Source organism: Pseudoalteromonas sp. A22 (genome assembly GCF_018141345.1).
Taxonomy (GTDB): Bacteria; Pseudomonadota; Gammaproteobacteria; order Enterobacterales; family Alteromonadaceae; genus Pseudoalteromonas; species Pseudoalteromonas maricaloris.
In genome coordinates this window covers 57672-115342 of record NZ_CP047237.1, presented here as the reverse complement: position 1 = coordinate 115342, position 57671 = coordinate 57672, and the positions used below count along the sequence as shown (strand labels likewise).

Annotated in this window: 55 protein-coding genes (2 of these 55 cut by a window edge); 26 read left to right on the top strand and 29 right to left on the bottom strand. The window is 42.8% G+C overall.

Features of this window, described 5'->3' with window-relative positions:
- Both GSF04_RS00470 and GSF04_RS00465 read left to right on the top strand, forming a co-directional pair.
- A protein-coding gene (locus tag GSF04_RS00470) for a S9 family peptidase (RefSeq protein ID WP_211857040.1) crosses the window boundary here: on the top strand, window positions 1–912 show its 3' portion. Its footprint begins 984 nt before the window's first position; 912 of the gene's 1896 nt are visible here — the last part of the coding sequence; its start codon lies beyond the left edge, outside the window; the stop codon is at window positions 910–912.
- A 97-nt stretch (window positions 913–1009) separates the two neighbouring features.
- Entirely contained in the window at window positions 1010–1954 is a 945-nt protein-coding gene (locus GSF04_RS00465; RefSeq protein ID WP_211857039.1) for a hypothetical protein, read from the top strand.
- A 62-nt stretch (window positions 1955–2016) separates the two neighbouring features.
- On the opposite strand, the gene GSF04_RS00460 is transcribed toward GSF04_RS00465, so the two are convergent.
- Window positions 2017–3723 carry an alkaline phosphatase D family protein gene (locus tag GSF04_RS00460; RefSeq protein ID WP_211857038.1) on the bottom strand — a complete coding sequence of 569 codons (1707 nt, stop codon included), beginning with the start codon at window positions 3721–3723 and terminating at the stop codon, window positions 2017–2019.
- A gap of 106 nt (window positions 3724–3829) precedes the next feature.
- Window positions 3830–4753, bottom strand: a complete 924-nt coding sequence (locus GSF04_RS00455) for a sensor domain-containing diguanylate cyclase (protein WP_211857037.1) — start codon at window positions 4751–4753, stop codon at window positions 3830–3832.
- A 203-nt stretch (window positions 4754–4956) separates the two neighbouring features.
- On the opposite strand from GSF04_RS00455, the gene GSF04_RS00450 reads away from it, so the two are divergent.
- From GSF04_RS00450 to GSF04_RS00440, 3 genes are all read left to right on the top strand, one after another.
- Complete coding sequence (locus GSF04_RS00450) at window positions 4957–6132, top strand: efflux RND transporter periplasmic adaptor subunit (RefSeq protein WP_211857035.1); 1176 nt, start codon at window positions 4957–4959, stop codon at window positions 6130–6132.
- Between the two features lie 2 nt (window positions 6133–6134).
- Window positions 6135–9317 carry a multidrug efflux RND transporter permease subunit gene (locus GSF04_RS00445; protein ID WP_211857033.1) on the top strand — a complete coding sequence of 1061 codons (3183 nt, stop codon included), beginning with the start codon at window positions 6135–6137 and terminating at the stop codon, window positions 9315–9317.
- 139 nt (window positions 9318–9456) lie between these two features.
- Complete coding sequence (locus GSF04_RS00440) at window positions 9457–9825, top strand: MliC family protein (RefSeq protein ID WP_211857031.1); 369 nt, start codon at window positions 9457–9459, stop codon at window positions 9823–9825.
- Between the two features lie 52 nt (window positions 9826–9877).
- Here the strand turns inward: GSF04_RS00440 and GSF04_RS00435 are convergent, their stop codons facing one another.
- The 18 genes from GSF04_RS00435 to GSF04_RS00350 all read right to left on the bottom strand — a co-directional run bounded on the left by GSF04_RS00435 (window position 9878) and on the right by GSF04_RS00350 (window position 24740).
- Window positions 9878–10306 carry a hypothetical protein gene (locus GSF04_RS00435; protein WP_211857029.1) on the bottom strand — a complete coding sequence of 143 codons (429 nt, stop codon included), beginning with the start codon at window positions 10304–10306 and terminating at the stop codon, window positions 9878–9880.
- Between the two features lie 101 nt (window positions 10307–10407).
- On the bottom strand, window positions 10408–11319 hold the full coding sequence (gene secF / locus GSF04_RS00430) for a protein translocase subunit SecF (RefSeq protein ID WP_211857027.1): 912 nt from the start codon (window positions 11317–11319) through the stop codon (window positions 10408–10410).
- 1 nt (window position 11320) lies between these two features.
- A complete protein-coding gene (gene secD, locus GSF04_RS00425) occupies window positions 11321–13153 on the bottom strand; it encodes a protein translocase subunit SecD (protein ID WP_211857025.1) in 1833 nt (610 codons plus the stop codon).
- A 118-nt stretch (window positions 13154–13271) separates the two neighbouring features.
- A complete protein-coding gene (locus GSF04_RS00420; RefSeq protein WP_130127424.1) occupies window positions 13272–13748 on the bottom strand; it encodes a hypothetical protein in 477 nt (158 codons plus the stop codon).
- Window positions 13749–13892: 144 nt separating this feature from the next.
- Window positions 13893–14168 (bottom strand): HU family DNA-binding protein, encoded by a 276-nt coding sequence (locus tag GSF04_RS00415; RefSeq protein ID WP_010377204.1) that lies wholly within the window; start codon window positions 14166–14168, stop codon window positions 13893–13895.
- Window positions 14169–14322: 154 nt separating this feature from the next.
- Entirely contained in the window at window positions 14323–14847 is a 525-nt protein-coding gene (locus tag GSF04_RS00410) for a DUF2878 family protein (protein WP_211857023.1), read from the bottom strand.
- Entirely contained in the window at window positions 14819–16081 is a 1263-nt protein-coding gene (locus GSF04_RS00405) for a cyclopropane-fatty-acyl-phospholipid synthase family protein (RefSeq protein ID WP_211857021.1), read from the bottom strand. The genes GSF04_RS00410 and GSF04_RS00405 overlap by 29 nt, the downstream gene beginning before the upstream one ends.
- A gap of 1 nt (window position 16082) precedes the next feature.
- Window positions 16083–16814, bottom strand: coding sequence for a DUF1365 domain-containing protein (locus GSF04_RS00400; protein ID WP_211857019.1), 732 nt, complete (start codon window positions 16812–16814; stop codon window positions 16083–16085).
- Window positions 16811–18064 (bottom strand): FAD-dependent oxidoreductase, encoded by a 1254-nt coding sequence (locus GSF04_RS00395; RefSeq protein ID WP_211857017.1) that lies wholly within the window; start codon window positions 18062–18064, stop codon window positions 16811–16813. Before GSF04_RS00395 ends, GSF04_RS00400 begins: the two co-directional genes overlap by 4 nt.
- Window positions 18057–18773: an SDR family NAD(P)-dependent oxidoreductase gene (locus tag GSF04_RS00390; protein ID WP_211857014.1), complete on the bottom strand. Its 717-nt coding sequence runs from the start codon at window positions 18771–18773 to the stop codon at window positions 18057–18059. Before GSF04_RS00390 ends, GSF04_RS00395 begins: the two co-directional genes overlap by 8 nt.
- Window positions 18770–19195, bottom strand: a complete 426-nt coding sequence (locus GSF04_RS00385) for a nuclear transport factor 2 family protein (protein ID WP_039495225.1) — start codon at window positions 19193–19195, stop codon at window positions 18770–18772. Before GSF04_RS00385 ends, GSF04_RS00390 begins: the two co-directional genes overlap by 4 nt.
- 6 nt (window positions 19196–19201) lie before the next feature.
- Window positions 19202–20581: a deoxyribodipyrimidine photo-lyase gene (phrB, locus tag GSF04_RS00380; protein ID WP_211857013.1), complete on the bottom strand. Its 1380-nt coding sequence runs from the start codon at window positions 20579–20581 to the stop codon at window positions 19202–19204.
- 2 nt (window positions 20582–20583) lie between these two features.
- Window positions 20584–21543 (bottom strand): DUF523 and DUF1722 domain-containing protein, encoded by a 960-nt coding sequence (locus GSF04_RS00375; RefSeq protein WP_211857012.1) that lies wholly within the window; start codon window positions 21541–21543, stop codon window positions 20584–20586.
- A gap of 15 nt (window positions 21544–21558) precedes the next feature.
- Complete coding sequence (locus GSF04_RS00370; protein WP_211857011.1) at window positions 21559–22209, bottom strand: ChrR family anti-sigma-E factor; 651 nt, start codon at window positions 22207–22209, stop codon at window positions 21559–21561.
- The gene (locus GSF04_RS00365) at window positions 22206–22826 is read right to left on the bottom strand and encodes a sigma-70 family RNA polymerase sigma factor (RefSeq protein WP_010377183.1); all 621 of its coding nucleotides are present in this window, start codon (window positions 22824–22826) and stop codon (window positions 22206–22208) included. The genes GSF04_RS00370 and GSF04_RS00365 overlap by 4 nt, the downstream gene beginning before the upstream one ends.
- Before the next feature lie 60 nt (window positions 22827–22886).
- A complete protein-coding gene (locus GSF04_RS00360; protein WP_211857010.1) occupies window positions 22887–23459 on the bottom strand; it encodes an LON peptidase substrate-binding domain-containing protein in 573 nt (190 codons plus the stop codon).
- Window positions 23460–23539: 80 nt separating this feature from the next.
- On the bottom strand, window positions 23540–23860 hold the full coding sequence (locus GSF04_RS00355) for an MGMT family protein (RefSeq protein WP_039495238.1): 321 nt from the start codon (window positions 23858–23860) through the stop codon (window positions 23540–23542).
- Window positions 23826–24740, bottom strand: coding sequence for a LysR family transcriptional regulator (locus GSF04_RS00350; RefSeq protein ID WP_010605459.1), 915 nt, complete (start codon window positions 24738–24740; stop codon window positions 23826–23828). Before GSF04_RS00350 ends, GSF04_RS00355 begins: the two co-directional genes overlap by 35 nt.
- Window positions 24741–24840: 100 nt before the next feature.
- Here GSF04_RS00350 and GSF04_RS00345 point away from each other — a divergent pair, with 100 nt between their 5' ends.
- Together GSF04_RS00345 and GSF04_RS00340 are read left to right on the top strand one after the other, a co-directional pair.
- Window positions 24841–25920 (top strand): efflux RND transporter periplasmic adaptor subunit, encoded by a 1080-nt coding sequence (locus tag GSF04_RS00345; RefSeq protein WP_211857009.1) that lies wholly within the window; start codon window positions 24841–24843, stop codon window positions 25918–25920.
- Between the two features lies 1 nt (window position 25921).
- Window positions 25922–28987 carry an efflux RND transporter permease subunit gene (locus GSF04_RS00340; protein ID WP_211857008.1) on the top strand — a complete coding sequence of 1022 codons (3066 nt, stop codon included), beginning with the start codon at window positions 25922–25924 and terminating at the stop codon, window positions 28985–28987.
- 83 nt (window positions 28988–29070) lie between these two features.
- Here the strand turns inward: GSF04_RS00340 and rnd are convergent, their stop codons facing one another.
- From rnd to GSF04_RS00325, 3 genes are all read right to left on the bottom strand, one after another.
- A complete protein-coding gene (gene rnd / locus GSF04_RS00335) occupies window positions 29071–30201 on the bottom strand; it encodes a ribonuclease D (protein ID WP_211857006.1) in 1131 nt (376 codons plus the stop codon).
- A gap of 77 nt (window positions 30202–30278) precedes the next feature.
- Window positions 30279–31931 (bottom strand): long-chain-fatty-acid--CoA ligase FadD, encoded by a 1653-nt coding sequence (gene fadD, locus GSF04_RS00330; protein ID WP_211857005.1) that lies wholly within the window; start codon window positions 31929–31931, stop codon window positions 30279–30281.
- A 192-nt stretch (window positions 31932–32123) separates the two neighbouring features.
- A complete protein-coding gene (locus GSF04_RS00325; RefSeq protein WP_211857004.1) occupies window positions 32124–32996 on the bottom strand; it encodes an alpha/beta hydrolase in 873 nt (290 codons plus the stop codon).
- Window positions 32997–33183: 187 nt separating this feature from the next.
- On the opposite strand from GSF04_RS00325, the gene GSF04_RS00320 reads away from it, so the two are divergent.
- Window positions 33184–34476: an alkaline phosphatase gene (locus tag GSF04_RS00320; protein ID WP_211857003.1), complete on the top strand. Its 1293-nt coding sequence runs from the start codon at window positions 33184–33186 to the stop codon at window positions 34474–34476.
- A gap of 77 nt (window positions 34477–34553) precedes the next feature.
- On the opposite strand, the gene GSF04_RS00315 is transcribed toward GSF04_RS00320, so the two are convergent.
- The 4 genes from GSF04_RS00315 to GSF04_RS00300 all read right to left on the bottom strand — a co-directional run bounded on the left by GSF04_RS00315 (window position 34554) and on the right by GSF04_RS00300 (window position 38088).
- A complete protein-coding gene (locus tag GSF04_RS00315; protein ID WP_174169193.1) occupies window positions 34554–34850 on the bottom strand; it encodes a hypothetical protein in 297 nt (98 codons plus the stop codon).
- Window positions 34851–34894: 44 nt separating this feature from the next.
- Entirely contained in the window at window positions 34895–35581 is a 687-nt protein-coding gene (gene tsaB / locus GSF04_RS00310; protein WP_010605467.1) for a tRNA (adenosine(37)-N6)-threonylcarbamoyltransferase complex dimerization subunit type 1 TsaB, read from the bottom strand.
- A complete protein-coding gene (locus tag GSF04_RS00305) occupies window positions 35571–37409 on the bottom strand; it encodes an ATP-dependent DNA helicase (protein ID WP_249122377.1) in 1839 nt (612 codons plus the stop codon). The genes tsaB and GSF04_RS00305 overlap by 11 nt, the downstream gene beginning before the upstream one ends.
- A 334-nt stretch (window positions 37410–37743) precedes the next feature.
- Window positions 37744–38088 carry a hypothetical protein gene (locus GSF04_RS00300; RefSeq protein WP_211857001.1) on the bottom strand — a complete coding sequence of 115 codons (345 nt, stop codon included), beginning with the start codon at window positions 38086–38088 and terminating at the stop codon, window positions 37744–37746.
- A gap of 278 nt (window positions 38089–38366) precedes the next feature.
- Between GSF04_RS00300 and GSF04_RS00295 the strand changes: the two genes are divergently transcribed.
- Window positions 38367–39371 carry a hypothetical protein gene (locus GSF04_RS00295; RefSeq protein WP_211857000.1) on the top strand — a complete coding sequence of 335 codons (1005 nt, stop codon included), beginning with the start codon at window positions 38367–38369 and terminating at the stop codon, window positions 39369–39371.
- Between the two features lie 92 nt (window positions 39372–39463).
- On the opposite strand, the gene GSF04_RS00290 is transcribed toward GSF04_RS00295, so the two are convergent.
- Window positions 39464–39709, bottom strand: a complete 246-nt coding sequence (locus GSF04_RS00290) for a hypothetical protein (RefSeq protein WP_211856999.1) — start codon at window positions 39707–39709, stop codon at window positions 39464–39466.
- 336 nt (window positions 39710–40045) lie between these two features.
- Here GSF04_RS00290 and hisG point away from each other — a divergent pair, with 336 nt between their 5' ends.
- The 12 genes from hisG (at window position 40046) to GSF04_RS00230 (ending at window position 50583) form a co-directional block, all read left to right on the top strand.
- Window positions 40046–40945, top strand: coding sequence for an ATP phosphoribosyltransferase (gene hisG / locus GSF04_RS00285; RefSeq protein WP_039495263.1), 900 nt, complete (start codon window positions 40046–40048; stop codon window positions 40943–40945).
- A 4-nt stretch (window positions 40946–40949) separates the two neighbouring features.
- Window positions 40950–42245, top strand: coding sequence for a histidinol dehydrogenase (hisD, locus tag GSF04_RS00280; RefSeq protein ID WP_211856998.1), 1296 nt, complete (start codon window positions 40950–40952; stop codon window positions 42243–42245).
- On the top strand, window positions 42238–43305 hold the full coding sequence (hisC, locus tag GSF04_RS00275) for a histidinol-phosphate transaminase (protein WP_211856996.1): 1068 nt from the start codon (window positions 42238–42240) through the stop codon (window positions 43303–43305). The genes hisD and hisC overlap by 8 nt, the downstream gene beginning before the upstream one ends.
- The gene (gene hisB, locus GSF04_RS00270; protein WP_211856994.1) at window positions 43302–44363 is read left to right on the top strand and encodes a bifunctional histidinol-phosphatase/imidazoleglycerol-phosphate dehydratase HisB; all 1062 of its coding nucleotides are present in this window, start codon (window positions 43302–43304) and stop codon (window positions 44361–44363) included. Before hisC ends, hisB begins: the two co-directional genes overlap by 4 nt.
- Window positions 44360–44950: an imidazole glycerol phosphate synthase subunit HisH gene (gene hisH, locus GSF04_RS00265; protein ID WP_138582846.1), complete on the top strand. Its 591-nt coding sequence runs from the start codon at window positions 44360–44362 to the stop codon at window positions 44948–44950. The genes hisB and hisH overlap by 4 nt, the downstream gene beginning before the upstream one ends.
- A gap of 11 nt (window positions 44951–44961) precedes the next feature.
- Window positions 44962–45696: a 1-(5-phosphoribosyl)-5-[(5-phosphoribosylamino)methylideneamino] imidazole-4-carboxamide isomerase gene (locus GSF04_RS00260; protein ID WP_045990133.1), complete on the top strand. Its 735-nt coding sequence runs from the start codon at window positions 44962–44964 to the stop codon at window positions 45694–45696.
- On the top strand, window positions 45678–46451 hold the full coding sequence (hisF, locus tag GSF04_RS00255) for an imidazole glycerol phosphate synthase subunit HisF (protein ID WP_010377140.1): 774 nt from the start codon (window positions 45678–45680) through the stop codon (window positions 46449–46451). The genes GSF04_RS00260 and hisF overlap by 19 nt, the downstream gene beginning before the upstream one ends.
- Window positions 46448–47059, top strand: coding sequence for a bifunctional phosphoribosyl-AMP cyclohydrolase/phosphoribosyl-ATP diphosphatase HisIE (gene hisIE / locus GSF04_RS00250; protein ID WP_211856993.1), 612 nt, complete (start codon window positions 46448–46450; stop codon window positions 47057–47059). Before hisF ends, hisIE begins: the two co-directional genes overlap by 4 nt.
- Window positions 47060–47278: 219 nt before the next feature.
- Window positions 47279–47779, top strand: coding sequence for a hypothetical protein (locus GSF04_RS00245; RefSeq protein ID WP_039495275.1), 501 nt, complete (start codon window positions 47279–47281; stop codon window positions 47777–47779).
- A 391-nt stretch (window positions 47780–48170) separates the two neighbouring features.
- Window positions 48171–48962 carry a dermatopontin-like protein gene (locus tag GSF04_RS00240; protein WP_039495277.1) on the top strand — a complete coding sequence of 264 codons (792 nt, stop codon included), beginning with the start codon at window positions 48171–48173 and terminating at the stop codon, window positions 48960–48962.
- A gap of 115 nt (window positions 48963–49077) precedes the next feature.
- Window positions 49078–49839: a glycosyltransferase family 25 protein gene (locus GSF04_RS00235; protein WP_211856992.1), complete on the top strand. Its 762-nt coding sequence runs from the start codon at window positions 49078–49080 to the stop codon at window positions 49837–49839.
- A 195-nt stretch (window positions 49840–50034) separates the two neighbouring features.
- Window positions 50035–50583 (top strand): YkvA family protein, encoded by a 549-nt coding sequence (locus GSF04_RS00230; protein WP_211856991.1) that lies wholly within the window; start codon window positions 50035–50037, stop codon window positions 50581–50583.
- 91 nt (window positions 50584–50674) lie between these two features.
- Here the strand turns inward: GSF04_RS00230 and GSF04_RS00225 are convergent, their stop codons facing one another.
- A complete protein-coding gene (locus GSF04_RS00225; protein ID WP_211856990.1) occupies window positions 50675–52453 on the bottom strand; it encodes a PDZ domain-containing protein in 1779 nt (592 codons plus the stop codon).
- A gap of 178 nt (window positions 52454–52631) precedes the next feature.
- Between GSF04_RS00225 and GSF04_RS00220 the strand changes: the two genes are divergently transcribed.
- The 5 genes from GSF04_RS00220 to GSF04_RS00200 all read left to right on the top strand — a co-directional run.
- Complete coding sequence (locus GSF04_RS00220) at window positions 52632–54164, top strand: GGDEF domain-containing protein (protein ID WP_211856989.1); 1533 nt, start codon at window positions 52632–52634, stop codon at window positions 54162–54164.
- A gap of 103 nt (window positions 54165–54267) precedes the next feature.
- On the top strand, window positions 54268–55611 hold the full coding sequence (ppnN, locus tag GSF04_RS00215) for a nucleotide 5'-monophosphate nucleosidase PpnN (protein ID WP_211856988.1): 1344 nt from the start codon (window positions 54268–54270) through the stop codon (window positions 55609–55611).
- A gap of 5 nt (window positions 55612–55616) precedes the next feature.
- Window positions 55617–56387, top strand: a complete 771-nt coding sequence (gene xni, locus GSF04_RS00210; protein ID WP_211856987.1) for a flap endonuclease Xni — start codon at window positions 55617–55619, stop codon at window positions 56385–56387.
- 139 nt (window positions 56388–56526) lie between these two features.
- Window positions 56527–56910, top strand: coding sequence for a DUF3192 domain-containing protein (locus GSF04_RS00205; RefSeq protein ID WP_010377120.1), 384 nt, complete (start codon window positions 56527–56529; stop codon window positions 56908–56910).
- 167 nt (window positions 56911–57077) lie between these two features.
- Window positions 57078–57671 carry the 5' end (the start) of a hypothetical protein gene (locus GSF04_RS00200; RefSeq protein WP_211856985.1) on the top strand. The gene runs 1098 nt beyond the window's last position, so only the first 594 of its 1692 coding nucleotides appear in the window; its start codon is at window positions 57078–57080; its stop codon lies off the right edge, out of view.

Below are 57671 nucleotides of genomic sequence, written 5' to 3'. Positions count from 1 at the left end.
GTTGTAATAAGTATGAGTGCGGATAATAAAAAATACATTGCGTACGGCGATTCTGACCAAGACTCTGGTACGTACCTGATTGGTGACAGAGAAACCAGCTCTTTAGCGGGGTTAGGACGTTTATATCCAGATATTACTGGTGACAATTATCTGGGCAAACAAAGGGTATCGTTTAAAGCGCGTGACGGCCTTGAAATTGAGGGTTACTTAACCTTACCTAAAGCATTCGATGCGGCTGCTCCCACAATCATCTTTCCACACGGTGGACCATACTCTCGCGACTACGCTGGCTTTGATTACTGGTCTGAACTATTGGCAAGCCGAGGCTTTGTGGTTTTCCAACCTAACTTCAGAGGCTCTTTTGGTTATGGTTTTGACTTCTTTAATGAAGCAAATCAAGGTTGGGGAGGAAAGATGCAAGATGACTTACAAGATGCGGCAAACTGGTTGGTTGCAGAAAAGTATGCACTCAAAAATAAAATTTGTATAGGTGGTGCAAGTTACGGCGGCTATGCAGCACTAATGGCTGTGGTAAAACATCCTGAAACGTTTCAATGTGCAGCAAGTTTTGCCGGTGTTACAGACTTAGAATCGATAGTCAGTCGTGCGCGCTTTTTCACAAACAAAGAGCTTGTTCGTGACCAATTTGGACAAGATACTGATAAACTTGAGGCACAATCTCCTGTTAACTACGCTAAGCAGATTAACCGCCCCGTGTTACTTATTCATGGTGATGACGATAAAGTCGTGCCTGTGAATCATAGTCGTGACATGGCAGATGAACTTGAAGATAATGACAAGAAGTTCAAATACATAGAGCTCGAGGATGGCAATCATCATCTGAGTTATCAAGCACATAGAGTGAAGACGCTTACTGAGTTTTTAGCTTTTTTCGAAAAACATCTTAAGTAGCAAAGCGCCGCAATTAGCGGCGCTTTTTATTGAGAGAGTAACTTCTTCTGTCACAGAGTTGATGTATGATAGAGGGGTAACATAAAGGAGAATTATTGTGCAGCTCGTTAAATTATTCGCCATGGCATTGATACCTATGCTCAGTGTATTTCAGGCCTCGGCAACGTCGTTTTTAGTCTTTGGTGATATGCCCTATACGGAGATAGACAGAGGCATGCTGATGCCAAATGGTGCTCTGCAGGAAAAGGTAAATGATATACAGCATGATTTTATGGTGCACGTAGGTGATATGAAATCCGGTGCTGAGCCCTGTACAGATCAACTGCTTAAAGATAATTATGCCCTGATCTCAAATGTGAGTAGCCAACCTTTTATATTCACGCCCGGAGACAATGATTGGACTGACTGTGACCGCGAAACTCTGACCCCTAGGTTTGATGAGTTGGAAAGATTGGATTTCATCCGTAAACACTTTGCGGTGCAAATGCCTGACCTACCAAAGTTTAAACGCCAGCAAACAGTACCTGAAAATCAATCTTGGATAGTGGATGATGTGCAGTTTTTAACTTTGCATGTACCTGGCACCAACAATGGTCGCAGACAAATCTTATTATCCGATAAAAAAGTAGTGCACGAAGAGTCCCATCGTCGTGATGTAGAGAATATTAAGTGGTTGGATAGCTTGCTAACACCAAGCCATAAGGCCGCGGTGATATTTCTACAAGCTGACCTTTATCAAAAAGAGAAGCACTCAGGACGTTGTGATAAAAACTCAAAAGCTAAGTGCGATGGTTATCAGTTATATCGAGAGACACTTGAAGAATATGCGGCTCAACTCAGTTATCCGTTGCTGTTGATACATGGAGATACGGGAGAGTTTTGCTTTTCTGAACAGTCAAAGAATTTATGGCGTCTTAACGGCCCTGGAGACTTTCAATATTTAGATATTGCAAAGGTTAAAGTTAAGGGAGGTAAAAAGAAGCCATTTAAGGTAACACCGCTTCTTTCGCAAGATAAAATAGCTAAATGCAAAGGGCTGTAAAGCCCCTTTACACACTTTCTACTCAGCTGTACATAAAGCGTAGCGCGAATAGCTTGCCGTACTTACAGTAAAAGCTCGCTCTGTTTATTGTGGCTTTCAAACTGCTCTTGCTTAACTGTATTGACAAAATGCCACTCACTTTCCACCTTCTCTTTTGTGAAATTAAGCGTTAAATAACCACGCTGATGAATATTGGCATATTCAAGATCATCGACTAGTAATTGCAATACCTCAGCGAATTGTAGCGCCTGCTCATCGCCTAATTGTAAGTAATGCTCAAGCCCTGGAGAACTGACAGAAGCAGTCGCATATTCTTGACCACAAACAGCTCCGCTTGCATCGCAGAGCTTACCAGCCCAGGCGTTGTGTGTATCTCCAGCAACGACTATTAAATTTTTACTGGCCGCTTTTGCTGTTTGTAAAATTACTTCACGTTCAACCGGGTAGCCGTCCCATGCATCCAAATTATAAGGAGCGGTAAACGTGACTCGCGCTTTTTCTTGCTCTGACAACGTTGAGTCACCAGCAAGCATTCTCCCCTTTATTTGAGCAAGCTCTGTTAATTGCGTCGACATTTGTGCAGAAGGGTTGGCAAGAGACATGAGCAGCTCGGCTGGGATCATCATTTTGGTCATCAATACTTGTTGCCCTAAGACTTGCCATTTCGCTGCAGATGTCTTTAAGTTATCTGTGAGCCAAGTCAATTGGTTTACGCCTAAAAGCTGTTGCGAAGGCGCAGTTAGATCCGCCTGAAATCCGGCAAAATCTACTTGTCCTGTACTAGGGTCAATGTAATCTTGATAGTCGAGTGCTTTAGCGCGACTCTCGTGACGTGTATCTAGCATATAAAGTGATAACAAGTCGCCAAATTCAAATTTACGATAGAGGCTTTCGAGTTGGTCCTTAACCATCGGACGCACAGGCATCCATTCATAGTAAGCTTGCAGCGCAGCAAGTTTACGGGCAGCGTACTCCCCTTCTCCCTCGTTATGGTTCTCAGCGCCATCCATGTATGAGTCATTGCATACTTCATGGTCGTCCCATACCGCAATGAATGGCGTACTGGCGTGGAGAGCTTGCAGACCAAGGTCCGTACGATATTTTGCATAGCGACGACGATAATCATTTAATGAAATAATCTCGCTCGCATTATCTGCATCCAGCCCTCGCCCCATAGCGTCGGCATTTTCAGTGGCATACCCACCCATACCATATTCGTATATGTAATCACCTAAATGTAACACTGCGTCTAAATCGCTGCGTTTTGCAGCCTCTGCGTAAACATGAAAGTAACCAGCCGGATAATTTGCACAAGACATGACGGCAAGTTTTACCTGAGTTACATCGTTAACGGGTAAGGTTTTGCATTTACCTATGGGTGAATGCGTTTCCTTAGTGACGAAGCGATAAAAGTAGCGGCTATTTGCAGTCAGGCCATTAAGATCTACTTTAACGGTGTAATCGTTTTTTGCTAATGCGGCGAGCTGGTGGCTTTGTAGTAAGACGCCAAAATCTTCAGATTCTGATACTTGTAGAGTGACAGCTACACTGTTAGGTGTACCTTCAGGTGTGACTCGCGTCCATAATATAATGCTATCAGCTAAAGGATCGCCACTTGCGACACCATGGTTAAATGCGACAGCAAAACCGTTGCTTGCAACCGCTTTACTATCACTGCTGCCGCAACCTACTAACGAGACGCTAATTGTCGCTGCGCCAACGCCCATTAATGCACTTTTGATAAAATCTCGACGGGTAAAACTTGCCATTATTATTGTTCCTTAACTGCAAAATGCGCCATATTGGGCGCACTTATCTACTACTTAAAGGAACTAGCTTAGTTAAGCATTATTACAATTTAACGATTGGCCTTAATTAGTGCGGATTTGGAACAACTCGATTTCTGCCACTGCTTTTGGCTTCTAGTAACATTGTATCTGCACGACGAATAATGCTTTCAACACCAGACTCACCTGCGCCAAATTCAGCAACCCCAAATGAACTGGTAATATCGACCTCTTCACCGACCGCAATTTGAAATGATGCCTGCTCTATCATAATGCGTGCCCGCTCGGCGACTAAGATTGCCCCCTCTAAGCCGGTATTAGGCAGTATCAGGGCAAATTCCTCTCCACCTAGCCGAGCTATTAAATCCGTGTCTCGTAACATGTCAGAGAGTAGCGAGCTCACGTGAACCAGCACTATGTCTCCCGCTTCATGGCCAAATTGCTCGTTGATTGCACGGAAATTATCGAGGTCGGTCAGTATCACACTAAATGGTGTTCTGTAACGTTCATATAACCTAATTTGACTGTCAATTTTATCGCTTAGCTGCCTACGACTGGCGACCCCCGTTAATGGATCAGTTTTGGTAATAAAATCAAGTTCTTTACGTAAGTGATCGAGTTCGCTATGTATTGCTTTTGTTGTGGTAATGTTGTCTCCGTAGATAACAAAGGCATCATCTTGTAGCGAAAAACATCGTAATCTGAAGAACTCACCGCTTAAGGTATCAATTTCAATTTCTGGATAGTCTAATTCGCAGCCGTTGCTTAAGCCTAAAAACCATCCCGTGAGTTCATCCCCGTCGATTCTGTCATCAAACGTATCGTCTGTTTGGGGGTCGAAGATATTACTCAGTGTGCGTCCTGTTATGTGAGACGAGGGTTGTCCAATTAGCCTCGCCATTGCTTTATTGCAAAATTCAAGAACCGACTTGTTACTAACAATAGCAACTGCATCGTCACTTTTATTGAGCACGCCACTCAGTAGGGATTGTAAATGGTTAGCGTTAGACATAATTCAATTCCGTTAGGCTTTTTGTTATTTTAAATCAATCGGGAAGATTTATCTTAGATCTCGCGAAAATCACACAAAAAAGACATTTTGATTTCGTTACCTATATCGATTGATTCTAATTTGACACCAATCATATTCCATTTCACTTATGTTTAATGCAACAAATGAAACGTATAGTTACCTCCATACACAAAGGAGGAACTATGTTAAAACCAACGCAACTCGCAACGATTATTTCTGCTTTGCTACTGCTAAGTGCATGTGGCGAAGCTGAGCAGGCAAGCAGTCAAACTCCGCCTCTTCAACCAATTGATGTAGCAGCAACACCGCAAATTAGCATTGCTGATTGGCACACCTATACAACACGCCTTTCTTCTCCAAACGAAGTCGCACTTCGCGCTCGTGTCACGGGAGTGATCGGCTCGGTAAACTTCAAAGAGGGAGATACGGTGCACCAAGGCGATGTTCTATTTGAGCTGGACGATAGAACTTTCTTGGCTGAGGTTGCCAGCCTTGCCGCACAAGTGAAACGTGCCGAAGCAGCCCTTTCGCAAGCAAAAAGTGAGTCAGCGCGTGCGCTTCGTTTAAGCAAGCAAAAAGCGATTTCAACCGAAGAAGTCGATGCCCGTGTTTCGCTTACCGCGCAGCGTGAAGCCGAACTAGATGCACTTAGGGCTTCATTTAAAGCGGCTCAGTTAAACTTAGAGTTTAGCAAGATCACAGCACCAATCAGCGGCAAAATTTCATTTGCTGAGGTCACTCAAGGTAACACCATTAGAGCAAACGACACCTTGCTTACAACGATAGTCGCAACTGATAAGATGTATGCGTATTTTGATATCGACGAGCGCACTTGGAATAGCCAGTTTGCATCAGTGACGGAAGGTGAGCCGCTTCCTGTGAAATTACAGCTACTCGGCCGTGAGTCACAGCCAGTCATGGGTGAGCTAGACTTTATTGACAACGCCATTGATGACCACTCTGGAACCCTAAAAGTACGCGCTTCTTTTGATAACCATAGTGGACAATTACGACCTGGCTCGTTTGCGCGAGTAAGTCTTTCATCCGGTGAGCAAAACGATCGAGTATTAATTCCAGACCGCGCAGTGGGTACAGATCTTAAAAATCGTTTTGTTCTTGTCGTCAACGACGCTAATACACTTGAATATCGTCTAATCACACTCGGTAATCGCTATGGCGAATTTCGTGCTGTTGAGTCGGGTTTAGCCGCTGGAGAGCGTATCGCGGTGAATGGTCCAGCGCGTGTAGGCCCAGGTATGCCGATAAGCCCAAACTCCGTGACGCTTACCTTGCCAGATAACATTGCCACAGAAGTGGTTGCGATGACGCCAAGCGATTCTTCACAAGGATTAAACTAATAATGAAATTTTCCCATTTTTTCATTAAGCGCCCTATTTTTGCGGCGATGATGTCGCTTGTGATATTAATCGCAGGGGCCATTTCCCTTTTTCAGCTTCCCGTGAGTGAGTATCCAGAGGTGGTACCGCCGACGGTTGTGGTATCTGCAACCTATCCCGGTGCAAACCCAAAAGTCATTGCTGAAACCGTTGCAACGCCGCTTGAGCAAGAAATTAATGGTGTTGAGAACATGCTGTATATGTTTTCTCAAGCAACCAGTGATGGTCGCTTAACGCTTACCGTGACTTTTGCACTTGGTACTGACTTGGACCGTGCCCAAGTTCAAGTACAAAACCGTGTAAATAGCGCTATTCCAAGGTTACCGCAAGAAGTACAACGTTTAGGGGTTGTGGCTGAGAAGGCGTCACCAGATCTCACTATGGTGGTGCATTTGGTATCGCCAAGTGGCTCGCATGATACAAGCTACCTCTCAAACTATGCCGATATTTATGTCAAAGATCAGATAGCGCGCTTGCCGGGAGTTGGTGATGTAAAACTATTCGGCGGCGGTAAATACGCGTTGCGGATATGGCTAAACCCCGAGCAATTGGCTGAAAGAAACTTAACCGCAAGTGATGTGGTCCGAGCAATTCAACAACAAAACCGCCAAGTAGCAGCTGGCTCTTTGGGTGCTCAACCCACAACCAATGAAAATCAATTCCAAATTCTGTTAAACGTTAAAGGTCGTTTGGCAGATACCAGTGAATTTGACAATATTATTGTTAGCGTATCGAGCGATGGCGCGATCACTAGACTCAAAGACATTGGCCGAGTTGAGCTTGGACAAGATAACTACGCGTTAAGAGCTTTGCTAGATGGAAATGAAGCGGTGGCAATGCCGATTTTCCAGCGTCCTGGTTCTAATGCGATAGAGCTGTCGGATCAGGTGCGTGAAACCATGAAAGAGTTATCGACACGTTTTCCTGAAGGGGTTGAATACGATATCGTTTACGATCCGACAATCTTTGTTCGCGGCTCAATCGATGCGGTAATTTCGACATTATTAGAAGCCATTGTACTTGTGGTATTAGTCGTTATCTTATTCTTGCAAACATGGCGCGCTTCGATTATTCCGCTGGTAGCGGTGCCTGTATCGTTAGTTGGTACCTTTGCTGCAATGCAGTGGCTTGGTGTTTCTATCAATACGTTGTCGTTGTTTGGTTTGGTACTCGCAATCGGTATCGTGGTTGATGATGCCATCGTCGTGGTTGAAAACGTTGAGCGTAATATTGAAAACGGCCTTGCGCCCTTCGAGGCCACTAAACAAGCGATGTCAGAGGTGACAGGCCCTATTATAGCGATTGCATTGGTGCTTTGTGCGGTGTTTATTCCAACTGCTTTTATTACCGGCTTGTCAGGCCAGTTTTACAAACAGTTTGCCCTCACGATCACAATTTCGACGCTGATCTCGGCATTTAACTCATTAACATTATCACCAGCGCTAGCTGCACTACTATTAAAGCCGCACGGTGCTAAACCAGACAAACTCACAGTAGTGTTAGATAAATTGTTTGGTCAGTGGCTATTCAAACCGTTTAATCGCTTTTTTGATAAGGCAGCTCACGGCTATGTCGGACTGGTAAAAAAACTTATTAGACTGAGCACCATTGTTTTAGTGGTTTATTTAGGGTTAATTTTTGCTACTACTAAGTTGTTTAGCACCATCCCTGGCGGCTTTATTCCGCAGCAGGACAAACAGTATCTTGTTGCGATTGCCCAACTGCCAGACGCTGCGAGTTTGGATAGAACAGAAGCCGTTGTACGTGAGATGGAACAAATTGCGCTTCAGACTCCAGGTGTTTTACATTCCGTGTCTTTCCCTGGGCTTTCAGTAAATGGTTTTACAAACAGCCCAAATAGCGGGATTGTATTTGTTGCCCTAGATAAATTTGAAAATCGTACGTCACCAGAGTTGTATGCGTCGTCAATCGCTGCGCAGCTTAATCAGAAGTTTGCCATCATAGATGAAGCGTTTGTCGCGGTTTTCCCACCGCCACCAATACAAGGATTAGGCACCACAGGTGGTTTTAAACTGCAAATTGAAGATAGAGCAAACCTTGGCTTTGAGAAGCTATTCTCTGACTTACAAGCCGTGATCGCAAAAGCACGGCAGCAACCGGAGCTAATGGGACTGTACTCAAGCTTTAGGATCCAAGTACCACAAATGGACATTGATATCGACCGTGAGCAAGCAATGGTGCAAGGCGTACCGCTCGAGGAAGTGTTTAATGCATTACAGATCTATTTAGGTTCAATGTACGTCAATGACTTTAACTTATTTGGTCGCACTTATCAGGTTACCGCTCAGGCTGACGCTAATTTTCGCTCAGATCCTGCACAGATTCTGTCTTACAAAGTAAGAAACAACTACGGTCAAATGGTGCCACTTGGCGCGGTACTCAAAGTCACGCCGACAACGGGGCCTGATCGTGTTATGCACTATAACGGGTATCCTACTGCCGAGTTAAATGGCAGCCCTGCGCCCGGATATTCTTCGGATCAAGCGCAAATGGCAATTGAAGCAGTGCTAAACGAAACGCTTAGCGAAGGCATGGCATTTGAGTGGACTGAAGTCACCTATCAGCAGATCCTCGCGGGTAATGTGATGGTGTATATCTTCCCACTGGTTGTACTCTTGGTATTTATGGTTTTGGCATCGCAATACGAAAGCCTAAAGCTACCATTTGCAATCATCCTCATTGTGCCAATGACCATACTGTCAGCATTGGTTGGGGTGTGGCTAACAGGTGGCGATAATAATATCTTTACCCAGATTGCTCTTATCGTTTTGGTTGCTTTAGCGTGTAAAAACGCAATCCTAATGGTGGAATTTGCAAAAGAAGAGTACGAGCAAGGCAAGACTAATTTAGAGTCAATTATTGAGGCATGTAAACTACGTTTACGTCCTATTTTGATGACGTCAATTGCCTTTACCGCAGGGGTTGTACCTCTGGTACTTGCAACTGGTGCGGGTGCTGAAATGCGCGAAACCATGGGGATTGCAGTATTCTCAGGAATGATAGGGGTTACTTTATTTGGTCTATTGTTTACGCCTATTTTCTTTATGGCGATGACGAAGCGATTATACACGCCAAAAATACGTGAAGCGCAGAGTCCCCCCAATACCATTCCAGTAAAGGATTAATAACTTGTAATCATGTTTAAAGGCCCGTTGGGCCTTTTTTATGCTGCTTTTTATTGCCTTGTAACCACACTATTCACCTTAACTTCATCCGCTTACGCTAAATTATCAGATACCGTCTTTTTCTCGCCGGAGTCTGTTTATGAAATCTCAAATTGCCTTTGCCGCTTTAATTACCACTGTTCTCAGTGCGTGTAGCGAGGACATCTCAAATCGTAAAGTTGAGCTTAGTGAAACACTTAGCCGCTATCAATGTGATAATGATTCGGTGATAAAGGTTGACTACAACGACAGTGATAAGGCAACTGTCCATTTTAACGAACAAGTGGTTAAGATGAAGATTGCTCGTTCAGCCAGCGGTGCAAAATATCAAGGTGATGGGTTTGTGTGGTGGACAAAAAATGACGAAGGTATGTTGCTTAGACAGGAAGAAGATAAAAACAACCGCATCATCGCACGTTGCGAGATGCGGCCCAATGAAACCTTAACAGTGAAGGCGCAATCAAACTGATTATAAATGCTCGTCCCAATAGGCAACGTCACTTATATAGAATTAGGATGTCTTATACCGACAACTTTTCAGGTGTAGCTAAAGTACTTTTTACAAACTCAATGGCAGCGCTTACATCAGCAAATAAAACTTGATCTAATGGCTCTGGCATGCCAATTTCTTTGCGCATTTTTTCAATCTGGCTTTTCGCAATTGCCGACTTCAACACATACGCAGCACTAACACAGCCTAACTGCAAACAGCGCTTCGCTGTGTTTACCAGTAACTTATAGGCTTCTGGTGTCGCAGCTATGGCCTTTTCGGAATAACTTACGTAACCCCATGTCGAAGAATGAATCTCAGTTCGACATTGCTCTAATGCCCTAGAAAAATAATGGATCATAGACTCATTAATATTTCCTTCGAAACAGGCAAAGAGGATATTTTGCTCGGCCCAGAGGGTTACTTTCCCGCACCGAGTTTGATAACTATATTTTGACATTAATCCTTATCCGGCTCCTTTCGAAGTGCGGATTATACATCAGCACGACAAGGTTAAAAAAGAGCAATTGCTACTTTTTTAACCTAAATCGCATATTACGCTTATGGCTCAGCGAGTTGCTGTTTCGCTGCCTCAGATTCTTCTTTTAGGTAGTTGTTAAACGACAAGCCTAAAAACTGCGGTAAAGTTGCGCTAATAGCCAAGGAAGACAAAGTACCAATGAGAATGCCACAACACAACGCCATGGCAAAACTATTAAGTCCTGCACCGCCTAACCACCATATTGCCAACACCGTTGTGAGCGTTGTCAAAGAGGTGATCAGCGTGCGGCTCATTGAATCCTTTATCGCTTGGTCTATGGTATTGCCCACGGGACTGGTTTTCCACTGCTCTTCGAACAAAAGCTCTCTAACTCTGTCACCAATCACAATCGAATCGTTGAGTGAGTAACCAATAATCGCCAGCAGCGCTGCAAGCACGGTTAAGTCAAACTCTACTTGCGTTATTGCAAACAAACCTAGCGTCACAATCACATCATGAAAAAGCGCGATACTTGCGGAGACAGCTAAGCGCCACTCAAATCTAAACGCCAAGTAAATCAATACACTAAGTAATGCGAATATACCTGCAAGGCCACCTTGTTCGATTAACTCATTACCCACCTGCGCACCAAGATAACTGGCGTCTAATACGCTTGCTTGCCATTGTGTTTCAAGTCCTTCTATCCACTGTTTGACGTGTGTTTCATCGGTGGACTGAGGGGTTTGGAAAACTCGCCAGCTACCATCGTTTTGTAGAGAGATTCGCGCATCTTGAACACCAAGATCAGCTAGCTTGTTTTGCATTTCTGTTTGGCTCTGTTGTTTGGGTAAGTCGATAACCGTAACGTAACCGCCGGTAAAGTCTTGGCCTAATACAATGCCTTTTTGGGTGATGGCTATGAGACTTGCAAGGACAAGTAACAATCCAGAAATTAGCCCGACGAATCTCGCCTTTTGCGTTTTACTTGTCATTTTACTTTGCACCTTTACGTGATTTTGAATAAAGAGATTCTGATAACATACCGGAGACGACCACACCGGCGAAAATACTGGTTACTATGCCCAGCGCCAAAGTGATCGCGAACCCTTTTACTGGTCCATAACCGATACCAAGTAGGATAAGAGCAGTTATCATTGTGGTTAAGTTAGCATCGATAATACTCGACATGGCTTGTTGATAACCTTGCTTTAATGCAGTAACCATCGCAATGCCTTTACGCCTTAATTCGCGAACTCGCTCAAAAATAATCACATTGGTGTCGACCGCCATACCGATAGTCAAAACTAGGCCCGCAATGCCGGGTAAGGTAAGTACAACACCAGGAAGCAGCGACATTAATCCAATCAGGCAAACTAAGTTTACCAGTAATGAGGTAATGGCCACTGCGCCTAGCTTGCGATACCATACTGCCATAAACAGCAAAGTTAGGCTTAGCCCTAACGCCAAAGCTTTAAAGCCGCTTTCAATATTCTTTTCGCCTAATGAAGGACCAATGGTTTGCTCTTTCACAATGGTGATTGGGGCGTCAAGAGAACCCGCCCGCAACAATAATGCTAATTCCTGCGCACGTTCCATTGACTGCATATTGGTAATACTGAATCGGGTATTTAATACTTGTTGAATAGTGGCTACTGAAATCACTTCCGTTTTGCGCTTAATCTCTCCTTTTGGATCCGCGTAATATTCGCTGAATACAGTAGCCATTGGCTTACCAACATTGTTTCTAGAAAATCGGTTTATCTTTTCACCGCCTTGAGAAGATAAGAATAGTTGCACTAAAGGCTTTCCGTATTCGTCTCTTCCTGCTGTTGCGGACTCTATTTCATCCCCGCCAAAAATGGCAACTGGGTCGACTGAAACCAAAGCGCCAGATTTATCCTTTAATTTTTGACCTCCCATTTCTTGTAATGCATGAAATGAAAGCTTTGCTGTTGCGCCGATAATACGCTTGGCTTGTTCTGGGTCTTGCACGCCAGGTAGTTCAATTCGTATATAATTAGTGCCTTGACGTTGCGTAACCGCTTCTGTGATCCCGAGTTCCTCAATACGCGAACGTAAAGTAGACAGCGCTTGGGTCATTAACTGCTTATCGAACTCTGCTTTTTTCGCTTCGGCAAAACGGAAATTCACTTTCGTTAAACTGCCTTGCTTATGGGTTGTACTGGTAAATTGTGGATAGAGTTCGCGCAGTGTCGCAGTAAGCGCTACGAGTTCATTTTGCCCTTGCGCTTTAGCAATGACCTCAACCTGCTCGCCACTGATAACTTGAGGAATAGATAGGTTACGATAACGATTTTTGATCCGTAGGCTATTGGCTTCGTCTGCGAGTGACTGCAGTTTATTTTGCGCCGCTTGTTCTGTGTCAACCTTGAGTACGAACAACACACCGCCGTCCAAGTCGAGTCCTAGCTTGATAGGTTTGAGTCCAGTGCTTTCTAACCACTGTGGCATCGTTGAAGCACTAACAACCTTAACACTTAGCTTTGAGTGAGACTCAGCCATATAAGCACGCGCTTCGGCGGTTAGCGTGCGGTTTTCAAGTTCAACTAAGTAGCCACCTTGATGAGACTCGATTTGCTTGACTTTGAATCCCTCTCCTTCTAGCTGAGATTTAAGCTCAGGCAGCGACAGAGACACAACCTCGTTACTACTTGCTTGAATTTGAATCAAATTCTTATTGGGATACAAGTTTGGTAGTGCACAAAGGAGCAACAAGAACACAATAAGCGCAGTAAAAAAGCGTTTTGCACGCGCGGTGGTTCCACGAGGCGTTGATGGCCTCGTTGGCGAATTTATATCTTTCATATTTTTCTCATTATCTATCTGAGCGATACCGATTTGCTAACGAATACTGGTTATACAGACGTTAGGGGGCTGGTATCAAAAACTACTATTTGGGTGCTTTATTGGTAGTAGATAATGATTAAGAGGCGAAGTTGAGACTGCCTTTGAAGGTTAAGTTTGCCGGCTTGCAGTTGTCGATAAAGCCATTATTTGGCCGAGTATCACACATATACCAAGGTACAGGTTTAGGTCTATTGATGTCATAGACTGAGGCCGGTATATATTTTTCTGCTGCAAGCTCAAATACAAGCGCATATTCGGCTTGTTGTTTAGGATGCAGAAAATAACTAGGGTGGCTAGTACGCTCACGTTCCGGCAATAAGCCCTTTTCGTGATGCGTGGTTTCACCACTGAGCTTTATTGGACTCGCAGGACTTGGTTTACTGGGTAACTGATTGGCGTCAGCGAGGCCCTTTTGGGTGATGTTTTCGAAGCTTGTGCTGTGCGTATCGGGAGTATGGGATAAGTGAGTATCAGGCGTTCCTGTCGCGCACGCAGCAGCTACCCATAACAACATGAGTAATGACATAACGGCGAAAAGGTTAAAACGCTTCATGAAAACTGATTAAACAACTTATTAGATAAAAACACGAGATTGGGGCGATAGTAGCAAATTCAAGATAGCGCTATCAATTATAATGAATATGAGAGGCATAAAAAAACCTCCAACTTGGGAGGTTTTTCTTGTCCAGCGAGTGGATTAAGGATTTACTTGGTCTTTTAGGCCTTTACCTGCTTTGAACGAAGGAATGTTCGCAGCTGGGATTTGGATTTCAGCGCCAGTTTGTGGGTTACGACCAGTACGCGCAGCGCGCTCTTTTACTGAGAATGTGCCAAAACCAACTAAAGCAACAGAACCGCCATCTTTTAGTGTGTTAGTTACTGCGCCAGTAAACGCTTCTAAAGCACGGGTTGCCGCTGCTTTTGAAATCTCTGCGTCTGCCGCCATCTTTTCAACTAGTTGAGCTTTATTCATTATTAGATTCCTATAACTTTATAATTTGCCTAAGCAAAACCTATGTTTATGCATTTTGCGTTTATGTGCAACCCCAAAATTGCGAAATTCGACGAAATATTTATTATTTTATTGCGTTTCGCCCCGGATCCTGTGGGTTTGTAATCAAACGCTATCAATTTGCTGGCAACTGCGCAAGCTTTGTACCCCATAAAATGCGATTAAAACTCACTATCAGGTAGAACCCCACACTCCACAGTGCGCCAAATGCTGGCCAAAAAATGTACCAAGGTGTTGAGATAGAAACTACATCAAAGTTAGCTGCACCAAGATAGCTAGGTGGCGCGCAGACCAAAAATACCACTAATAATATCGGCGCTTTGAGCGTTAATAGTTTGGAAAGTGCATTATTTATTGTCAGCACCAATGCTATCCACAAAACCCAAAGCCAAAGCGGAAGTAATTCACTACCTTGGTAACTGAGGAGCTGCGTTTTGACCGCAATTAATTCAATGCTCATTCCTATGGCGGAACCTATGAGTGAAAGCACCAAATTGAGGCGTTTATTTTGGTGTCCTGCGAGCATGACGAGACAACCAACCAACATCAACCAAAGCGCGTCTGCTTGAAAAAAGAATGCAGCAAACCAAATACTTTGGAAGAGTAGCGCGTTAGTAATCCAATGTTTGAGTACAGACATTTGACTGGTATCTTGGTTTTCTGGCGACTAAATGCACGGCACTGGTTGCTCTTTGTTTAAACGCCCCTTCGCAGTAGCATAAATAGAATTGCCAAAGGCGATAAAAGCGTTCATCGAAACGTTTACTATCAAGTGAAGGCCATGCTTTTTCAAACCGAACACGCCAGTCGTTTAGCGTTCTAGCATAGTGCAGACCGATATCATGGAGTTCGTGGACAACCATATCGGTGGAATTTAGGATTTGTTTGCTCATTTCACTCACGGAAGGAAGACAACCGCCAGGAAAAATGTACTGCTGAATGAAATCCGATTGCTTGAGGTAATGTTGATAACGCTGGCAGGCGATGGTAATGGCCTGAATCAGCATCGCGCCTGTCGGTTTTAGCAAGTCATTGCATTTGGCAAAAAAGCCCGATAAATAGGCGTGTCCAACTGCCTCAATCATTTCGATAGACACCAGCTTGTCGTATTGGCCGTCCAATTCGCGATAATCTTGTTTTAGTAGTGTGATGTGCTGCTGCAGCCCTTCTTTTTCAATCAGTGCTTTTACGTAGGCATGCTGCTCTTCAGAAATAGTTGTCGTGGTTATATGGCAGCCGTAGTTTTTAGCAGCGTAAACCGCAAATGCGCCCCACCCGGTGCCAATCTCAACAACTTTGTCTGTTGCCTGAAGATCCAAGCGCTCACAGATTGCGGCTAATTTATGTTGCTGCGCTTCTTCAAGCGATGCCTCCTTTGAGGGATACACTGCGCTAGAGTACAGCATTTCTTCACTTAAAAATGATTCATACAGGTCGTTACCAAGGTCGTAGTGGGCGACAATGTTACGCTTTGAGCCTTGTTTTGAGTTTTTATTTTTAAGGTGCTTTATCTTATTCGCAATGCCGGAGAAAAATGCAAACTTATTTTCAAAGGCATCCAGCTGAGCTTGGTTTAGGACGAAGATCTCAATCAGTTTGGTTAAATCCGAACAACTCCAGTGACCAAGAATGTATGATTCACCCGCTCCGACACTGCCGCCAAGTGCAAATAGCTTATACATTTGCGCTGAATGAACTTGAATATCAACGCTTAGGCTTGTTTCTGACTCACCAAAACAGTATTTTTGGTCGCCTTCGACAAGTACCACTTTTCCGGTTTCTAAGGTGCTCAACGCGCCAAAGACGAGCTTTTTATACAATCTGTCGAATGTAGAAGGCGAAATTGATGAGGATATTGTCGTGGTATTTTCCATCTTATACTCTTCCGGGGTGCCCAACAAAAGGCACTTTTTTTAAAAATAACTTCAACGCTTGCCAGTAGATGCCTTTAGCTATGCTCCATGTCATTGCAGGAAACTGCTTAAGCAATTGATTAATATTTGCTTCATTGAGCTCCTGCTTTTTGAGCGTCATCGTGGCATCAAATAGCAATTCGTCACCTTTTCTGTTTTCAATATGGATTAGCGTATTGCTACCGGGTGGCTTCACTTTCCAATGGTAGTGCATATCCAAATTCATAAAAGGTGATACGTGAAATTGCTTTTTAAAGTTCACTTCTTTATTTAATTCAACTAAATAAAAATGACGCTCATTCCAAGGCGTGTTACTGACTTCTGCGAGCATATGGCTAAAACCAGCCCCCTTCTCGTCTTCAAAAAAGTAGAAATTAACCGGACTGAAGTAAAAGCCTAAACAGCGTATTTGCGCCATTAAATATACTTTGGTTTGTGATGAAACGGGTTTGCCTAGCGCATTTGACTTAGCACGTGCGCGCTCAACCAAGCTTTCGCCTTCTGCGAGGATATAGTCAGCTTGATTGAATTTAAGCAGTTTTAAGCCGGATGTACCAAGCTTTGACGAAATATTATTGAGTGCATCGAGCTCACTTAAATCTAGCCACATCATATACATGGGGTAAGAGAAAGCATGCCCGGCATGAGCGAATCGCCGATGCCGAACTTTACCAACCAGTATTGCACTATTCAAAATGAGATACCCAATTGCTCGGCCACATCTACCGCACTTTTCACCCCATCTTCATGAAAGCCGTTGAACCAGTACGCACCACAAAAATAACTATGGTGTTTACCATCAATATCGGCTTTACGTTTTTGGGCCGCAATGCTGGTGGTATTGAAAACCGGATGATGATAAACAAAGCGACGGATCACTTTGTCTTCAGCTATCCCTTCATCGTGATTTAACGTGACACAGTATTGATGTTTAGCGTCAAACCCTTGCAGTATGTTCATTTGATAGGTGACGACAGCGGCTTTGTCCGTCGCTTCGTTTAACAAATAGTTCCAACTGGCCCACGCCAGCGGACGTTTTGGCAATAAACGGGTGTCGGTGTGCAGCACTACAGAGTTCGCAGTATAAGGTATCGCACCAAGTATCGCTTGTTCATCACTCGATGGGGTATTTAGTAATGCTAATGCCTGATCGCTATGACATGCAAAGACGACTTTATCGAAGTACTCATTACTACCATCTTTGAAGATGATGGTCACACCAGCCTCATCACGAACTACTGTCTTGATGTCGGCATTAAGCACAATATTGTCTTTAAATTCTGCCACCAATGGTTGAATGTATTCCCTCGAACCACCTGGGATAACATACCATTGAGGGCGATTTGTGATGTCCAAGAGCCCATGGTTGAAGAAAAACTGGACAAAGAATTTAGCTTCAAAGTCGAGCATCTCTTTGATACTGGTTGACCAGATAGCTGCGCCCATTGGCAAGATGTAGTGCAGCTTAAAAAACGCATTAAATTGGTGTTGCTGTAGCAGTTTGCCAAGTGTTTCAACACCTCGATAGTCGTCTTTTTCATACAATGACTTACAAAGACCGTTAAAGCGCACAATATCCTTTAGCAATCGCCAAAAGGTTGGTCTCAATAGGTTACGCTTTTGTGCAAATAACGTGCGAAGTGAATGGCCATTGTATTCAAACTTCGATTGACTGTTGTGAACACTAAAGCTCATTTCAGTCTCTTGGCGACTAACACCAATTTCAGCTAGCAATTTTTCAAACTTTGGATAGGTTCTGTCGTTAAATACGATAAAGCCGGTATCAACCGCGAGCTTTTCACCTTGGTATTCAACATCAATAGTTGCCGTATGTCCGCCAATATAATCATTTTTTTCAAAGACTTTCACGTCATATTGACGACTTAACAGGTATGCTGCGGTCATACCTGAAATACCGCTTCCAATTATTGCAATCTTAGCCACGGGCTATCCTTTTTGCGAGAGGTAACCACAACGAAAACGGCAGTAACCTGAGAAGTTTTAAAAATAGAGTAAACCTTTTTGGGAAATGTATTTCCTTGCTGCGCTTTTCTATTCCTTTGCTAATGTAACCCACGGCCTCATCGACACTTACAATAAATGGCATCGGAAAGTCGTTTTTATCTGTCAACGGCGTCTCTACAAAGCCTGGGTGAACTAAGGTCACATCAATGTCTTTTAATGTTGCTGTTAGAGTGCGAGCTAAATAGCTGACAGCCGCTTTCGACGCACCGTACGCTTCGGCGCGAGGCAAAGGTAAAAATGCACTGCTGGAACTTACGATGCAAAGTTGCCCGCCTGATTTCATTTTTGGCAGTAAAACGTCTAGGCAGTGGCCGATTGAGATGACGTTGATATGCATTACTCGCTCAAACAAATGGCCGTCAAATTGGTTGGGATTATCGATATACTCACAACCACCTGCGTTGAGGATCACAAGATCCAAGCCGTCAATATCTTTGAAGTTATCTTCTATCTCTTCGCGGTTTGTTAAATCAAATGCTTTGCTCTTTGCACCTACGCTGCTTTCTAATTCGTCTAACACTTTTTGGTTGCGGCCACAAGCAGTTACTTGATGTGACTGTTTTGCATAAAATTCCGTAAGACCTTTACCTATCCCTGATGTTGCGCCAGTAATTAAGATGTTGCTCATGCCGTGATCCTTTTATCTAAAAGCCGAATAACACCACCGAGTAGTGGAACTTGGCGATACAGCATTTGCGCACTATCAAAGTAATCACGATGTTGCGCCACTTTTTCGCCAATAAAACTCAAGCGGCTATGACCATCGACTTCTATAAGCTTACCGCCGTTTAACTTGGGATGTTGGTAGGACATAGTCCAGTAGATAAAGCTGACGTCATCAACTTGATAGGCGTTCGTAACAAGAAATTCGATTTCAGAGACATTTTCATATAACCCTTGAAAATAACTCGTTAGCGCATCAAGTCCTTGAATTTTATGTAAAGGATCTACGAAACTGATGTCCTCAGTGTAAATTGAAGCCAATTTACCGAGACAGTATTTGTCTATTTCATTATAAATTGCCACGAATCGCTGCGTTCTGTGATCCATACCTATTTAAACCTTAAATGCGTCAAGTGCTCTTGCCCTTGCTTCTTTATGATCAACCAGCGGCTCTACATAGTCATCCTTTCCGCCAAATGCCGCTAAATAGTCATGGGGAAAATGAATATGCTTTGCTGGAACATTTTTTAATTCAGGCACATATGTACGAATAAAGGAACCATCGGGATCAAACTTTTCGCTCTGCGTGATGGGATTAAAAATACGGAAATAAGGCTGGGCGTCACACCCCGTACTTGCAGCCCACTGCCAGCCACCATTATTACTGGCAAGGTCGCCATCTATTAACTTTGACATAAAATAAGCTTCACCTTTTCGCCAGTCGATGAGCAAGTGTTTGGTTAAAAAGCTGGCAACAATCATGCGTAGCCGATTGTGCATCCAGCCAGTTTTATTGAGCTGACGCATTGCCGCATCGACAATCGGGTAGCCAGTTTGACCATTACACCAGAGCTTAAACGCTTGGCTGTCGTCACGCCATCTAACCGCGTTATATTTATCATTAAAATTAAAACCTTTACATAAACGCGGAAAAGCGACGATAAGATGGCGATAAAATTCACGCCAAATGAGTTCGTTCACCCAACAAAACTCTGGCTTACTTGGGTTTTCAAGCACTTCAGGGTGATGAAGTTGGATCTGTGCGATGAGCTGCTTGGGCGACACAATGCCTAATGCCAAATATGGGCTGAGCCCCGAAGTTCCTTTGATTGCAGGGAAATCACGGTCATCTTGGTAGTCTGCTAGTTTGTCCTTAATAAAACGATTTACAATCGTGACAATGGCATTATCATCCACTGGCCACTTTTCAGATCCATTGGTCAACTCGAAGAAAGTTGGCTTTTTGAAGTTTGCTTCATGTTGCTTACCCAATGGCCAGCTACTGAAATGAAATTGCTGCCCCACAAAACGTTTTAACCATGCTTTTTTAAAGGGGGTAAACACCTTGAACATCTCACCGGAGCCCGTAAGCACAGAGCCCGGTTTGGCAACGAGATCGCCATCGAATAATTTTAACGTGATCACAGTTTCACACGCTTCATCGCGGGCCACTTCATTTACTTCGTACTCTTTATTTGCATATAAGCAATCAATGCCTTTATCGTCACAAACAACTTGAAGCTGCGCCGGCAGCTCAGCGAATGTGCTCGCTTCAATGATATGTAGCGTAATGCCAAATTCACTAAGCTGGCTGCCAAGCTCAAGCAATCTGCGCTCAAGTAGGTCGAGCTGAATACTGGCTACGTTGTGTGATTGCCACTGTGGCTTACAATAAAAAAAGAGCGCATCGCGTGCGCCCTCATTCACGGCTTCAATCAAAGCCTCATTGCCGTAAACCCTGAGATCACGGCGAAACCAAAAAGCTGTTTTCATTATTAAATTCCGAATCTTAAACGCAGTTCGTTGGGGTATGGGTCAAAGTATACTTGGCTTTGCAAATACGCTTTAGGGTGCACAGTAAGGTGATGCTTGAGCAATGTCAGCGGTACATATAAAGGTACAATACCTTTGCGATATTGATCTATTGCACTGCACATCTCTTGTTTCTCGATACTCGAAAGCTCGTTCTTAAAATACCCCTGTAGATGCGTTAGCGTGTTTGCTTGATTTTTGCGATTGGCAGGCTTGCTCAGTGCTGACATCAAACCACTGATGTATTTATGTTTCAGCGTCTCTCTATCCAATTGTTTGCCATCACCGAGTAGACGCCCTAAATCTTTATAGGCTTGGTAATTATGGCTCATCAACAGATATTTGTGCTTGGCGTGAAAATTCGTCAGCTCGTGTAGACCGATGTTTTCCGATTGAGTTAGTTCCTGCCAGCTTTTGTAGACGAATACCCGCATTACGAAGTTTTCTCTGAGATGCATGTCATTCAATCTGCCATTTTCCTCGCAAGGTAAAAGCGGATTGTGTTTTATGATTTGCTCAGCAAAAATACCAATACCTTCAGATGTATTACCTGTTCCTGCTTCGTTATAAACCTTAACACGCTCCATTCCGCAGCTTGGGCTTTTGGCGCAAAACACAAAGCCGGAAAGGCTTTGTGTCTGTGAGGTTGCAACCTTTTCGCCAAACTCCTTAAGCTTTGGTGCGACATCTTCTTTACCGTCGGGGCGACTAACTTTGATAATGTCGCCTACACGGATCTGTCTGATGGTTGGTCTTGGAATTGGCATGCCTATCGCAACTTCCGGGCAAAAGCGCACATACTCAACATGTTCGGCGAATTCATCCATACAAAAGTTTGAACGCTTGTGGCCTGAATCAAATCGTACTTTGTCTCCAGCCAAACACGCGCTAATGCCAATTTTTATTGGTGATGAAAATTTCATTTCGCAACTATTCCTTTAATAAATCAACTTACCAATTGGGTTTAACAGCTTACTTAACCCTTTATTAAAGTGTAGTGCACTGCTTACCACGGTAAAGCACAGGCAGCCTTCTTTAGTGCGCGGAGAATGATTATGTTTGCCGTCTTGCCAAATAAAGTCGCCCGGTACGTATTCCCCAGCTTCATCTGCAAAATCGCCGTCAAGTAACAAGGTGATCTCAAAGCCCGTGTGGGTGTGCTCTGGAATTTCGCCTTCCGCACCAATTTGTAAAAGACTTGAGCGTAAGTCGCCATCTTCTAGCAATAACCGAGAGCGGGCGATTTTGCCTACACCTGAAAACTTGGTGCGATCGATATTCGCAATAGCCCGAGGTAACTGAACATCCCTGCCCTGATAGTTAAATGTGGGTTGGATATATTCTTTCACTTCGTCTATTTCATCATCCAGTGTTATCGCTTGCATCATTGCCTCAAAATCGCTGCTTAGTGCAGAGTCCATATCTCCTCCAAGCTGAACTCTCGCTTCTTGCGCTTCAAGCTGTTGGGTCTTTTTCTGGCAACAAGGGCATAGTTCGACATGTGCTGCAATTGCGACACTGATACTTGCAGGCAAATTACCTTCAACAAATTGGCTTAATAATGAATCATTAGGGTGATGCTTAATCATGCTTGATCTCCCATCTCTGCGCGAAGTTTCTGTAAAGCAAGCCGTAAACGTGACTTAACTGTCCCGACAGGTATATTAAGATGCTCTGCCAATTGTTCTTGAGACATTTCTTGAAAGTACACGCCTTTGACTATGTCTCGTTGTGCTGGCGGCAACTTATTGATGTATTTTTGAATTTGCGCCGTTTGCAAGTGGTCTTGAAAACCGTCGTCGTCAGCCTGTGAATCTTGAATTATCGGCCAGATGTCTTCGCTGATGTGTTCTTCTTTATTACTCTTCATTTTACGCAATGCATCGAATGACGCGTTACGCATTACGGTATAGATCCACGTTGTGGCTGCGCCTTTGTCATGATGATAAAGGTGTGCTTTACGCCACACTGACGTCATCGTGTCTTGTACGAGCTCCATCGCTTGGGCGTCATTACCAAATTGCTTCACACCAAAGCGCCTGATTTTTGGCGCAAAGTACTCAAACAAGAACGCAAAAGCTTTGCGATCTCGTTTTTCTGCAACCTTAACTAAAGCGTCCGATAACGCTTGAGAGGGAGTTTCTTGCACTGCTTTGCGAGTTCCTGACTGAACGTTGCAATCGGTAGATTGCTGTTGGCCTAACATAGCTCACCTTCCAATTTATAATTATAAGCTGTAGTACGCTGGAAAACTTGGCATGGATCACTATTTCTCATCTAATACAGTATGTAAGAACTCTGCCACCTGTTCAAATGTTTGTGCTTGTTTTATTTTCAGTTTTTGAGTCATAGAGATAGGTAAGATTTCTAGCCAACGATAAGCAACCCAAAGAGGTTGAGTAAAATGCTTGTCGCGGTACAAATCATCAAGGATTGGGTTGGCGATAAAAACACTCTGAAGCTTATCAACAAGAGTTTTGTCAACTAGACTAAATGCTTCCTCGCTACATTGCCATGGCGGCCCATCAATAACGTCACAATCGCCATAACGTAAAGATTGTGAGTCTACTTCCACATTACTGATCGCGACGCGCGATAGTGCCTCAACATCAATGAGCAGCTGACCATCATCATCTTGTGAAAAGTCGACGATTTTAACGTGCACGCCTTCTTTTGACACATTGTTCGGCGTATCCGCGAGGTATGGGCACAACACAAAACCTTGCTCTGTTTTCGCGGCCTCTTTTACCATATATAAATAGCGCTGCTCAAAGATCCGCAAGCGGGTGAACCCGCCTGGAAGCAAGAATATTGGCAATGGAAATAAAGCGAGTTTCATAATTCCCGTTCAAATATACAAAAACTAACGATAATTACGACTGCCCTATTTATCTGGATCAGTTGACGCTAAATTTATGACTATTCCCAAACACAGTGTTTAGCTATCACGTTACTATTTGAGAATGTGACGCCCTCAGCTTGCAAGCGCGATTTTTGCTCTTGAAATTTACTACTGTCTTGAGGAAATGAAATACGCCGTTGGCTATTTACTACTCTGTACCATGGTAACGTTGAACCTTGCGGTAGGTTTTTTAATAACTGGCCTACTTTTCTGGCATGTTTTGGGGAGCCAGCTAATCTCGCTATTTGCCCATACGACGCAACTTTTCCAAATGGGATACCGCCGATTACGGTGAAGACTTTTTCAGCGAGTTCTTGCTGAGGATTGCTGCTTTTCATATTGAATATTTAACTCTTTTAATTTATCCCAAAAATATCTTGCTACTGGCCCATGGTGGGAAATATGCAAACGATACGCGTGGATCTCGGCTTCAAACTCATCCTTTCTATCAAACACCCTCACTTGTTGCAAAACACCAGACTCTAATTCTTCTCTACAAAGGTCAAGGCCGATTAGGGCATAGCCCATACCTTGCAATAAGTATCTTTTTATTGCCAGTGCGTCATCGAGTTTCATGACATTGTTACTGTTTCTGTATGCCAAGCGCTCACTGTCAAACTTGAATTTACTTTCTTTCATTGCAAGAGATGGGTATTGCGCAAGCTCCGAAAAACTAAGCTCTGGTGGCATATAGCCCGTTAATGAGACTAAGCCTAATTTTACGTGTCCAATCGGCATTGATTCTAAATCGCCAGTTGAATGAAAAAGATCAAACCAAGGGCCAATGCCAAGGTTTGCAATCCCCTGTGTGACTTGCTCAAGCGCAAAAAAACGTTTACCACTTGAGATGTTCATTTCAGTTGCGGGAAACTTAATGAAGGCATTGCCTAATACTTGATCAATCTGGTTTTGATATACGATCGGTTCGTAACAGATGTTAAAGCTTGGTTCATTACCCGCCGCGAATTCAGTCGCGAGTAATGACAAATCTCTATGATGATTAAGCAATTTTTCGGCTTCAAAATAAAATCGACGACCTTGCTCTGTTAACACATTGCGATATTTCTCACGCTCAAAAAGGGCAAATCCCAAAGATTGTTCTAATCTTTTAATTGATTGAGAGACCGCAGGCTGCGTCTTATGAAGCTTATTTGCAGCTTCGGTAAGGCTAGGCGCTTCAACAACGGTGCAAAACGCTGCTAAGTCCGAAATCTTCATAAATAAATCTTATGCAGTATAGAATGTTTTATAATTTTTATTTTATATGTAATTCCATTATTCTGCACGCATTAAAATTGACGTTGTCATGGAGAACAATATGTTAAGAGTGTTTTCTGGAATTGTGCTGGCTACCCTATTAGTGGGCTGCCAAGAGCAAGCAGAACAAGCCCCAACAGAAGCCCCTAACCGACCAGTTAAAATTCATACGGTTTCGGATCCTAATAGCAGCACGCTTCGTAGTTTCCCTGCTGAAGTGGTGGCAAACCAAGGCTCCTACCTAGCCTTTCGTGTGAATGGTGAACTTATCGAGTTTCCAGTTCTCGCAGGTCAAGATGTACAAAAAGGGCAATTGCTTGCAAAGCTTGATCCTGAAGATTTCAACCTGCAATATGAACAACGTAAAGCCCAATTTGAACTGGCTAAATCGCAGTTATCGAGAATCGAACCGTTATTTGAAAAAGGCATAGCGACTAAAGCTGAGTTTGATAAAGCAAATGCAGACAAGCAAGTTGCGGAGTCTGCATTTAAAATTGCTAAAACAAACCTCGAATATAGCGAACTTAGAGCACCGTTTAGTGGTACTGTTGCCAAGGTATTTGTCAAAAATTACGAAAACGTCGTAGCAAAGCAAAATATTCTTCGCCTTGAAACACGCGATATGATGGATGTGGTTATTCAAGTTCCTGAGCGCATCGTTGCACGTGTTGATAAAGATTCTGATTACAAACCGACCGTTGTTTTTGATGGCTACCCAAGTAAGTCTTACCCGCTTACGATTAAGGAATGGGATACGCAGGCAGACCCTGCAACCTTAACCTACAAAGTCGTATTTAGTCTTCCAATCCCCGAGGACTTTAATTTGTTCGCAGGTATGACTGGCCATGTTTACGTCGACCCAAGCAAAATTACGAACCGTGAAAATACGGCAATTATCGTACCTAACCAAGCAGTATTCTCCGATAAAAAGCAAGGCACAGAGGGAAATAGTTACGTATGGGTATATCAAAGCGATAAACAGACCGTCACAAAACGCGAAGTCACCGTGGGCCAACTGAATCATACCGGTATTGAGGTATTGTCGGGTCTTGAACCTGGTGAAGAAATTATTGCTGCGGGCGTGCATTACTTGCAAGAAGGCGCAAAAGTGAGACCTTGGACTAAAGAAAGAGGTCTGTAATATGAGTTTAGCCAAATGGTCAATTGAGAATAAGGTAATCAGTTGGATGTTTGCCTTGCTCCTGCTTATTGCTGGGGCGGTATCCTATTTGGGCTTAGGCCAACTAGAAGATCCTGAATTCACACTAAAAAAAGCCATGGTCGTGACCATGTATCCTGGAGCATCACCACAACAAGTGGAAGAGGAAGTCACCTTCCCGATTGAAAATGCAATTCAGTCTCTGCCGTATGTTGATTATGTTACTTCAATTTCTTCTCCTGGTAAGTCGCAGATCACTGTTGAGATGAAGAGTAAGTACCGTAAGAAAGACTTACAACAGATCTGGGATGAGCTGCGCCGTAAAGTAAATGATCTCTCGCCGAAGCTACCGCCAGGTGTTAGGCCGCCAAGCGTTATCGATGATTTTGCTGATGTTTACGGTGAACTCTACGCGATCACTGGCGAAGGCTATTCGTATGATGAGCTAAAAGACTACGTTGATTTTTTAAAGCGCGAATTAGTGCTAGTTGAAGGTGTGAGTAAGGTCACTGTTGCGGGTGAGCAGCAAGCACAAGTGATCGTCGAAATATCAACACAAAAACTGTCACAACTTGGCATTGCGCCTAGCTACATTTTCTCGTTGCTACAAGCTCAAAATACGGTATCTAATGCGGGTAAAATACGAGTTGGAGACGAGTCTATTCGCCTGCACCCTACTGGTGAGTTTACAGACGTTGCTGAGCTAGAGGGGTTACTTATCTCAAAGCCCGGTGCCAAAGAACTTATTTATTTGGGTGATGTGGCAAAAGTGACACGCGAGTATGCGGAAGTGCCGAATCATATTACACGTTTTGATCAAAAGCGTGCCTTGCTGGTTGGGGTTTCTTTTACCTCTGGTGTAAATGTTGTTGAGGTGGGTAAAGAAATTGAACATCACTTACAGCAACTAGAATATCAGCGCCCATACGGTATTACGATCAACACGGTTTACAATCAACCAACAGAAGTAGAAACCTCTGTCGACGGTTTCATCGTTAGCCTTTTAGAGGCCGTTGCCATTGTAATTATCGTTCTGCTTATCTTTATGGGTGTAAAGAGTGGTATTTTAATCGGCGGTATTTTGCTTATTACTGTGCTAGGTACCTTTATCTTTATGAAGATATTCGCCATTGATTTACAGCGTATTTCATTAGGTGCTTTGATCATTGCACTGGGGATGCTAGTCGATAATGCCATTGTAGTGACTGAAGGCATTTTGATTAATATTAAACGGGGTCAATCTAAAGTAAAAGCTGCTGTGAACATTGTTGAACAGACAAAATGGCCACTTCTTGGCGCAACCGTTATCGGGATCACCGCTTTCGCGCCGATTGGTTTAAGCTCAGATGCCAGTGGTGAATTTGCTGGTTCTTTATTTTGGGTGTTGTTAATTTCATTACTATTAAGCTGGGTAACGGCAATCACACTGACGCCATTTTTTGCCAATATGATGTTTAAAGGACCGAAGGAAAAGTCATCAGATACCAGCGAAGAAGACGATCCCTATAAAGGTGTGATCTTCACCGTGTATAAATCCATGCTTACCTTCTGCCTTAAAAATCGCGCTATTACCATTATTTCTATGGTACTGCTATTAGTCGCTGCAGTTGTTGGCTTTAAATCGGTTAAGCAGTCCTTCTTCCCGGCTTCAAATACACCGATGTTCTATGTGGATTATTGGCATTATCAAGGTGCAGATATACGCAGCACGGCGAAAAATGTTGAGAAAATTGAATCCTTTTTACTGGCCGACCCTATGGTTAACGAAGTAACAGCAACGATTGGTCAAGGTGCGCCTCGTTTTATGTTGACCTATTCGCCGGAAAAACAATATGACGCTTATGGTCAGTTAATTGTACGTGTAAAAGACCGAGAAGCAGTAGTGGCTATGATTGCTAAGCTTCGCGATTATGAGCTTGAAAATGAGCTAGACGGGCGTCTCAAAATAAAGCGCATGGAAATTGGTCCTTCAACCGACGCAAAAATCGAGGCTAGGTTCTCGGGACCAGATCCTGTTGTGTTACGCCAATTAGCCGAAGAAGCTAAAGGTATTATCAGCCAAGACGATAAAGCGTTTAATATTCGTGATAACTGGCGACAAAGAACCAAGTTGATCCGCCCACAGTTTAATGAATTGAAGGCGCGTCGTTTGGGGATCAGTAAATCTGACTTAGATCAGTTGCTACTGACTTCGGTGTCAGGTAACAAGGTAGGGTTATATCGAGATGGTACGCAACTGTTGCCTATCATTGCACGCTCTCCTGAGGAAGAGAGGCTCAATGTTGAAAATCTCGGTGACTTACAAATATTCAGCCCTGTCCTTAGCGTTTACGTGCCAGTTTCACAAATCGTGGATGACTTTAGTGTCACTTGGGAAGATAGCCTGATCATGCGCCGCGACCGCAAACGTACCATCACGGTAATGGCTGATCATGACGTGATAGGTGATGAAACCCCAGCGAAGTTATTTGCAAGAGTGAAGGCGGGTATCGAAGCCATTGAACTACCCCAAGGGTACGAGATGCAATGGGGCGGCGAGTATGAGTCGTCAAGCAAAGCGAAGAAAGCTATTTTTGGCTCATTACCAATCGGCTATTTAGCGATGTTTATGATCACTGTATTGCTCTTTAACTCTGTGAAAAAGCCATTAGTGATCTGGTCTACAGTGCCGCTTGCTATTATTGGGGTAACGGCAGGCCTTGTATTACTGCAAGCACCATTTAGCTTTATGGCGCTGCTAGGCTTGCTAAGTTTATCCGGCATGTTGATTAAAAATGGTATTGTACTGATGGATCAAATAAATATCGAAATTGACTCTGGTAAGTCCCCTTACCAAGCGGTATTTGATTCTGGTGTGAGTCGTGTAAGGCCGGTGTCTATGGCTGCTATCACAACCATACTGGGTATGATCCCGCTATTATTTGACGTGTTCTTCCAATCCATGGCGGTCACCATTATGTTCGGTCTTGGTTTTGCGACCATACTGACGTTGATTGTATTACCTGTGTTACATTGCGTGTACTTTGGTATCGAGCAACCAAAAGACTAGTTGAATAACATCCACCTTCTTCGGAAGGTGGATGTTATTATCGCTTTCGCTGTTTATCTTTCACCTTTTAAGCGACAGGAGTGCTACTGCCACCAACTGTCTAGCTTATCTGCAACAAGCGCAGCCCTCCAGCCTAACGCAAGATCGGGTTTCATCAGCAATTGCTTTTCTTCCGGTGACTTTTTCCACGACCAGCTGATCACCTGATTGATTTGTTTTTTCGAAGCAAACACATCAACCGGAATATCGTTAGTTTTGGCGACTTCGGCGATAATCTGTTTAATATCCTTGCACGCTGCTTTGTAACCTTTAAAGTCGATAAGCCTTCTCACGCGTTGTGGACAATCTTGTTCACTTACTTCTTTTGCTTTTTCTATACAGGCGAGAATTTCTTTACCAGAGCGATTAACTTCCATTGGCTCAACACCTGGAACATTACGTAAACTGCCCAGTGAGCTTGGACGACGTTTGGCAATTTCTACCATGTTATGTTCTTTAAGCACGAAATTTAGCGCTAAGTTCTTTTTCTCTGCCTTGGCTCTACGCCACGCTGCAAGTTCTTTTAGGATAGCAAGATCTCTAGGCTTAAGTTGCCACACGTTTTTGACATCAAGATAAAGTACTTCATCTGGTTGACGGAAGCTCCTCTTTTGGGCAAGCAACTCACTCTCTTGAAGTACTATGTTAAATAGCTGCTTTTCATTTACTCGTGCTTGAATAGTCTCAAAACATGGCAGTAAATGATATACATCGGAGGCGGCGTAATCTAATTGGCTTTGAGTTAAAGGGCGGCGTAACCAATCTGTTCTGGATTCACTTTTGTCAATGTCAACGTCTCTAAGTTGCTTCACCATATTAGCAAAACCAATACAACTACCCTCACCTAACAACTGTAAAGCAAACTGGGTATCGAATATTGGTGATGGGATAAAACCTGCAAACTTTAGAAATACTTCGATATCTTCTGATGGAGAATGAAGTACTTTTAAAACACTAGTATCTGAAAACAACGTCCACAGCCTACTAAAATCCATATCGGCTAGTGGATCGATAAGGGCAAGGTGGTTACCATCAAAGATCTGTAACAGAGCAATTTCTGGGTATAGGGTGCGGCGACGCATGAATTCGGTGTCGACGGCGAGCACTTTGGCTTTCGAAATAGACAAGACAAATTCATCTAGTGCTGTTTGGCTTTCAATAACTTGATACTGCACTGTTACTCCCATGCAATTTACATAACTAGCGATATCACGCTAGTTATAAAAAAGCCGGCTAGTGCCGGCTCTATTTGTTATTCTTTTAACGCTCTACGCAGTATTTTACCAACGTTAGTCTTTGGCAGTTCATCTCTAAACTCAACTAGCTTTGGTACTTTATAGTTCGTTAGATTATCTCGGCAATGTGCAATTATATCTTTTTCTGTTAAAGATGGGTCTTTTTTAACAATAAAAACTTTAACTTGCTCACCACTAACCTCATGTGGCACGCCAACCGCTGCAACTTCTAACACGCCTTCGTGCATAGCAACGACTTCTTCGATTTCATTAGGGAAAACGTTAAAGCCAGACACTAAGATCATGTCTTTTTTACGATCAACGATGTAGAAGAAACCGTCATCATCATAAGTAGCGATATCACCCGTTGCAAACCAGCCGTCTTTTAAACATTCGGCGGTTGCGTCTGGACGGTTGTAGTAACCAGCCATAACCTGTGGCCCTTTAACACACAGCTCACCGGGCTCACCTTTAGGTGTTTCATTGCCGTTGTCATCAACTATCTTAATGTCAGTGCTTGGTGCAGGTAAACCAATAGAACCGTTGTAGGCTTCAAGATCATGTGGGCAAATAGTAACTAGCGGCGCACATTCTGTAAGGCCATAACCTTCCATCAGTTTTGACTTTGTCACCTTCTGCCAGCGCTCAGCGACAGGGCGTTGTACGGCCATACCACCACCTAAAGACATTTTCAGGGTTGAAAAGTCTAGGTCGGCAAAACCTGGTGTGTTCAACAAGCCATTAAATAAGGTGTTAACACCAGTGATTGCGGTAAATGGAACCTTTGCCAGCTCTTTTACAAACGCAGGCATGTCACGCGGGTTGGTGATCAAGATATTGTGACCACCGTACTTCATAAAGGTCAAGCAGTTCGCTGTTAATGCAAAGATATGGTAAAGCGGTAGCGCCGTGATAACGACCTCTTTTCCTTTATCTAATACTTTATCTAAACAGCCAGAGACCTGCTCAAGGTTTGCTACCATGTTGCCATGAGTAAGCATCGCGCCTTTAGATACGCCAGTTGTACCGCCAGTGTATTGCAAAAAGGCAAGGTCACTTAGCGTCACATCAGGTTTCTGATATTTTGTAGGATCTGCTGCAATTACTTCTTTGAAAGGAATGGTATTTGGCAGGCTAAAGTCAGGCACCATTTTTTTTAAGTGCTTAACAACAAAGTTCACCAAGTGCTTTTTGAAGCCACCTAACATGTCACCAATTTCTGTCAGCACTACGTGCTTCACACTGGTTTTTGGTAAGGCCTGCTCCAATGTATGGGCAAAGTTTGCAAGAATAAAGATAGCTTTTGACTCGGAGTCATTTAGCTGATGCTCTAATTCGCGCACGGTGTAAAGCGGATTGACGTTTACAACGGTACAACCAGCACGTAGTACACCTAAAATGGTAACTGGGGTTTGCAACAAGTTTGGCATCATGACCGCAACTTTATCGCCACGGCCAAGTTTCAATTCATTTTGTATATAACTAGCAACTGCTTTGGTTTTTTCATCAACTTGCTGATAAGTCAGTGTCTTACCCATATTGGTATAGGCTGGATACTGAGCATAATCTGCAAAACTTTTTTCAAATAATTCAAGCAATGAGTTGTAATGCTCTGGGTCGATAGTTTCAGGCATACCTTCTGGGTAGCGCTTAAGCCAGATTTTTTCCACTCTTAGCTCCTGTGTTCTCGTTATTTTTATATTCACCCTAAACCATAAACGATGTAAGGCACTTTAACAATTGAGCAAATACTCTAAAAACGCCATATTCCCACAATATCTGAGGATTTACAATCTAGATGCTGTTGAAACGTGGGCTTTAGCGCTCTTTGTGAACTTTTCTTTCCATGATTAGTTTATTCTTTACGCTCCTTCAGTTGTAAACGCTGTTTTGTCGCGGTTCTGGTGTGCTTCAATTAGCTTATAGCAAATTTCCGGGTTTTCCATATGGCAATGGTGGCCGCCAGGTATTTTCTCAAGCCTGAGTGAGTCGAAACAGCCCTTAAATTGACTATATTGTCTGACAATCATGTCATAGCCTTGTTCCGCTAACACCAATAAGGTTGGAATGGATATCCCATTGAGCGCCGACTTTGCTTGAGAGATGGAATACCTAAATCCAGAGTGATGCTTTAGTCGGGGATCCAATCTAAGTTGCACGCCATCAGGATGCGGCTGGGTATTTCTTGTCACAAGTAGCGCTGCTATTTCTTCAGAAACATCACTGATTTTACTGCGTAGTTGCGCAAGTGTATTTATATCAGGATAAACCCGTGGTTCAGATTGTTTTAATTTATCTCGGGAATTAAACGCATTAATGAGCTGGGTTTTGGTATCACTCTCTGAGGTACTCATAATCCCTATTCCCTCGATTAGTACCAACGATAAACAGCGTGTTGGATAGCAGCTTGCAAACAAGTTAGCTATCATCGCCCCCATAGAATGACCAACAATATGGCACGTTTTGATCTGTGCTAAATCTAAAAAGCACTTTAAGTCATAGACATAATCGATAAAGTAATAAAAGGCGTCGGCACTTTTCCAATCTGAATGTCCATGACCTGGTAAGTCAAGCGCTATATGCGTGTATTGTTTATTGCAAAATGGCGCAAACGGCACAAAACTGTTGCTATTATCTTGCCAACCGTGAAGGTAGATAACGGTTTGCTCTCCTTCTCCCCAGTGTTGGTAGGAGAATGGCCCGATTTTTTGTTCTTTTATCGCATATAGAGACATCGACGAATTCTTTTAGTGTTCATTGTACCATCATTGATTTATCATCTTACCGTGACATATTTGAACTTACTACTTTGATTTGTTGAAAATATTTTTATCGAACATCCATTTTATTACGAATGCGTTTAAATTGATCAAATAGTAGAGAATCACAAACCTTCATCACGATAAGTACACGGGAATAACAATGAATTTCAAAACTAGCCTTTTGGCCTCATTTGTTGGATTAGTATTTGCGGCTCCGACACTGGCTGCTCCAAAAAACATTATTTACATGATTGGCGACGGTATGGGGCCGGCTTACACAACGGGCTACCGTTATTTTAAAGATGACCCTTCCACGAAAGTGGTTGACCCAACGGTTTTTGACTCTATTTTGGTTGGTATGGCGCATACCTACCCAGACGACGACACGGTTGTAACAGACAGTGCTGCGGGCGCAACCGCCTTAAGTACAGGAACGAAAAGCTATAATGGCGCAATTGCGGTAGATACCCATAAAGAACATTTGGAAACGATGCTCGAAGTGGCGAAAAGAAAAGGTAAAACAACCGCGCTTGTTGCAACATCGCAAATCAACCACGCAACACCTGCAAGTTTCGCGTCTCATAATGAATCACGTCGTAACTATGACGACATTGCCAATGATTACATAGACAATAAAATCGCAGGAAAATTACCTGTAGATCTTATGCTTGGTGGTGGCACTAAATACTTCATTCGTGAAGATAGAAACTTAGTTAATGAATTTAAAGACGCAGGTTATCAATACGTCGATGCTTTATCTAAGCTTGATACGCTAAATAAAATTCCTGCGATGGGTCTGTTCGCAGAAGTAGGTCTGCCATTCGCAATTGATGAAGAGTCGCAGCGCCTAACTAAAATGACTAAAACGGCATTATCATTATTGGAAAACCAGAATGATAAAGGCTTCTTCTTAATGATTGAAGGTAGTCAGATTGACTGGTGTGGACATGCTAATGATATCGCTTGTGCTATGCATGAAATGGACGACTTTGCAGAGTCAATTAAGCTGGCAAAGGCTTTTGTTGATAACAACCCAGACACTATCTTGGTGATCACAGCAGATCACTCTACCGGTGGATTAACGCTTGGTGCGAATGGTCAGTATCGCTGGGAGCGTGATGTGGTAGCTAAAGTGAAAGGTTCAGCGGGCGAGATAGCAAAAGCACTCGCAAAGACAAAAGACGTTAAAGCAACATGGCAAGATCTCACAGGTCTTGAGTATGACAGTGCGATTGAGCTGAAAGTAAAAGAAGCTCTTTCACAAGGTCCGAAGGCGCTTAGTGTTGTCGTAAAAGAGGCAATTAGTGACGCATCTTTCACCGGTTGGACAACGGGTGGTCACACCGCTATCGATGTACAAGTGTTTGCCCATGGTAAAGGTAAAGAAGCGTTTATCGGCTCGCAAAACAATACCGCAATTGCTGATAAACTGATTGGATTTATTAAAAAGTAAAAATCTTCATCTATTATTTCAAACAAAGAAGGTCAGCATTTGCTGACCTTCTTTGTTATCGAGTCTTGGAAGAGGTATTACGCGTAAACCGAAACGCCAATCATACTTTTGATCTCATCTCGTCTTGCTTCCGTTGCAATTGCTTTGTATTCACTAATTGCTTGTCCAGTACGAAAGTTAGGGCGGTCGTAGATAGTCGAACGTTGCTGCGATTGGAACTGCTCCACCAACGCAATGCCCTTTTCACTGGTTTTGATCTGAGCGGTATTGAGCTTAGCCGTACTCATTTCTTCAATAGCAGGGCTCACCGCCTTTTTAGGCTGTGGCTTTACTTGATATGTACCTGCTTGTTGAATGATTGAATTTAGTTTCACGTTCTAGCTCAATAAATACGAAGTGCTTGTATAAAAATACGCCTTTATTCTCGACCTGGCAACTTTTTCCACGTCACAGTATCTCTTACATATTGCGGCTGGGCGTCAGCTGCATCCACAGATAAGCCTTGTGTGAAACTATCGTCGGCTATAAACAGCATGTAATAAGCATCCGGTAACGTGATATTGTCAATGATTTCGCATTCAAGCTGTGTGGCAAGCTCTGAGAACGCTTGCCATCCTGTACCAACACCGGCCGCGCCAGTTGATGTAAAGTCGATATTTTCAGGTTTAATAACTGTTTCTTCGGTGCTTGGTTGAATAACACCACGAGTTTCGCCATTGTATTGGCATAAGTAGATCTCACCCATACGTGCATCTATTGCCGACACTACGCTGGACTTGCCTGCTTCCATGTATGCCTGTTGCGCCATCGCTTGCAAAGTTGAAACGCCAACCAACTTAAGACCTGAAGAATAAGCTAAGCCTTGCGCAACCGCTGTACTTATTCTAACCCCAGTAAAACTGCCCGGCCCACGTCCAAACACAATGCCATCAAGCTCACTAAGCGTGATATCGGCTTCGCGTAAAATACGTTCAACTAAGGGAAGTATCTTTTGGCTATGCTGCTGTGGGCAAACCTCGAAGTGGCGAATAAACTTGCCTTCATAGTGCAATGCAATACTGAGTGCTTCGGTGGAGGCGTCTATGGCCAACAGGTTATTTTTCATTTTTATCAATATTCTCTAAAAATCGGATTGCCTTGTTTAAGTCTCTCGTGCGAGACATATCGGGCAAACTACTTAAAAACGTCTGGCCGTATTTTCTCGTAACTAAGCGATTATCGCAAATAATCAGTACACCTTTATCGTTAGCATCACGAATTAGCCGCCCAACCCCTTGTTTCAACGCGATAACAGCTTGGGGGAGTTGTATGGCATCAAAGGGTTCTAATCCACGCATTTCAGCGTCTCGCATGCGCGCTTGCAACAAAGGGTCATCTGGTGAAGCAAATGGTAGCTTATCAATGACAACACAACTCAAAGTGTCACCTCTCACATCCACGCCTTCCCAAAAAGAAGCTGTACCAAGTAGTACGGCGTTACCGTGCCGAATAAATTGCTCTAAAATTATCCGTTTCGATGCTTGACCCTGCATAAATATGGGATATTGCAGTGCCGTATTCAGCCCTTCGTACACTAAATGCATCGCGCGATAGCTGGTAAAGAGTAAAAATGTACGCCCTTTTGCAGCTTCAATCACCTGTTTTGCAAGCTTTACCAGCGCATGTGGCATTAAGTCGTCACGGGTTTCTGGCAAATAGCGTGGCAGGCATAGTAAAGCTTGCTGCTTATAGTCAAATGGACTATCAACAATAAATTGTGAGGTCGGTTTGAGTCCTAAGCTACGACTAAAGTGCTCTAGGGAGTTATCAACGGATAAGGTGGCTGAGGTAAATACAAAGCTTGCCTCAGTGGTTTTGACAATTTGTGCAAACTTACTTGATACATCAAGCGGCGTGATATGAATAGATAAAAAGCGTCTTGTGGTTTCGAACCAGTAACTAAATCCAGTTTGACTGGTATCAAAGGCACGTTCAAACTGATTTTTAAAGGTCATGACCTTTTCAAATGAGTGTTCTATTTTTTCGCTTCTATCCAGACAAAGTTTGAGCACTTTATAGAGAAAGTCTAAGTTAGCTATCACTCGATGCATGGCATCGCAAATCGGTTTATTCGCCAGCGCATCACGCCAATCACCACGAGCACCATCGCCACCAAATACCAAACGCAAATCGGCGACACTAGTTTCCAATTTATTGAGCGTTTTGCCTAGTTGCAACATATCTGGAATATCAGAACGGTAGATCACCCTTAAATCGTTAATAAGCGCCTGCAAAGCTTTAGTGCTGATAGTCTCACCAAAATAGTCACTGGCTATTTCTGGTAATTGATGTGCTTCATCGAAGATATAGCTATCCGCGGTTGGCATGAGCTCCGCAAAACCTAAATCTTTTACGGCCATATCGGCAAAAAATAAATGATGGTTGATCACCACAACATCGGCATCGACTGCTTTTAATCTTGCCTTTCGAATATAACAGTCTTCGTAGTCTGGGCACTCTTTCCCTAAACAGTTATCTGCAGTTGAGGTAACGTAGGGTAATACCTTTGCGTCTTCTTCGATACCCACACAGTCGGCTAAGTCTCCACTGTGTGTTTCAGAAGCGAACTTTGCAACCATGGCAAGTTGGTGCATAACATCTGGGTCGTCGGTTGGCACATGGCTCAAATGCTGTGATAAGCGATAAGGGCAAAGGTAATTGGCCCTACCCTTTAGCAAAGTGACTTTTTTCCCACTGCCAAGCACCTTTTTTAAGGTCGGCACGTCACGATGGAATAATTGCTCTTGCAAGGCCTTAGAGCCGGTTGAGACGATGACTTTACCTTTAGACTGAAAGGCAGGAATGAGATAGGCAAACGTTTTCCCCGTCCCTGTTCCTGCTTCGGCGATGCATTGTCCACCATTTTGTATGGTTTCTTCTACCGCAATAGCCATATCAATTTGGGGCTGTCTTGGTTGATAGCCCGGGAAATGCTGGGCTAAAGGCCCCGTAGAAGAGAAAGTCGTAGATACAGCCAAAGTAATGTAGTTTACAAACAGACAGGTCGCGAAATTGTATGTGGCTAAGCATCAAATCGCAACCGCTGTTTGGCAATAACTGAGTGTGGATACCAATTGAATTAATTCTCTAATCAATTTGAAGGGTGAAATAGCTTATTAGCTTCGTTAAAAACTTCTCATTTAGAACAACTAAATAGCAAAATTTTTGCCTTGCTACTAAAGCTATTTCCCCGCTTCGAAATAGATCATTTACTTAATACAACTGATATTACTTGTTGAGTTGTCGTTTAACCTTAATCATACCTACCCCACAAATAATGAAATACACGAGATACAAAGCGATGCGGTTAAGCCAAGTAGGTTCTGGCGAAGGCATGATAACACGCAAGTAATCGTTCAAAACCAGCATACCGACACCGACAATGATTGCTGTCAATTGAAAGTGGCGGTGATTGGCTGAAGAAATGGTAAACAAGGAAACTAGGAGCAGTACAAGGCTTAAGTAAAATGCTAAAACAGCCATGCTACCAGGCACAACACTGGGGGCTAACGCTAGCGCAGACAGACCTACAACGAGCCAACCTACGAGATTTTTTACTGATTTATACGACATGTTATTTCTCCTTAAATAAATGGTCGTTAATTTATGCAACCTTGTTTGATGTATTGAATACAAACAGAACTATCAAATGTATCGGTATCGAAACAGAACATGGCGAGTGTATCGATAATGGCACGCAAAATACAGTAAGAGTAAAGCGATAACAGCCTACATCATATTGATTGTATGAATAAAAATATAAAAAGTAAAAGCTGGTATCAAAACTGCAAATTAAGCTTACGTTAGAAAACACACAATAGTGATAATGGACACACTAAAAAGGACACAACATGTTTATTAAGTCGCTTATATATACCTCTTGCACGGTTATTATTTTGTATAGTGCTTTAACATATGCACAGCAACCCAATTCTCAAATAACAATGCTGGAGTCTGCTTTTTATCATCGTCAGTATCAGCAAGTCACTAAAATGCTTAACACGCTAAACGATAAAGAGCTTGATGCTGAAATAATGGCCGTGTCAGTTGCGGTTGCGCAAAATGATGATAATAAAGAAACACTGTTAAACACCTTAATTAAGCGCCATATAGACAATGCAAAGGTGCATTTTACTGCGGGTAATTTATGGTATCAAATTAAACAGCAGTCAAACCTTTTTAATAAACTTAGCTTAGTTGAAAAGTCTAACAAGCACTTTATAAGAGCCGCAGAATTGGCGCCAAATAATCCTGAGTACTTAGTATCTGCAGCGAAAGCATTAGCTATAGAAAGTGGCATTTGGGATTCTGAAAAAAAAGCATCAAAAGCGATAGTTGATAGGCTAAAAGCAATGGATGACCGTTACTATAACTTGGCTTTGATGGATTACTTACAAAACACACAAAATGAAGAGTTAGCCCTAAAAACGGTAGCTTCTGTGGGTCAACATTATGCACAAGATATCGTTTTGATCCATCGAGCTGCTAACTTATTGTGGACTTTTTCAGCGAAAGACGCAGCGCAGCGTTTATTCACTAACGGGTGCCTGATTGAGCATATCGCATTAAGCCAACTACCAACGTGGAGAGATGCTTGTATTTCATCGGCTTATTTAGCGCTTCAGCAACACGGTGATAAGCGTAGGGCTGTTGACGCTATGGAACACTTATTGGAAAAAGAGCGAGTACAGGATGAGCAGCATATAGAGTATTTAATGCTTCAGGCTGAGTTGTACCGGGAGCTCAAACAAAGCGAAAAGGCTAGAAGTGCCTACCTTCAGGCATTGAATCTCACCAAAGAGCGTTCAATTGAGCGAGATGTTCACCGGGCTCTCGCTGGACTAGACGATACATAAGCTGGGTTCGAAAAAGCGGGTGGGATATGTTGGGGAATAGATAAACCCTGGTATTGAAAGATGTTCAACAGGTTATTTTATGCAAAATAAATCTACGCCCATGTATCTAGATTCTCACCCTTATGTTCTTCGTGAGATTTTTCCTCCTCATCCTCTTCATCTTCGCTTTCTTTAATTTTTTCATGCTCAGCAGCTTGGTGTTTAAGTTCGATCTCGGTTTTTAGATCTTTCTTAACTTTTTCAATCTTATAGTGCTGCACACCAGCTACATGAAATGCAGACTTATGAGTTACATCTAGCCGTACGATTGGGCCTAAAAAAGGTTTGAATGCATCCATCTGTTCCCCCACTAACCTACTGTTGGTCTTACTTATTATCGGCTGTTATAAGCTATTCTTTAATTTGCGTTAAAAAATGATTGCCAAGTAGAACAAAATTATGTTTATCTATAAATGAACTTTTTGAACAGCAGATATATTACAAAGGTAACATCATGCTAATGACACTGACAGCAATTCATCATCACCATCATCATACGGGATAACCTGTCAGTTATTTCGCTGGTGGGTTATTCCTTAAAGGAACCTCCGGCGAAGCAAAAAGTATAGTCAAAGTTTATTTCGCCCCGAGGTTCCGCCTCGGGGTTTTTCGTTTAAAGAATTAGGAAATAAATAATGAGCAACAGCAACCGTTTAAGAATCGCAATCCAAAAATCAGGCCGTCTTTCAAAGGATTGCCAAGCCCTACTCAAACAACTTGGTGTAAAACTAAATCTACGTGAACAGCGTTTAATCGCCCACTCCACTAACATGCCTATTGACGTACTTAGAGTGCGTGATGACGATATTCCAGGCCTTGTAATGGACGGCGTTTGTGATTTAGGCATTGTTGGCGAAAACGTGTTAGAAGAAGTTCAAGCTGAGCGTGTTCGCAACGAGCAGTTCGCTGAAGTCACTAAGCTTTCAAAACTGGACTTTGGTTTTTGCCGCCTAGCGCTGGCGTGGCCACAAGAGCTAGGTCAACAGGAAAAAGCGTGGTTTAACGGCAAACGCATCGCAACCACCTACCCTGAGATTTTAAAGCAATATCTAAAACGTGAGAACATCGATGCTAGCGTGGTCATGTTAACGGGCTCGGTAGAAGTAGCACCTCGAGCAGGCCTTGCTGACGCGATTTGTGACTTAGTATCAACCGGTGCAACGCTTGAGGCTAATGGCCTTATGCAAGGCGATACCATCTTAGAATCTAACGCTTGCCTCATTCAAAATGCAGCATTGACTGACCAAAGTAAGCTTGCGCTTATCGATAAGCTAATGCCACGCCTTAAAGGGGTGAAACAAGCAAAAGAAAGCAAGTACATCATGATGCATGCACCAAAGAATAAGCTAGATGAAGTATGTGCATTACTTCCAGGCACAGGTCAACCAACTTTACTTGCACTTGCTGGAAGCGATGAATATGTTGCACTTCACATGGTCAGCTCTGAAACCTTATTTTGGGAGACAATGGAAGAGTTAAAGGCGCTCGGTGCTAACTCTATTCTCGTCATGCCAATTGAAAAGATGATGGAGTAACAGCATGTTTGATTGGCAGCAAGCCACCAGCGAGCAACGCAGCGAATGCTTGAGCCGTCCAGCGGTCAAAGTGGGCGATAAGGTAAAAGCAGCAGTTGAAAAGATAATTGATAACGTCGCTCGCAACGGCGACAATGCATTACTTGGTTATGCCGAGCAGTTCGACACACGTATTAATCCAAGAATACGGGTAACGGGATCAGAGCTTATTGAAAGCGAATTTGCGTTAACAGCTGAACTTAAAAGTGCTATTGACCAAGCGTATAGCAACATTAAGAAGTTTCACCAGTTGCAGTTACCACAAAGCAAGAAAATTGAGACTCAGCCAGGCGTGACCTGTGAGCTCAGATATCAAGCGATAGAAGCCGTGGGTTTATATGTGCCAGGTGGTAGCGCGCCACTGCCTTCTTCTGTATTGATGCAAGGCGTGTGTGCGCAGCTAAGTGGTGCAAAAACAATCGTGTTGGCAACGCCGGTTAAAGGCGATAGCCAAATACATCCTGCGATTTTGTATGCGGCTAAATTGTGTGGCGTTACCGATGTGATTGAATGTGGTGGTGCAGGTGCAATTGCTGCCATGGCGCTAGGTACTAACAGCGTACCAAAAGTGAACAAAATTTTTGGTCCAGGCAATAGCTTTGTCACAATGGCAAAACAGCTGCTTTCTCAGTCAGTGCCGGGACTTGCGATTGATATGCCGGCAGGCCCTTCGGAGGTGTTAGTGATTGCAGATAAGGGCGCTAACCCAGAATTTATCGCCGCCGATCTACTTTCTCAAGCGGAGCATGGGGAAGACTCGCAAGTCATATTATTGGCGTCTGACAGTCAACTAATCGAAGAAACTGAAGCTGCAATCGAGCGTCAACTAAGCAAGCTTAGTCGCGCTGATATTGCCAGAGCTGCGCTTAAAAACAGCACGCTGATTTTAGTTGAGAGCATAGAGCAAGCCTTTGAGATCTCAGCAGAGTATGGGCCAGAACACCTTATCTTACAGATAAGAGATGCAGAGCGTTTCCTGCCGCTAGTAAAAAACGCGGGCTCAGTATTTGTTGGTGACTATACGCCAGAATCAGCAGGTGACTATGCGTCAGGCACCAACCATGTATTGCCGACCTATGGTTATTCAAAAACCTATTCAAGTTTAAATCTGATGGATTTTTATAAGGCTTACACAGTACAAACCATCACAAAAGAAGGGTTGAGTAAGTTAAGCACAGCGATTTTACCTTTGGCACAAGCTGAGGGCCTAGATGCACACGCGAACGCCGTTAAAGTGAGGTTGGAGAATAATAATGACTAATATTGCGCTACCAAATAACATTGAAAAGCTTAAGGCCTACAGTTCTGCGAAAAGTGCAAAGCTAACAGGCACCACGTGGCTCAATGCCAATGAAAGTCCATACGCTCGTGTGCTTGAAATGCGCTTTGATAACTTAAACCGTTATCCAGATCCGCAGCCACAAGCGGTAATTGATGCCTATGCAGGCTACGCTAAGGTCGAGCAAGCAAATGTACTGATGACGCGTGGTGCCGATGAAGGCATTGAGTTATTAATACGCACATATTGTGAACCGGCTAAAGATAGCATTGCAATCTTTACCCCTACCTATGGTATGTACAAAGTTACGGCAGACACCCACAACATCGCTATTAATGAATTAAGCCAAACGCAGCTTGCCAATGACGATGTGGATACACTAACCGCTGCAATTGGCGACGCTAAACTTGTCTTCGTTTGTAATCCAAATAACCCAACCGGTGTAATACAACCTGCCAGCAAAGTCGCTGCACTTGCAGATAAGCTTAAAGGCCGTGCAATCGTGGTCGTAGATGAAGCTTATATTGAGTTCTGTGAAGAAAAAACCTGTGTTGAGCTTATCAAAGAATTCTCAAACGTTGTTGTGCTGCGTACGCTATCTAAAGCGTTTGCACTGGCAGGTCTTCGCGTTGGCTTTATGTTAGCGAGTGAAGCGCTATTGGCACCGGTGAGAAAAGTGATTGCGCCCTACCCTGTTTCTACAGTAGTGGCACAAATAGCAGCAACAGCGTTAACGTCAGATGCGATAACGCAGATGCGCCGGCAAGTCTCTATTTTGAACCTAGCAAAAAAGAAGCTTATACAATGGCTACAAGACAGCGAGTTCGTAAGCGCAATATTATGCGGCGAAGGCAACTTTGTTACTTTACAGCTAACCGACAAACAGTTTGTGGTTCAAGCGATGCGCCAAGGGTTAATCATGCGGCCATTTGTGCTGTTTGGCGAGGACAACTGGCTGCGGATCTCTATCGGCAACGAGCAGGAATTAAAACAAGTAGAAAACTGGCTGAAACAATGCCAAGTCACTGAGGAAGTATTATGAGCGCCCCCTATTTATTCATCGACCGCGATGGCACTATTATCGAAGAGCCAATAACCGATAAGCAAGTGGATAGCCTAGAGAAATTGGCACTATTACCCAATGTGATCCCAGCGTTATTACAACTGCAGTCGTTTGGTTACAAGTTAGTGATGGTATCTAACCAAGATGGTCTCGGTACGGATAGCTTCCCTCAAGCTGATTTTGATGCTCCTCAAGATAAAATGATGCAAATCCTCACCAGCCAAGGGGTCCGTTTTGAGGAAGTTCTGATCTGTCCTCACTTTGACGAAGACAACTGCCAATGTCGCAAACCTAAAACAGGATTACTCACAGAACTGATGCGTTCTGGTAAAGTGAATCTTAGCAAATCATTTGTTATTGGCGATAGGCAAACCGATATTCAGCTTGCAGAAAACCTCTGCATTGAAGGTATTCTCTACGAAGATAACTGGCCTGCTATTGTGACGCAGTTAACCACCTTAAATCGCAGTGCACAAATTGCTAGAAATACCAAAGAAACACAGATTTCGGTAGCGATAAATCTGGACCAACAAGCCAATGGAGAGATTTCAACAGGGCTTGGTTTTTTTGATCACATGCTAGATCAGATTAGAACTCACGCTAATCTTGGCCTGAATATTCAGGCGAAAGGTGACTTACATATAGACGAGCACCACCTCGTAGAAGACATCGGGATTGCCCTTGGTCAGGCCTTTAAGACCGCGCTTGGTACAAAATCACAAATCGCACGTTATGGCTTTGCGTTGCCTATGGACGAATGTAAAGCAGAATGTCAGTTGGATTTATCTGGACGCGCGTCTTTTGTACTTAATGCTGACTTTACACGAGATAAAGTGGGTAACTTGGATGTTCAAATGGTTGAGCATTTCTTTAAATCCTTCGCGGATAATGCGGCAGTGAGTTTAATTTTGAGCGTAAGCGAAGGTAATGCCCACCACCAAGTTGAGGGCTTATTCAAAGCATTTTCTCGTGCTATTCGTATGGCAATTGCAGCGGATGCGTCACAGCAAATGGCAAGTTCTAAGGGGTGTTTATGATTGCAATTATTAATACTGGTTGTGCCAATATTAACTCAGTGCGTTTTGCATTTGAGCGCCTTGGTGTCACGCCTGAAGTGATCACTGCACCTGAGAAATTAGCCCGCTTTGAACGAGCCATTTTACCCGGCGTCGGCCATGCTAATGTGGCAATGAAGCGCTTAAATGAGCAAGGCTGGGCAGAGGCAATAGCTGACTATCAACGGCCTTTGATGGGGATTTGTTTAGGAATGCAGCTGCTTTGTGAGTCGACTGAAGAAGGTGATATTCCGTGCTTAGGTCGCATTCCGGGAAAGGTTGAGTTATTAGAGACTAACGAGTTAACTGCACCGCATATGGGCTGGAATAATCTTCGTGTGGTGAAGCCCCATGCGCTCACTACAGGGCTTAGTGAACAAGATCAAGTGTACTTTGTGCACAGTTTTGCGCATACCATCAATCAATCGACACTGGTTTCGGGTGAGTACGGTCAAGCGTTTTCTGCGATTGTTGCAAACGACAATTATGCCGGCATGCAATTTCACCCTGAGCGCAGCGGCAAGGTTGGCGCGCAGCTTTTACAAAACTTTATTAATTGGCAGCTATAAAAGGACGAACAATGATTATTCCCGCTTTAGATGTATTAGAGAACAATATTGTTCGTTTGTATCAAGGCAAGTACGAAACCGCACAGTTTTACCCATTTAATTTAGCCGAGCGTTTACTTGAATACCAAAATGCAGGCGCAGCCAAGCTACATTTGGTGGATTTAGAAGGCGCTCGTGACCCGAGCAAAAAGCAATGGCGCACTATCCAAGCGGCGACTAAGGCTTTATCTGTTCCCTTTCAGGTAGGCGGTGGTATTCGCAGTATTGACGACGTAAAGCAATGGCTAGATGCCGGAGCCGCCCAAGTGGTGATAGGCTCGATGGCGGTCGATAAACAGCAAGAAGTTGCTGCGTGGATTAAAGCATGTGGCGCCGATAAATTTGTGATAGCACTTGATGTGAACAAAACCGAAAGTGGCTGGTCCCCTGCCACTCATGGCTGGCTAAATGATGCGAAAAGCGATCTATTCGAGCTATTAGATTTTTATGTTGAGCAAGGTGTAAGTGATTTTTTATGCACGGATATCAGTAAGGATGGCACGATGACAGGTCCATCGTTTTCCTTATACGAAGACATCACTAAGCATAACAGTGCAATTAAAGTACAAGCATCAGGGGGCGTGAGCTCTCTTGACGATATTGCACGGCTTGCAAAGCAACAAGTAGGTGGAGTGATACTTGGCAAGTCGCTACTTGAAGGTGTATTTAGCGTTGAGGAGGCTTTAGCATGTTATCAAAACGCATAATTCCTTGTTTAGACGTAAAAGACGGTCAGGTGGTCAAAGGTGTTAAATTTCAAGGCCATGAAGTCGTCGGTGATATTCTTGATCTCGCCCAGCGTTATAGTGAGGCAGGTGCTGATGAACTGGTGTTTTATGAGATCAGTGCTAGCGTCGAAAAGCGTTTACTCGATGTCAATTGGGTAGCTGAAATTGCCAGACATATCGATATACCATTTTGCGTCGCTGGTGGGATTAAATCGGTGGCTGATGCGGCTCGAGTGCTTGAGCAAGGCGCAGATAAGATCTCCATTAATAGCCCGGCCATTGCAAGGCCTGAACTCATTAAAGAGTTACATGACGAATTTGGCAAGCAATGTGTGGTTGTGGGCGTAGACAGCTTTTATGATAAGCAAACTCAAGAATATTTAGTATACCAGTTAACTGGCGATCCGAATGCGGCAAGTCGTACTCGATACAAAACGCAAGAATGGGTCAAACGAGTTCAAGATCTTGGCGCTGGAGAGATTGTACTTAATTGTATGAATCAAGATGGCGTGCGTAATGGCTATGACATAGCGCAGCTGAGCGCGATTAGAGCGCTGTGTAAAGTGCCACTTATAGCCTCTGGCGGCGCAGGCAGTATGCAAGACTTTGTTGATGTATTTAAACAAACTAATGTCGATGGTGCTTTGGCTGCAAGTGTATTCCATAAAGGTGTGATTGACATTCCAAAGCTCAAGCAGTTCTTAATAAATAATGATGTGGCGGCACGACAATGATAATTAATAAACAAAACATAGCAGAAGTAGATTTTGATAAGTCAGCACTCATTCCCGCTATCGTACAAGATGTATTAACCGGGGTAGTGTTGATGCAAGGCTTTATGAACAGAGAAGCCCTTGAGGCGACGCTAGAAAAGCAGCTCGTCACTTTTTATTCGCGTTCAAAATCGCGTCTTTGGACCAAAGGTGAAACCTCAAACAATGTTTTAACCTTGGTGGAAGTACATACCGATTGTGATAAAGACAGCTTGCTGATTTATGCAAAGCCGCAAGGTCCAACTTGCCACCTCGGCAGCGAAAGCTGCTTTGCGGACACCATGCCAGAGCTTGCATTTTTAGGAAAGCTTGAGCGAGTGATTGCCCAGAGGAAAAATGCATCTCCTGAAAGCAGTTATACCGCCTCTTTATTTGCTAAAGACTTAAGTCGTAGTTGTCAAAAAGTGGGAGAAGAAGGGGTTGAAGTGGCGCTGGCGGCGATGAAAAACGACAACGAAGAGTTGCTCAATGAGTCCGCAGACTTACTGTATCATCTTATTGTCTTATTACAGCGACAAGGGCTTACACTCAGTGAGGTGGTCAGTACGCTCAAAGATAGGCATAAGTAATTTGCGCTTTGGGTAAGTAATCCTTTCGCCTATCTTTTCGTTGGCTTGTTTCAGGCATAGTGCATTAACAAGCCAACCTACCATAATCGGGATAAATCTGTAATTAGATCAACCCCTGTTCATATAAATAAGGTAAACTTCTCATAGTCTTACAACTATGCAGTGGCAAAATATTAGTCTAACTTTAATGGTGCGACTGCGAACAGTATGGAACGGTTTATGAAAACAAGATTACTTGGTCTAATGCTGGCAGGGTTGACAGCTGCCGGATGTTCAACATTGACCCCTGAGCAACAAGAGAAGCTCGATGATATGTCTAATTGCGAGAAACTTAATGCACTTCTAAGTGCATCACCCAATGGGTTTTCTGCGCTTAAAGGTGCTGAAGTCGGCGCAAAGTTAATCAACTCTTGGCAGGCCAAGGCACATCTAGTTGGCAATAAATGCCAAATCATAGAAAGCGCTTCTGGAAAATCAAAATATACCTGTTCTGAGCAGTTCAAGGAATATGAAAACGCGGTAAAAATCCATAACTATGCGCAGAGTCTCGCAAAGCAATGTTTAGATCACTCTTGGGTTGGTGATAGCCAAAAGAGTGGCCAGCTAATGCGTACGGAAATTATGTCACCGAGCTCTACTAGCAAAATTGCAATTGAACTAGGCAAAGGCCTCGACAAAGTCACGCCATGGATCGTTACGTTTAATGTGACTGAAAAATAAGATGTAAAATATGGAGAAGCGTTGTGCTTCTCCTACCCTGTCCCCTAGCATTCCTCCTTTGCAATCCACTTCACTTTGTCTGTTTAAGCGTTAATAAATTTTTAATTGTTGCTTTACTCGATTCTAATGTCGCTTCGTGTGGCGTCTTTTATATGAAAATATTGAATAGTAATTGTGGTGTAACGCGATAAAAATTTAGAAAAAATAAGCAGTATATATTTTGAGTGGAGTTGGGATCTGCAACAGTCTATATTTAATTGATGCTTATTATGCATTTCTTTGGTTTTGATGTGTTAATAAAAAGCTTGTTTATTAAAAAAAAGTAGCATTTAATTCAGCTGCTATTTTTGTTGTTAGCGCTAAATTAACTACTATTTTTAAAGGAATTAAGATGAACACATTGATAAAGTTGTCTGCTCTATCCCTCTCTCTTGCTATGTTTTGTAACCCAGCTTCGGCTAATGAACAAGCTAAGCCATTTGAGTATACAGTAAATGGCAGTGTATATGAGATCCCCGCTTCTCAAGCTAAGAACCTAGATGAGATAATTGCGCTAATAGAAACTAATAACGATGTTTCAGGTTATGACGTTACTGAGACTAAGTTAGCAAAAACTGAGCGCACAGAAATTGCCAGTGATTTTTCAACGCTAGCTGGTGGTAACTTACGTGTTTATAGTGAACTCAATACGGGGTATTTAAATGATTTTGACCAAGCATTTACTTACACTTGTCCAAGTAATATGTTTATAAAATCAATTTCAAGCTACCATCAAGATAAACAAGAAGACAGACGTTTTAGCTTAGTCTGTGCAAAATTTACAACGGATAGCGGCAGTCGCATTTATCGTAAAACGACAAAGTGGAGCGGTTACGTAAATTCATACGACCAAGCGTTTAACTTTGTTTGTCCTAATGGTCAATTCTTTGTCGGAATGTCAAGTCGTCACGATAATGGCACAGAAGACCGTTTGTTTAACTTTAATTGCGCATCTATGGCAACCTCGAGCACAGGCGCTGCACTATTCGCTGAATCATGTATTACAACACAATACACAGGCTACGACCAACCTTGGACATTAGGTGGTAATGGTGCAATCATCGGCATGTCAAGTCGCCATGATAACAGAACGGAAGACCGTCAGACTGCAGTGAGTTATTGCTCAGCTGCGAGTGACTGGTAATACTTTCTTATAGAGTAGGGTTAATACCCTACTCTATGTCAGAGTTTCGTCATTTCACTGTCATACAAAAGTCGCACACTCAAAATGTAATTAGTTAGCGGATTTAAGACTCATTGTGACCAAACCGAATATTTTTCTCATCAATTTAGATTCTTGTACTGATAGACTCAAGGAATCTACTCTCCAGTTTGATAAGTACTCTCTACCCTTTGAAAGGATAAGCGCTGTAAAAGGTGCAGAGCTGAGCGCAGACGTTTTAGATACGAGTTATTGTAAGTTAAAAAACGCTAAGCAATATTTCCGGCCTTTAACATTAGGAGAGATAGGTTGTTATTTAAGTCATATAAAAGTACTGAGCAAAATTGTTGAGTTAGAACTGCCCTATGCTTTTATTTTTGAAGATGATTTCCAACTACACGACGACTTAGCACAGATTGACCAACTGATCGCTTCATTGCCATTTGATTGGGATATGATCAAGCTATTCCAGTCTCAGAAGAACAAGCGCACTCCGATTGCAAGCTTTCCGCTAAATAAATCACTATCATTATTTATGCAAAATAAGGTACCTGCCGGAACCGTTGCCCAGCTTGTAAGTCTCAAAGGGGCAAAGAAAATATTATCCACATCAATTCCTTTCGGCAGACCGATTGATATTGATTATCAATATTTTTGGGAAAAAGATCTGAGTGTTTTTGTAATGAGCCCTTGTCCTGTTAGCCATGGTGAAAAGTTTGCGAGTACCATAGATAGAGCTCCAAGTGTTACAGGAGCAAAACGGTATTTTTGGCGCAAACAATTGCTACAGATACATAAGTTTATAAAAAACAAGTTTTATCGCGGGCTGGTTCTCAAACGCTATCAACAACACTTCTAGTTATATGGTGCGAAAGCCGCTGTACGCCTTTTGAACAATGGGTTTTATACTTGTACGTAATAGAGAAAAATTCGTGTTAAAAGTGTAATTTATGGGAAGACTTCTGAAAAAGATGTGCTAGTATCTAAGATTATTGCAATAAGTTTAACTTTTTGCTTAAACCATTAATAATAACAACGTTGAGGGAGCACAGACGTGTCTATAGAAATCAACTTTGAACTCTCTGATTCAGATCTTGAACACTTCCGTGGAATGATGAAAGCTGCTATTGAAAAAAGTGGCGATGTAAGTGACGCCGAAATCATTGCTAAAGCGCGTGATTTAGTGGCTACGATGGAGAAATCCAACCTTCCTGAATTTGTAAGCACTCGTCTAATTTCGTTACAAACGCTAATTGACGCAGTGTTAGATGAAGAATGGCAAATGCCTGAAGATGAAAAGCGCGAGATCATGGCTTCTCTTGCTTACTTCAGTGAGCCTGAAGACATCGTTCCAGATCATATCCCAGTATTGGGCTATGTCGATGATGCGATTATGATTGAACTTGTGTTACAAGAACTGTCGCTAGATTTAAAAGCATACCGTGAATTCTGTGGCTTTAGAGCTACTGAAGAAGCAAGACGTGGTGATAATGCTAAGGTCGATCGTGAAAGCTGGCTTGCGGGCACACGCGCTCAGATCCGTTCTTCTATGCGTAGAAGTCGTTCTAAAAACCGTTCACGCTTCTTTTCTCGCATTATGTAAGTTAAGTGGCCCTAAGCTTAGCTAATTGCTTTTTAGCTTAGGGTTGTGGACTATAAAAGGGCTGATAATCATCAGCCCTTTTTGATTGCCATTATTTTATTTCATTTGGGTGAGAAACCCCCATCCACGCTTTATAAAGTAACGCTTGCTCGCTTGATGGGTTAGGTGTAAATGTTATCTTTTTAGGCTTATCATGGTCGCGGTCAAGCTTGATTTTCGTATTCATCAACTTATCACGACGGATAAAATCTACCGTGATTGTTTGACCAGGCTTGAAGTTTTCTAAGCTCGCTTTTAAATCTTTACGAACATGGTGTTTATCAAATGCAACGATAAGGTCGCCTGCTGTTAGCCCCGCTTGCCATGCATTCCCATCTCGAGCTACATGGGTCAGCTCCAGTAATTCACCCTTTTGTCTTGCCATACCATCTAAGCTAGCGATCATTTTAGCCGACTCTGGATAATCATAAACAAGTCCTACTTTGTCGAATAACTTGTCAAAGTCTATGTTCGCTGGTGTATTAACATATTCATTCCACCAAGTATTGTAATCTTGACCGGTAAGCGCTTTTAGGATGTTTTTAACATCTTCACTGGTGAAGCTGTTTGGCAGTTTATGCTGTTGGTAAAGCGCTTTATGAACGTCACGGTAGCTAATTTTTCCGTTTGACTTCTCGAGTAAATCGATATCAAGTGCCATGGACACCAACGCACCTTCTGAATAGATATTGGTGCTGTAATTTATCCCATGATCGCCACCTTGATTGATCCATTTATCAAAGCTCGTTGCAGCAACCGACTGAACATGACGACCAGGAGTTTTCAAATGACGATTAACACGCTTAGTCAGCATTTTAAGATATTCGTCATTGGTGGTGATCCCTGCACTTAGCAGCAAATAATCCTCAAAGTAGCTGGTTGAGCCTTCAGCTAGCCACAACAAATCCGTGTAATTTGGTGCGACGTAATCATAAGGAACCATGCCCGCTGGGCGATAGTTTTTGACATTCCACGTGTGGATGAATTCATGTGCTGCTGTAGAGATAAAACCAATATAGTCATCTCTTTCTTTAAAACTGTCTCTATGTCTTTGAATAATCGTCGAATTTAAGTGCTCTGTTGCCCCTCGTGCACCACTGGTTGCATGCACCATAAAGACATAACGGTCATAAGGATAATCGTGCCAAATGAGCGTGCCGGTTTGAACGAGTTTTTTAAGATCCGCGAGCATTTGGTCAACGTCATAGTTACCCTCGCCCCAAATAACTAATTCATATTTGCGGCCATCTACTTCAAATTTGTGTAGCTGATTAATACCAGTTTCAATAGGGGAATCTAACAATATGTCGTAGTTATCGGCTTTGAAGCTGTGTTTTGAATCGGCAAAGTCCATACCAGAGACAGAACGCCAGCCCTTAGGTACATTGAGTTCAACAGAAACAGGCTCAGATCTGAAAGATTCACTAAACATCAAAAAGCCAGATGCATCAATAAACGCGTGGGTGTCATCTATGTGTCTGGCTCGAAGACCTAACTCATTGGCATAAATCTGATATTTAACCGTCAGCTCGGTAGGCTCGCTAAGGTGTACACGCCATGTGTTTTTATCAATTTTTTCCCATTTTTGTGCTTGCCCGCTTTGAGATTTTGCGTCAAAAAAGCGTACGCCGTTGGCTAAATCCAATATCTCGTAGCGACCTGTACGCCAATCTGGAAGTTGCACATCAATGCTTGATTGTGAGGATTTTGGAAACTTAACTTCTACTTCTGCAAGGTGATGCTGTGGTTGTGTAATTGAAATATGGTAGTCGACGTCAGCATAAACACTAAAGGTTGCTGTACATGCTAAGGCAATAAGACTTTTCTTCATTATTTTTGTTTCGGTAATTCGAGATAAAATCAATTTACCAAATCAGCGACTTACACGCGAAGTAATATCGATGAGTAAACAGCAAACTCCGATACTTTACCGTGTTAAATTTCTGCGCATAACGGCGTAATTTGTTGTAGACTTAGTAACTAAGAGATTATTTTATGATTGGAAATCTGTGACTGACAATGCCGTAATGCTCGAGCAGAAATTAAAGCAAGCCATAGAGGCTAGAAAAACGCTTGAGGATGCAAGAAAACAACAAGTAGAACTCCTTACTCAATTTGCTGCAAAGTTATCCTTAGCCTGCAAAGGGCAAGATGTTTCACTTGATAATCAGTTAGCTAAATTTCGTATTGCACTTAATAAAGGCGTCGATTTTGAGCTGCTTGTGCCTTTTATTGACGGAATTTCCGAGCCGCTAAAGTCACAAGAAGTGACCAATTCAAATAATCAAAAAGCATTGCAAACGGCAATTCAGCAAAGCGGAAAGTTACTGCAGAAGCTCAAGGGATTACCAGATGAGTCGCGCAGAAAGTTGCGTCATTTATTGGATGTAGAGCTTGAAGATATCAACTCTACTAATGCTTACATCCCCGCGTTAGAGTCTTTGGTTTCTATCTACCATACGGTTTTACAATCAAAAGTAGAAATTACAGAAGAAACATCTCATAGCCATCACCCAGAACTAGCTGCTGAACTTCAAGCTTTGATCAACGAATTAATTTTCGAAGATGAAGTAATAGAAAAGGTTAAAGAGATCCGCGCAAGCGTTGCGGAAAACAACAGTTTAAATAATTTATATTCAGCAGCGACAGAAATCATTAAAATTATTGCGCAAACGATTGCCAAAGAGCGCCAATCCGCACAAGGTTTTTTGGTTTCACTGAATCAAACACTGGAAGAGTTACATCGCTCTATTGTTGAAACAACGGCGCGTTCAAAATCAACATCTAAAGAACTACAGTCGTTAAACAATAAAATAGAGTTAAAAATTCAAAACTTAAATCAGCAAACCCAAAACGCCAACTCAATAACTGAGCTTAAAGCCTTGGTCGACAATGAGTTGAAACTACTGAGTGCTGATTTGATAGAGCGTGAAAAGCTTGAAAAACATGAACGAGAGGCGCTGCTTGACTCGTTTGATGCAATTAATAATCGTATTAACACCTTAGAGTCTAAAGTTTCAAATTATAAAAAGCGACTCAGCGAACAAAAGTTCAAAAGCCTATTGGATAGCTTAACTAAGTTACCAAATAGAGCTGCTTTCGATGAGCGTCTAACCCATGAAATGCACCTATTTGAGATAAACGACTCAGATGTAACGCTGGTTGTTATCGACGTTGATCACTTTAAATCTATCAACGACCGTTATGGTCATAGTGCAGGCGACAAAACATTGCAAGTGATCGCACGAGCCCTTAAAAAGTCTATTAGGAAAAGCGATTTTATCGCACGCTACGGCGGCGAGGAATTTGTTTTGCTAATGCCAGGTATGCCGCTCACTCATGCTCAAAAACCGCTTGAAAAAGTAAGGCAAGTCATTAAATCTATACCATTCAAATTTAAAGAAAAAGAAGTCGAAATTACGATTTCTCTCGGTGCTACTCAGTTTGTCAAAGGGGACACTGCGTTGGGTGCCTTTGACCGAGCTGATGCAGCGCTTTATGAAGCGAAAAATAGCGGGCGAGATAGATTGTGTTTTAAGTAAATAGGGTTAACTTGGGTAAAGGCTGAGTGGCGAGACATTATACTCGCCCCCGTTTTGCTTAGTTATGCCAATTCGCTGCGCATTACAAACAAGGAGTAAGCCTATGCAAGTAGAGCTAAACCCAACTGGGGTTCTTAACTTATTATCTAGATTGGAAGTCGATTTACTTCAGCAGTCAACCACAAGTGAGAGATATAGGCTTTTTAGAAATTGTGCATTGGCGGTATTGAATGTAGGTAGTCATACCGATTCCAGTTCTGAAATCTACGATAAATACGAAGATTTTGATATCCAGCTACTCGCACGCGAGCGAGGAATAAAAATTGCGTTAAGCAATCCCCCCGAGTCAGCTTTTGTCGATGGTCAAATAATCACCGGTATTCATGAGCATATATTCTCTGTGATCCGCGACATACTTTTTATCTGTCAAAAATACCACGGTGAAAACAAATCGCCGGTAGAAATTACCCATATGGTTTTTGACATGCTGCGTAATGCTGATGCGCTTGAAGTGAATAAAGACCCTAACATGATTGTCTGTTGGGGTGGTCATTCAATTAATGAAGTTGAATACAAATACACCAAGGAAGTGGGTTATCAACTTGGGCTTCGTGGCCTAAACATTTGTACTGGTTGTGGGCCGGGCGCAATGAAAGGCCCGATGAAAGGAGCAACAATTGGTCATGCTAAGCAACGGATCTCGAATAACCGTTATTTAGGCCTTACCGAACCCAGTATTATTGCCGCTGAGCCGCCTAATCCTATTGTTAATGAATTAGTGATTTTGCCTGATATTGAAAAACGTTTAGAAGCGTTTATACGCATTGCGCATGGCATCATTATTTTCCCAGGTGGCGCTGGAACAGCTGAAGAGCTGCTTTATTTATTGGGTATTTTGTTACATCCAGAAAACGAAAAGCAATGTTTACCTGTGATATTAACAGGTCCTAAAGAGTCGGCTGCATATTTTGAAGAACTCAGTGCCTTTGTTGAAAAAACACTCGGGAAAGAAGCTCTGTCTAAGTTTGAGATTATCGTAGACAATCCAGAGCTGGTAGCCAAAAAGCTCAAACAATCGATGGCAACGGTGCGCGAGTATCGTAAGTCTGAAGGTGATGCCTATTACTTTAATTGGACATTAAAGATTGAAAATGATTTTCAGCATCCATTTGCACCAACCCATGAAAATATGTCGGGCTTAGACCTACACCTTGAGCAACCAAAACAATTACTGGCCGCTAACTTAAGACGTGCTTTTTCTGGTATTGTTGCCGGTAACGTGAAGGATGAAGGTATTACAGCAATTAAACAACATGGTCCGTATGAATTAAGTGGTGATAAATCACTGATGGCCGATATGGATAAGCTGCTAGGTGCATTTGTGACTCAGGGGCGAATGAAGCTACCTGGAAGTAAATATATACCGTGTTATAAAATTAAAGCTTAGAGTGAATGAATAATTTGTTGTTAATAGATGCGCTTAACCTTATCAGGCGCATCTATGCTGTTAACGAACCAAAAGGTAATAAAGAACAAGAGGCCCATATAAAGGCCTCTTGTCTTCGTGTAGAGCAAGCTACTCGTAGCTTGTTACGTAAAACGGGAGCGACACACGCCGTTGCGGTCTTTGATGGTGATAAGAGTTGGCGTTATCACTTCTACCCAAAATATAAAATAAGCCGTCAACCAATGCCCGAATTCCTAAATCAGAACCTCGATAAGTTTTCAGAAGCGTTTGCAAGTGTTGGTGTTAAATCATTTAACCCGGAACATGATGAAGCTGACGATGTGATAGCGACGCTTGCCTGTAAAGCCGCAGCTGCCAACGTTAACTGCACGATAGTATCGACTGATAAAGGCTTCTTACCCCTGATAAATGATGCTATCTCTGTGTACGACTATTTTAAAAAGTCGATAATTTCTATTGAAGATATCAAAAGTCGATTTTCTGTCACCCAAAGCAAGCTCGAAATGTTTTGGGCACTAAGTGGCGACAAGACGAACGATATTCCAGGTGTGACTGGGGTTGGGGTCAAGACGGCGCAAGAGCTGCTGGCAAAGCATGACGACTTTGAAAGTATGCTAAAAGATGAGACCGTAAAGCCTGCTGTAAAAGCAAAATTAGAGGCCGGAGCAAGCGACTATGTTACCAGCCTTGCGCTAGTGACACTAAGAAGAGATATTGAAATTGGCTTTAGTTTGAAGGATATACGAGTGGTTTGAAGGGACTTTTGATTAGCAATGTATTACATCGTCGCTAAGCGCTAGGCGAATGTAGATGACTTTGATATATTGCATACAAGCGTATCTCAGTTATTGCAGATACAAGGTCCGTTTTACCCATTCTTTATTGAGCAGTTAGATGATTAGGAAAATACTACAGTACATATTTCTTGGCCTTGCGGTTTACGTTACTGTGGTGTTTCTCGTGATCAATTATTATAAAGATGACCCGCAAGCGATGATTTGGCAGGACCGAGAAGCGTTTAACAATCGTTTCATTCGTAATCTTAGCCTTGAAAAGCCGACTGAGTTAGACACTGTGTTAGATACCTTGGGTAGCCCGGATCTAACGTATGTAAAGAAGAAACAAGACAATACGATTGTACAAATTGTGTTTTATCGTACTCAGCTTGTAAAACCAGATGGTATTACTACGGAAGATGAATGCACCGGATTATTGTTTGAAAATGGCATATTAAAGCTTTGGGGACCTGGTGCTCGGGTCACATTTGATAAAGTGTGATACCAATTAGATTAATTTTCCAACCAATTTGAAGGGTACAATACCATATTAGCTTCGTTAACAACGCCTCATTTAGAACAACTAAATAGCAAAGTGTTTGCCTTGCTAACAAAGCTATTTTACCGTTTTAAAATAGAGCGTTTACTTAATAAAATTGGTAAAGATAGATGGATGCAAGGATAGTTACTAGTAAAACGCTGTTCGCGATAGCCCAAGGTACACACAAAGTATTACGTCTTTATTATCACAAAGAGAAGTGGTCTTCTATCTACCCCACCCTAGTTAAACTTGCACAGCTTTATATGGACTGTTATGAGTCCTCGCCTAGTAGAATGCATGGGCAGCTTGGACTGTATTCACAAAACTTAGGTTACAACACTAATCTGGTCATGAATCAAAATGTGTTGGTTTGTATGGCTTGTCATCACTTAAAGTTTTCTCGTGCGGTAACCGAAGAGCTATTGCTTGCAAGCTTTGCGGACTATTTATGCGTAGCGAGAGAAAGCGATCAACTCGCAGCAGGTAAAAAGTTAGATGCACAGCAAGATAAGCTTTGGAAAGTTCGCCATCAATTGGCCGTACAAATACTGAGTGATGGGCAAACACCTAACTTGCAATGTTTGCGAATTTTATCTCGCCTTTCAAACTACGACAGCAAGCTAGTGGCTTCTACCCCTCAGCGCTTTAATGACCATGCTTCTTTGATTGTTGCAATTGCTCACCGATTAGCAAGCTTAATAACGCCAACACACAAGCAAAAT

Bases quoted from the DNA above. Each gene is read 5' to 3' on its own strand.
- GSF04_RS00460 (WP_211857038.1), bottom strand. From the start codon at position 3,723: ATGGCAAGTTTTACCCGTCGAGATTTTATCAAAAGTGCATTAATGGGC.
- GSF04_RS00455 (WP_211857037.1), bottom strand. From the start codon at position 4,753: ATGTCTAACGCTAACCATTTACAATCCCTACTGAGTGGCGTGCTCAAT.
- GSF04_RS00450 (WP_211857035.1), top strand. From the start codon at position 4,957: ATGTTAAAACCAACGCAACTCGCAACGATTATTTCTGCTTTGCTACTG.
- GSF04_RS00445 (WP_211857033.1), top strand. From the start codon at position 6,135: ATGAAATTTTCCCATTTTTTCATTAAGCGCCCTATTTTTGCGGCGATG.
- GSF04_RS00440 (WP_211857031.1), top strand. From the start codon at position 9,457: ATGAAATCTCAAATTGCCTTTGCCGCTTTAATTACCACTGTTCTCAGT.
- GSF04_RS00435 (WP_211857029.1), bottom strand. From the start codon at position 10,306: ATGTCAAAATATAGTTATCAAACTCGGTGCGGGAAAGTAACCCTCTGG.
- secF (WP_211857027.1), bottom strand. From the start codon at position 11,319: ATGACAAGTAAAACGCAAAAGGCGAGATTCGTCGGGCTAATTTCTGGA.
- secD (WP_211857025.1), bottom strand. From the start codon at position 13,153: ATGAAAGATATAAATTCGCCAACGAGGCCATCAACGCCTCGTGGAACC.
- GSF04_RS00420 (WP_130127424.1), bottom strand. From the start codon at position 13,748: ATGAAGCGTTTTAACCTTTTCGCCGTTATGTCATTACTCATGTTGTTA.
- GSF04_RS00415 (WP_010377204.1), bottom strand. From the start codon at position 14,168: ATGAATAAAGCTCAACTAGTTGAAAAGATGGCGGCAGACGCAGAGATT.
- GSF04_RS00410 (WP_211857023.1), bottom strand. From the start codon at position 14,847: ATGTCTGTACTCAAACATTGGATTACTAACGCGCTACTCTTCCAAAGT.
- GSF04_RS00405 (WP_211857021.1), bottom strand. From the start codon at position 16,081: ATGGAAAATACCACGACAATATCCTCATCAATTTCGCCTTCTACATTC.
- GSF04_RS00390 (WP_211857014.1), bottom strand. From the start codon at position 18,773: ATGAGCAACATCTTAATTACTGGCGCAACATCAGGGATAGGTAAAGGT.
- GSF04_RS00385 (WP_039495225.1), bottom strand. From the start codon at position 19,195: ATGGATCACAGAACGCAGCGATTCGTGGCAATTTATAATGAAATAGAC.
- phrB (WP_211857013.1), bottom strand. From the start codon at position 20,581: ATGAAAACAGCTTTTTGGTTTCGCCGTGATCTCAGGGTTTACGGCAAT.
- GSF04_RS00375 (WP_211857012.1), bottom strand. From the start codon at position 21,543: ATGAAATTTTCATCACCAATAAAAATTGGCATTAGCGCGTGTTTGGCT.
- GSF04_RS00370 (WP_211857011.1), bottom strand. From the start codon at position 22,209: ATGATTAAGCATCACCCTAATGATTCATTATTAAGCCAATTTGTTGAA.
- GSF04_RS00365 (WP_010377183.1), bottom strand. From the start codon at position 22,826: ATGTTAGGCCAACAGCAATCTACCGATTGCAACGTTCAGTCAGGAACT.
- GSF04_RS00360 (WP_211857010.1), bottom strand. From the start codon at position 23,459: ATGAAACTCGCTTTATTTCCATTGCCAATATTCTTGCTTCCAGGCGGG.
- GSF04_RS00355 (WP_039495238.1), bottom strand. From the start codon at position 23,860: ATGAAAAGCAGCAATCCTCAGCAAGAACTCGCTGAAAAAGTCTTCACC.
- GSF04_RS00350 (WP_010605459.1), bottom strand. From the start codon at position 24,740: ATGAAGATTTCGGACTTAGCAGCGTTTTGCACCGTTGTTGAAGCGCCT.
- GSF04_RS00345 (WP_211857009.1), top strand. From the start codon at position 24,841: ATGTTAAGAGTGTTTTCTGGAATTGTGCTGGCTACCCTATTAGTGGGC.
- GSF04_RS00340 (WP_211857008.1), top strand. From the start codon at position 25,922: ATGAGTTTAGCCAAATGGTCAATTGAGAATAAGGTAATCAGTTGGATG.
- GSF04_RS00325 (WP_211857004.1), bottom strand. From the start codon at position 32,996: ATGTCTCTATATGCGATAAAAGAACAAAAAATCGGGCCATTCTCCTAC.
- GSF04_RS00320 (WP_211857003.1), top strand. From the start codon at position 33,184: ATGAATTTCAAAACTAGCCTTTTGGCCTCATTTGTTGGATTAGTATTT.
- tsaB (WP_010605467.1), bottom strand. From the start codon at position 35,581: ATGAAAAATAACCTGTTGGCCATAGACGCCTCCACCGAAGCACTCAGT.
- GSF04_RS00305 (WP_249122377.1), bottom strand. From the start codon at position 37,409: ATGGCTATTGCGGTAGAAGAAACCATACAAAATGGTGGACAATGCATC.
- GSF04_RS00300 (WP_211857001.1), bottom strand. From the start codon at position 38,088: ATGTCGTATAAATCAGTAAAAAATCTCGTAGGTTGGCTCGTTGTAGGT.
- GSF04_RS00295 (WP_211857000.1), top strand. From the start codon at position 38,367: ATGTTTATTAAGTCGCTTATATATACCTCTTGCACGGTTATTATTTTG.
- GSF04_RS00290 (WP_211856999.1), bottom strand. From the start codon at position 39,709: ATGGATGCATTCAAACCTTTTTTAGGCCCAATCGTACGGCTAGATGTA.
- hisG (WP_039495263.1), top strand. From the start codon at position 40,046: ATGAGCAACAGCAACCGTTTAAGAATCGCAATCCAAAAATCAGGCCGT.
- hisD (WP_211856998.1), top strand. From the start codon at position 40,950: ATGTTTGATTGGCAGCAAGCCACCAGCGAGCAACGCAGCGAATGCTTG.
- hisC (WP_211856996.1), top strand. From the start codon at position 42,238: ATGACTAATATTGCGCTACCAAATAACATTGAAAAGCTTAAGGCCTAC.
- hisB (WP_211856994.1), top strand. From the start codon at position 43,302: ATGAGCGCCCCCTATTTATTCATCGACCGCGATGGCACTATTATCGAA.
- hisH (WP_138582846.1), top strand. From the start codon at position 44,360: ATGATTGCAATTATTAATACTGGTTGTGCCAATATTAACTCAGTGCGT.
- GSF04_RS00260 (WP_045990133.1), top strand. From the start codon at position 44,962: ATGATTATTCCCGCTTTAGATGTATTAGAGAACAATATTGTTCGTTTG.
- hisF (WP_010377140.1), top strand. From the start codon at position 45,678: ATGTTATCAAAACGCATAATTCCTTGTTTAGACGTAAAAGACGGTCAG.
- hisIE (WP_211856993.1), top strand. From the start codon at position 46,448: ATGATAATTAATAAACAAAACATAGCAGAAGTAGATTTTGATAAGTCA.
- GSF04_RS00245 (WP_039495275.1), top strand. From the start codon at position 47,279: ATGAAAACAAGATTACTTGGTCTAATGCTGGCAGGGTTGACAGCTGCC.
- GSF04_RS00240 (WP_039495277.1), top strand. From the start codon at position 48,171: ATGAACACATTGATAAAGTTGTCTGCTCTATCCCTCTCTCTTGCTATG.
- GSF04_RS00225 (WP_211856990.1), bottom strand. From the start codon at position 52,453: ATGAAGAAAAGTCTTATTGCCTTAGCATGTACAGCAACCTTTAGTGTT.
- ppnN (WP_211856988.1), top strand. From the start codon at position 54,268: ATGCAAGTAGAGCTAAACCCAACTGGGGTTCTTAACTTATTATCTAGA.
- xni (WP_211856987.1), top strand. From the start codon at position 55,617: ATGAATAATTTGTTGTTAATAGATGCGCTTAACCTTATCAGGCGCATC.
- GSF04_RS00205 (WP_010377120.1), top strand. From the start codon at position 56,527: ATGATTAGGAAAATACTACAGTACATATTTCTTGGCCTTGCGGTTTAC.